At 74.1% G+C, this 57671-nt stretch carries 44 protein-coding genes and 1 pseudogene (1 of these 45 only partly in view); 27 read left to right on the top strand and 18 right to left on the bottom strand.

All coding sequences use genetic code 11. The annotated features are described in order from the left end of the window. The 3 genes from BLR33_RS36235 to BLR33_RS22585 all read right to left on the bottom strand — a co-directional run. Positions 1 to 1087 carry the 5' portion of a sigma-70 family RNA polymerase sigma factor gene (locus BLR33_RS36235; RefSeq protein WP_245771592.1) on the bottom strand. It extends 1007 nt beyond the left edge of the window, so only the first 1087 of its 2094 coding nucleotides appear in the window; it begins with the start codon at positions 1085 to 1087; its stop codon lies beyond the left edge, outside the window. A gap of 312 nt (positions 1088 to 1399) precedes the next feature. Then, on the bottom strand, positions 1400 to 1921 hold the full coding sequence (locus BLR33_RS22590; RefSeq protein ID WP_093786388.1) for a GNAT family N-acetyltransferase: 522 nt from the start codon (positions 1919 to 1921) through the stop codon (positions 1400 to 1402). A 13-nt stretch (positions 1922 to 1934) separates the two neighbouring features. Continuing rightward, positions 1935 to 2720, bottom strand: a complete 786-nt coding sequence (locus BLR33_RS22585) for a GntR family transcriptional regulator (RefSeq protein ID WP_093786387.1) — start codon at positions 2718 to 2720, stop codon at positions 1935 to 1937. A gap of 367 nt (positions 2721 to 3087) precedes the next feature. Between BLR33_RS22585 and BLR33_RS22580 the strand changes: the two genes are divergently transcribed. The 6 genes from BLR33_RS22580 to BLR33_RS22555 all read left to right on the top strand — a co-directional run bounded on the left by BLR33_RS22580 (position 3088) and on the right by BLR33_RS22555 (position 8567). Further along, positions 3088 to 3489: a hypothetical protein gene (locus BLR33_RS22580; protein WP_245771591.1), complete on the top strand. Its 402-nt coding sequence runs from the start codon at positions 3088 to 3090 to the stop codon at positions 3487 to 3489. Beyond that, a complete protein-coding gene (locus BLR33_RS22575; RefSeq protein ID WP_093786386.1) occupies positions 3486 to 3938 on the top strand; it encodes a DUF6907 domain-containing protein in 453 nt (150 codons plus the stop codon). The genes BLR33_RS22580 and BLR33_RS22575 overlap by 4 nt, the downstream gene beginning before the upstream one ends. 431 nt (positions 3939 to 4369) lie before the next feature. Then, positions 4370 to 5752, top strand: coding sequence for an MFS transporter (locus BLR33_RS22570; protein WP_407639714.1), 1383 nt, complete (start codon positions 4370 to 4372; stop codon positions 5750 to 5752). A gap of 361 nt (positions 5753 to 6113) precedes the next feature. Continuing rightward, entirely contained in the window at positions 6114 to 6854 is a 741-nt protein-coding gene (locus BLR33_RS22565; protein WP_093786518.1) for a class I SAM-dependent methyltransferase, read from the top strand. A gap of 53 nt (positions 6855 to 6907) precedes the next feature. Next, on the top strand, positions 6908 to 8038 hold the full coding sequence (locus BLR33_RS22560; RefSeq protein WP_093786384.1) for an FAD-dependent monooxygenase: 1131 nt from the start codon (positions 6908 to 6910) through the stop codon (positions 8036 to 8038). Between the two features lie 196 nt (positions 8039 to 8234). Further along, positions 8235 to 8567 carry an SAV_915 family protein gene (locus tag BLR33_RS22555; RefSeq protein ID WP_093786383.1) on the top strand — a complete coding sequence of 111 codons (333 nt, stop codon included), beginning with the start codon at positions 8235 to 8237 and terminating at the stop codon, positions 8565 to 8567. Between the two features lie 412 nt (positions 8568 to 8979). Here BLR33_RS22555 and BLR33_RS22550 read toward each other — a convergent pair whose 3' ends face one another. Beyond that, entirely contained in the window at positions 8980 to 9834 is an 855-nt protein-coding gene (locus BLR33_RS22550; protein ID WP_093786517.1) for a helix-turn-helix transcriptional regulator, read from the bottom strand. Between the two features lie 151 nt (positions 9835 to 9985). Between BLR33_RS22550 and BLR33_RS22545 the strand changes: the two genes are divergently transcribed. Further along, positions 9986 to 11680 carry an AMP-binding protein gene (locus BLR33_RS22545; RefSeq protein WP_093786382.1) on the top strand — a complete coding sequence of 565 codons (1695 nt, stop codon included), beginning with the start codon at positions 9986 to 9988 and terminating at the stop codon, positions 11678 to 11680. A gap of 80 nt (positions 11681 to 11760) precedes the next feature. After that, complete coding sequence (locus tag BLR33_RS22540; RefSeq protein ID WP_245771590.1) at positions 11761 to 13398, top strand: AMP-binding protein; 1638 nt, start codon at positions 11761 to 11763, stop codon at positions 13396 to 13398. On the opposite strand, the gene gcl is transcribed toward BLR33_RS22540, so the two are convergent. From gcl to BLR33_RS22520, 4 genes are all read right to left on the bottom strand, one after another. Then, complete coding sequence (gcl, locus tag BLR33_RS22535) at positions 13382 to 15166, bottom strand: glyoxylate carboligase (protein WP_093786380.1); 1785 nt, start codon at positions 15164 to 15166, stop codon at positions 13382 to 13384. The genes BLR33_RS22540 and gcl overlap by 17 nt on opposite strands. Before the next feature lie 235 nt (positions 15167 to 15401). After that, complete coding sequence (locus BLR33_RS22530; protein WP_093786379.1) at positions 15402 to 16136, bottom strand: hypothetical protein; 735 nt, start codon at positions 16134 to 16136, stop codon at positions 15402 to 15404. A 297-nt stretch (positions 16137 to 16433) separates the two neighbouring features. Further along, entirely contained in the window at positions 16434 to 17333 is a 900-nt protein-coding gene (locus BLR33_RS22525; protein ID WP_093786378.1) for a 2-hydroxy-3-oxopropionate reductase, read from the bottom strand. A gap of 237 nt (positions 17334 to 17570) precedes the next feature. After that, complete coding sequence (locus BLR33_RS22520) at positions 17571 to 18389, bottom strand: TIM barrel protein (protein ID WP_093786377.1); 819 nt, start codon at positions 18387 to 18389, stop codon at positions 17571 to 17573. A gap of 718 nt (positions 18390 to 19107) precedes the next feature. On the opposite strand from BLR33_RS22520, the gene BLR33_RS36980 reads away from it, so the two are divergent. From BLR33_RS36980 to BLR33_RS22475, 9 genes are all read left to right on the top strand, one after another. After that, on the top strand, positions 19108 to 20292 hold the full coding sequence (locus BLR33_RS36980) for an AfsR/SARP family transcriptional regulator (RefSeq protein WP_322987182.1): 1185 nt from the start codon (positions 19108 to 19110) through the stop codon (positions 20290 to 20292). Between the two features lie 2 nt (positions 20293 to 20294). After that, on the top strand, positions 20295 to 22565 hold the full coding sequence (locus BLR33_RS22510) for a TOMM precursor leader peptide-binding protein (RefSeq protein ID WP_107408909.1): 2271 nt from the start codon (positions 20295 to 20297) through the stop codon (positions 22563 to 22565). Then, entirely contained in the window at positions 22555 to 24909 is a 2355-nt protein-coding gene (locus BLR33_RS22505) for a TOMM precursor leader peptide-binding protein (protein ID WP_245771589.1), read from the top strand. The genes BLR33_RS22510 and BLR33_RS22505 overlap by 11 nt, the downstream gene beginning before the upstream one ends. Positions 24910 to 24953: 44 nt before the next feature. After that, positions 24954 to 26660 carry a nitroreductase family protein gene (locus BLR33_RS22500; protein ID WP_093786375.1) on the top strand — a complete coding sequence of 569 codons (1707 nt, stop codon included), beginning with the start codon at positions 24954 to 24956 and terminating at the stop codon, positions 26658 to 26660. Between the two features lie 60 nt (positions 26661 to 26720). Then, a complete protein-coding gene (locus BLR33_RS22495; protein ID WP_093786374.1) occupies positions 26721 to 29510 on the top strand; it encodes a lantibiotic dehydratase in 2790 nt (929 codons plus the stop codon). Next, positions 29507 to 30658: a lantibiotic dehydratase C-terminal domain-containing protein gene (locus BLR33_RS22490; protein WP_093786373.1), complete on the top strand. Its 1152-nt coding sequence runs from the start codon at positions 29507 to 29509 to the stop codon at positions 30656 to 30658. The genes BLR33_RS22495 and BLR33_RS22490 overlap by 4 nt, the downstream gene beginning before the upstream one ends. Positions 30659 to 32082: 1424 nt before the next feature. Further along, positions 32083 to 33012, top strand: a complete 930-nt coding sequence (locus BLR33_RS22485; protein ID WP_093786515.1) for an ABC transporter ATP-binding protein — start codon at positions 32083 to 32085, stop codon at positions 33010 to 33012. After that, on the top strand, positions 33012 to 33869 hold the full coding sequence (locus tag BLR33_RS22480) for an ABC transporter permease (protein WP_093786372.1): 858 nt from the start codon (positions 33012 to 33014) through the stop codon (positions 33867 to 33869). The genes BLR33_RS22485 and BLR33_RS22480 overlap by 1 nt, the downstream gene beginning before the upstream one ends. Then, the gene (locus BLR33_RS22475) at positions 33866 to 35806 is read left to right on the top strand and encodes a TOMM precursor leader peptide-binding protein (protein ID WP_093786371.1); all 1941 of its coding nucleotides are present in this window, start codon (positions 33866 to 33868) and stop codon (positions 35804 to 35806) included. Before BLR33_RS22480 ends, BLR33_RS22475 begins: the two co-directional genes overlap by 4 nt. 62 nt (positions 35807 to 35868) lie before the next feature. Here BLR33_RS22475 and BLR33_RS22470 read toward each other — a convergent pair whose 3' ends face one another. Further along, a complete protein-coding gene (locus tag BLR33_RS22470; protein WP_037909628.1) occupies positions 35869 to 36057 on the bottom strand; it encodes a thiazolylpeptide-type bacteriocin in 189 nt (62 codons plus the stop codon). A gap of 257 nt (positions 36058 to 36314) precedes the next feature. Between BLR33_RS22470 and BLR33_RS22465 the strand changes: the two genes are divergently transcribed. From BLR33_RS22465 to BLR33_RS22435, 7 genes are all read left to right on the top strand, one after another. Continuing rightward, positions 36315 to 37550 carry an amidohydrolase gene (locus BLR33_RS22465; RefSeq protein WP_245771588.1) on the top strand — a complete coding sequence of 412 codons (1236 nt, stop codon included), beginning with the start codon at positions 36315 to 36317 and terminating at the stop codon, positions 37548 to 37550. Between the two features lie 470 nt (positions 37551 to 38020). Then, positions 38021 to 38275, top strand: coding sequence for a hypothetical protein (locus tag BLR33_RS22460; RefSeq protein ID WP_093786369.1), 255 nt, complete (start codon positions 38021 to 38023; stop codon positions 38273 to 38275). Continuing rightward, complete coding sequence (locus tag BLR33_RS22455; protein WP_093786368.1) at positions 38272 to 38643, top strand: helix-turn-helix domain-containing protein; 372 nt, start codon at positions 38272 to 38274, stop codon at positions 38641 to 38643. Before BLR33_RS22460 ends, BLR33_RS22455 begins: the two co-directional genes overlap by 4 nt. A gap of 81 nt (positions 38644 to 38724) precedes the next feature. Then, positions 38725 to 39225 carry a 2-oxo-4-hydroxy-4-carboxy-5-ureidoimidazoline decarboxylase gene (gene uraD, locus BLR33_RS22450; RefSeq protein ID WP_093786367.1) on the top strand — a complete coding sequence of 167 codons (501 nt, stop codon included), beginning with the start codon at positions 38725 to 38727 and terminating at the stop codon, positions 39223 to 39225. Beyond that, positions 39222 to 39686, top strand: a complete 465-nt coding sequence (locus tag BLR33_RS22445; RefSeq protein WP_093786366.1) for a hydroxyisourate hydrolase — start codon at positions 39222 to 39224, stop codon at positions 39684 to 39686. Before uraD ends, BLR33_RS22445 begins: the two co-directional genes overlap by 4 nt. Before the next feature lie 5 nt (positions 39687 to 39691). Beyond that, on the top strand, positions 39692 to 40615 hold the full coding sequence (gene pucL / locus BLR33_RS22440) for a factor-independent urate hydroxylase (RefSeq protein ID WP_093786365.1): 924 nt from the start codon (positions 39692 to 39694) through the stop codon (positions 40613 to 40615). A gap of 12 nt (positions 40616 to 40627) precedes the next feature. Next, on the top strand, positions 40628 to 42088 hold the full coding sequence (locus tag BLR33_RS22435; RefSeq protein WP_245771587.1) for an 8-oxoguanine deaminase: 1461 nt from the start codon (positions 40628 to 40630) through the stop codon (positions 42086 to 42088). Positions 42089 to 42187: 99 nt separating this feature from the next. Here the strand turns inward: BLR33_RS22435 and BLR33_RS22430 are convergent, their stop codons facing one another. The 4 genes and pseudogenes from BLR33_RS22430 to BLR33_RS22415 all read right to left on the bottom strand — a co-directional run. Further along, complete coding sequence (locus tag BLR33_RS22430; protein ID WP_143031735.1) at positions 42188 to 44410, bottom strand: hypothetical protein; 2223 nt, start codon at positions 44408 to 44410, stop codon at positions 42188 to 42190. A gap of 102 nt (positions 44411 to 44512) precedes the next feature. Continuing rightward, positions 44513 to 44899, bottom strand: a complete 387-nt coding sequence (locus tag BLR33_RS22425) for a VOC family protein (RefSeq protein ID WP_218136679.1) — start codon at positions 44897 to 44899, stop codon at positions 44513 to 44515. Between the two features lie 149 nt (positions 44900 to 45048). Further along, complete coding sequence (aceB, locus tag BLR33_RS22420) at positions 45049 to 46668, bottom strand: malate synthase A (protein ID WP_093786362.1); 1620 nt, start codon at positions 46666 to 46668, stop codon at positions 45049 to 45051. Positions 46669 to 46942: 274 nt separating this feature from the next. Next, positions 46943 to 47563, bottom strand: a pseudogene (locus tag BLR33_RS22415) (nucleotidyltransferase family protein); the annotation flags it as partial. Between the two features lie 119 nt (positions 47564 to 47682). On the opposite strand from BLR33_RS22415, the gene BLR33_RS22410 reads away from it, so the two are divergent. Together BLR33_RS22410 and BLR33_RS22405 are read left to right on the top strand one after the other, a co-directional pair. After that, positions 47683 to 50079, top strand: coding sequence for a serine/threonine-protein kinase (locus tag BLR33_RS22410; protein ID WP_093786360.1), 2397 nt, complete (start codon positions 47683 to 47685; stop codon positions 50077 to 50079). A 65-nt stretch (positions 50080 to 50144) separates the two neighbouring features. After that, positions 50145 to 50480: a DUF5955 family protein gene (locus tag BLR33_RS22405; protein WP_245771586.1), complete on the top strand. Its 336-nt coding sequence runs from the start codon at positions 50145 to 50147 to the stop codon at positions 50478 to 50480. A 137-nt stretch (positions 50481 to 50617) separates the two neighbouring features. Here the strand turns inward: BLR33_RS22405 and BLR33_RS22400 are convergent, their stop codons facing one another. Then, the gene (locus tag BLR33_RS22400; protein WP_176930385.1) at positions 50618 to 51370 is read right to left on the bottom strand and encodes an IclR family transcriptional regulator; all 753 of its coding nucleotides are present in this window, start codon (positions 51368 to 51370) and stop codon (positions 50618 to 50620) included. Between the two features lie 139 nt (positions 51371 to 51509). Here BLR33_RS22400 and allB point away from each other — a divergent pair, with 139 nt between their 5' ends. After that, a complete protein-coding gene (gene allB / locus BLR33_RS22395) occupies positions 51510 to 52871 on the top strand; it encodes an allantoinase AllB (RefSeq protein ID WP_407639711.1) in 1362 nt (453 codons plus the stop codon). 142 nt (positions 52872 to 53013) lie between these two features. Here allB and BLR33_RS22390 read toward each other — a convergent pair whose 3' ends face one another. From BLR33_RS22390 to BLR33_RS22375, 4 genes are read right to left on the bottom strand one after another with little or no spacing between them, the layout of a single operon-like run. Continuing rightward, positions 53014 to 54369: a GH1 family beta-glucosidase gene (locus BLR33_RS22390; protein WP_093786357.1), complete on the bottom strand. Its 1356-nt coding sequence runs from the start codon at positions 54367 to 54369 to the stop codon at positions 53014 to 53016. Positions 54370 to 54388: 19 nt separating this feature from the next. Continuing rightward, the gene (locus BLR33_RS22385) at positions 54389 to 55228 is read right to left on the bottom strand and encodes a carbohydrate ABC transporter permease (protein WP_093786356.1); all 840 of its coding nucleotides are present in this window, start codon (positions 55226 to 55228) and stop codon (positions 54389 to 54391) included. 22 nt (positions 55229 to 55250) lie between these two features. Continuing rightward, positions 55251 to 56255 carry a carbohydrate ABC transporter permease gene (locus tag BLR33_RS22380; RefSeq protein WP_093786355.1) on the bottom strand — a complete coding sequence of 335 codons (1005 nt, stop codon included), beginning with the start codon at positions 56253 to 56255 and terminating at the stop codon, positions 55251 to 55253. A 16-nt stretch (positions 56256 to 56271) separates the two neighbouring features. Continuing rightward, positions 56272 to 57594 (bottom strand): ABC transporter substrate-binding protein, encoded by a 1323-nt coding sequence (locus BLR33_RS22375; RefSeq protein WP_093786354.1) that lies wholly within the window; start codon positions 57592 to 57594, stop codon positions 56272 to 56274. Positions 57595 to 57671: the final 77 nt, after the last annotated feature.

Here is a 57671-nt window from a genome sequence, read left to right as displayed (position 1 = left end):
CGTGCAGCAGCCGCGACCCGAGCCGGTGGGCACCCCGGTGGGCGCCGGGCCGCCGCGGGCCGCGCGGGTGCGGGACCGTCGGCTGGCCGCCGGAAGCGGGCTGCGTACCAGGAGCGGAGGAGACCGGTACGTGGTCCGGCAGGGGGACGTGGCCGCCGGGCGCGGGCTGGGCACCCGGCGCGGAGGAGCCCGGCAAATGACCCGGCGTGGGGGAGTGCCCGCCCGGAGCGGGGTGCGGCATGTGGCCGGGTCCGGGGTGCCCGTCCGGGACGGGGTGGGGGCCGGGCGCGGGGTGGCTGCCCGGCACAGGGCCCGGTACGTGCCCCGGTGCCGGCGGCAGGCCGCCCAGGGCGAACGGCACGGGGAGCAGCGGCAGGCCGCTGAGCAGGCGGTCCATCGGGAGCAGGACGCCGGCCGTCCGCCCGCACACCGCGCAGCCCCGTATGTGGCGGGCGAAGCGCTTGCGCCACAGCGGGCTGGGGATGCCGTCCCAGCCGCCGGCCAGCGCCCGCAGCTCGCCGCAGTCGTCGGCCGCGCCGAGCGCCCGGACGACCGTGCGGGAGGTCTCCAGTTGCTCCTTCATCCGCTGCACCTTGACGGCCGCGTGCTGGCGGGTCAGGCCCAGCGCCTCGGCGAGTTCGGTGCGGCCGATGTCGCCGGTCTCCTCCAGCCACCACAGGGCGAGCAGGGTGCGGTCGCCCGGGTCCAGCCACCGGGTCGCCTCGGCGATCTCGCGGCGCTGGTCGGTCAGGCCGAGCCGCAGGATCGTCACCGAGGCGAAGTCGGAGGCCGGGTCGGGGATGAGTTCGGCCGCGTCCAGGCCGGTGCGCTGGTGCCAGGCGGCTTTGCGGGCCTGCTCGCGGTCGCGGACCTGGCGGACGGCGATCGCCACCAGCCAGGAGCGGAACGCGGTGGGCTCGCGCAGGTCGCCCAGCCCCCGGACGACCCGCAGCAGGGTCTCCTGGACGACGTCGTCCACGTCGTCGTTCCCGTCGAGCGCGCGCCCGACGATGTTGTAGACCAGCGGGAGGCACTGGGCGACGAGCGCGTCGAGGGCGCGCTCGTCACCGGCTCTGGCTGCCGTCACCACATCAGGGTCGGGCCCGACCCGGTCGCCCGCACGCATAGCCTCGCTCCACTTCCTCGGTTCCCTACACACAGGAGAGGGTCCACTGAGCAGTGGGATAACAGAAATTGGGCCCAAGCGGCGCGGCTTCCCGACGTACGGCCGCGGCCGCGGACGGCACCCGCCATCCCCCCTGCGGGCCAACGAACCGGGGTTCCCTGTGCGGCGCAGCTCGGGCCGCACGTTTGCGTGCCTGGGTGGCGTTGCCCTCGGCGAGGTAGTCGTTCCAGGCATCGGGGTCTGCCGGGGTGGGCCTCATGTGCTGGTGACTCCCTACGGCGAAGGCCAGGTGTAACAGCGGGCGGGGGCGGGGGGGTTGGTGCCGTAGTGGTGCTGGGCTTCGCCGATCGGGTGCCAGCCGAGGTGGTCGTAGAGGCGGATCGCCGCGGCGTCCTTGTGCAGGACATCGAGGACGAGCCGCAGGGAGCGGGCGCGCGCGAAGGCCATGGCCTCTCGGACAAGGCTTTCACCAAGGCCCCGCCCGCGCGCGGCCCGTACGACGAAGAGCCGGGCGAGCACGCCGATGTCCGCCCCGTCCGCGCCCCGGCTTCGCCAGAGCGCCACCGCGTCCTCGTCGCCGTTGGGGCTCATCACCGCCACGTGGCCGACGACTTGGCCGTCCAGCACGCCGACCCATGCCGCGACGACCCCGGGCGGAGCGATCCACGCCTCGGGCTGCGCGACCCCCTCCACCGGGTAGCCGTCCGTGCCGTGGACGTCCACGAGCGCGGTGGCGGCATCGGCCACGTCCTCCGCCCGGATCGGCCGCACCACGGGCCCGCGGGACTCGGTCATCACGTCTCCCACCTCAGGACTCGGCCTGCTCGACGGGGAGTTCGTAGAGCAGCCCGGCGCGGTCGGCCCGGTGGACGTAGCGCGACACCTCGAAGGGCTCTGCGTTCTGGTCGAAGCTGGTGTGCAACACCTCGAGGACCGGTACGCCCGGCGGGAGTCGGAGAAGCGCGGATTCGTGCGGCGAGGGCATGCGTGCCGTGATCTCGTCGCGTCCCCGCGTCATGACATGCCCGAGCTCCTCCAGCCGGCCGTAGATCCCGTGCGGTCCGGACCGCGGCTCCATGAGCGGCGTGCCCTGCGCCTCCTCCCACTTCAGGTAGGTGGAGACGATCTGCACGGGCTCGTCGTCGGCGAAGTAGTGGTTCTCGCGGTGTACGACGCCGGCGATTCCGGTGGGAACGCCCAGCCGTTCGGCCACGTCCTCGGGCGGCTCCTCGCGCGTGATGCCCAGGACCTCGATCCGCGCTGTCCGGCCCTGGCGCGCGGCCTCCAACCGGAAAGGCGTCAGGCCCGTCTCGCGATTCTTGAGCGAGTAGCGGTCGCTGCCGAAACGCAGGAGGCGTTTTCGTTCGCGGACGAAGACGCCGCGTCCGTGCTCGGCGATGACCAAGCCCTGCTCGGCAAGGATGCGGATCGCCTCACGGGCGGTGTTGCGAGCCGCGCCGTACTGCTCGGCGAGGGAGCGCTCCGAGGGGAGCCGGTCTCCGGGTGACAGCTCGCCGTTCTCGATGGCGGCACGCAGCGTCTCGGCGATCCGCCTGCTCGGGAGCGGTTCGGGCGAAGGGGAAGAGGTGGGCACACGAGAAGGCTAACAGCTGGCTTGAGCCAGTCGCTTGACAGCGTTCGCGCCCCAATGCTCAACTGGCTCAAGCCAGTTACGGAAGGTGGTGGAGCAGTTGCGTACACGTTCGCCAAACCCCGCACCGGAGCGGGGCCGTTCGAACCCTCCTCGGCACGAGCACGTGCCCTACGTCGTGCTCTGGAGTGGAGAACCCCCCGGGGTGATGCCCGTTGTCCGGCGGCAGGACGGGCGGGGGATCGGGTATGCCGACGAACGGGGGTTCGATCGGGACGGGTACGGCGTGCTGTGGTCGCGGGCGCCCTCGCAACCCGGAAAGGGGCGGCCCCGGTTCGGACAGGTGCACAGCCTGCGGCAGCGGATCGCCATGAGCGGGGTGCGTTGCCAGATCTGCGGCGGGCCCGCCGACCGTACGCGCGACGGCGTGCTGTGGCTGGTCGACGCGCGGCCAGACCACCTGCGGCCCCGCGACGAGAAGACCGCTCACCCGCCCGTCTGCCGCCCCTGCGCGCACCGCTCAGTGACCGCCTGCCCGCATCTGCGGCGAGCCGTCACCGCCCTGCGCGTACGGCACTTCGCCCCCGTCGGTGTCAACGGGATCCTCCACCGCCCGGCCGGCCGCGCTGCCCCTGAACCTGTCGACGTCGGCTGGTTCGCCTACGACGACCCCCGCATCCCCTGGGTACGGGCCCACCAACTCGTCGTGAGGCTTACCGGCTTCGCCCCCGTCCACCTCACCACCCCTGAACCGAGGAGCCCGGAAACGTGAGCAGAACCTGGACCATCACCACCGACACCGGCTTCAGTATCAGTGGCCACTTGCCGGACTGGGCCGAGGAGGACCCAAGCGCCCAGGGCGTTCCGATCGAACGGCTCGGCCTGATGCTCAGCGACATCAACCACCACCGCGGCTTCGTGGGGTGCCCGCTGCCCGTCCACGTCCCCGACGGGCGGACGGGGACCGCGACCGAATCCGTCGAGGTTCTCCACGTCGGGATCGACTGCGACCCCTACGCCCCCGAACCCGAACTCCGGCAGCCCGTCGCCAACCTCTGCCTCGTCGACGACTACATGGTCCCGGGACTCGACCCGGACGGTCTCGCCCGCCTCGCCGCCGCGTTACGCGCCCACGCCGACCTGCTCGACGGCGAGGTGCGGGCCGCGCTTGTGCGGGCGCGGGGCGACTGGGCAGACAGCAGGTCCTACGTGCCCGCCTGAGGACCCGGTGCGGCTGGCCAGGACCACCCCGCTCGGGGGGCGTCGCGCAGGGGGATCGCCGTGATGTCCGGGCGCAGGGTCTCCGGGCGGGCGCCCGCGGGGGCTGAGGACGCCGGGAAGGGGCGGGAAGGTTGATGCGCCCGGCTGTGAGGAGGCGCACATGCGGGGAGGCAGCGAAACGTTTGCGTTTCGATAAGTCGCGACGTACCGTCGTTCGAGTACGAAACCGTTTCGTTCTTCCAGCGGATCATCCGCGCCTCCCCGTCCCTTCAGGAGCACGCAAGATGTCGACCTCGTCCGCAGCCGACGCCCACGTCGGCGAGCCCTCACCGGCCGGTCCGGTAGAGCTCGACAAGCACGACAAGCACGCCGTGGAGGAGCGCCCCGGCCACCGCTGGTGGGTGCTCGCCGTCATCGCGATCGCCCAGCTGATGGTCGTCCTGGACGCCACCGTCGTGAACATCGCCCTGCCCTCCGCCCAGAAGGCCCTCGGCTTCAGCGACGGCAACCGGCAGTGGATCGTCACCGCCTACTCCCTCGCCTTCGGCAGCCTGCTGCTGCTCGGCGGGCGACTCGCCGACCTGATCGGCCGCAAGATCGTCTTCCTCGTCGGCGTGGTCGGCTTCGCCGGCGCCTCCGCGCTCGCCGGCGCCGCCCAGAACTTCGAGGTCCTGGTCAGCGGCCGCGCCCTGCAGGGCCTGTTCGGCGCGCTGCTGGCCCCCGCCGCGCTGTCGCTGCTCAACACCACCTTCACCGACGCCAAGGAGCGCGCCAAGGCGTTCGGCATCTACGGCGCCATCGCAGGCGCGGGCGGCGGCATCGGCCTGCTGCTCGGCGGTGTCCTCACTGAGCACCTCAGCTGGCGCTGGACCCTCTACGTCAACCTGGTCTTCGCCGTCATCGCCTTCATCGGCGGCATGGCGCTGCTCCGCAAGGGCGCCCCGGCCGACCGGCCCCGCCTCGACCTGCCCGGCACCATCCTGGTCACCGCCGGCCTGTTCGGCATCGTCTACGGCTTCTCCAACGCCGAGACCCACCACTGGGGCTCCCCGCTGACCTGGGGCTTCCTGACCCTGGGCGTGGTGCTGGTGGCCGCCTTCACCTGGTGGCAGACCCGGGCGCAGCACCCGCTGCTGCCGCTGCGCGTGCTGGTGGACCGCAACCGCGGCGCCTCGTTCGCCATCCTCGGCATCGCCGGTGTCGGCATGTTCGGCGTGTTCCTGTTCCTGACCTACTACCTCCAGCTCACGCTGCACTACACGCCGGTCAAGACCGGCCTGGGCTTCCTGCCGATGATCGGCGCCCTGATGGTCGCCGCCCAGATCGCCACCACCGTGCTGGTGCCGCGGTTCGGCCCGCGCCCGGTCGTGCCGCTCGGCATGGCGCTGTCCGCGGTCGGCATGGCCTGGCTGACCCTCCTGGACGGCGGCAGCACCTACGCCGCCAACGTCCTGCCGCCGCTGATCGTGATCGGCCTCGGCATCGGCCTGGCCATGCCGACGGCGATGAGCGTGGCGACCTCCGGGATCTCCGAGGAGGACGCGGGCGTGGCCTCCGCGGGCGTCAACACCATGCAGCAGGTCGGCGGCTCCATCGGCACCGCCCTGCTGAACACCCTGGCCACCGCGGCCGCCACGAACTACGTCAAGAGCCACGGCACGGCGCCGGCCATCCTCGCCCACGCCCAGCTGCACAGCTACTCCACTGCCTACTGGTGGTCGGCCGGTTTCTTCGCCGCCGGCACGGTGATCGCGGCGCTGATGTACCGCAGCGGCCGTCCCAACCTCACCGCAGGCCAGGCCGTCCACATGTGACCGGCGGCCCCCGGACCCCCGGCGCCCGACGAGCGGAGGGCACCGGGCCGGGGGCCGGCAGCCGGGTCATCGTGGGGACGGGACACCCGGCCGCCTGCCCCCGAATCCGCCGCCCCGGCGGTGCGCCGCCCCCGTGCGCACCGCCGGGGCGGCGGTCTGCGTACGGGGCTCCGCCCGTGCGCCCGCGGCCCACGGTTCGCCGGTCCGGGCGGAGCGGGAGCGGCGCCGCCACCCGCGGCGTACACCGCCACGTCCGGGGCAGGACCGGCGTACGGCCGCTGCGCAGAGGGCGCCTGCCGTGGCCGTCCACCGGACGGAAAACCCGTTGCCCGCCCGCAGGGCGCCCGCGCAGACTGCGCCGGTGTTCACCGATGCCGATGCCGCCGCCCTGTACGACACGCTGAACCCCTGGGACCCCGACCACCGGATGGACGACGGGTTCTACTTCCCGCTGGTGATGGCCGCCGACTCCGTCCTGGACGTCGGCTGCGGCACCGGCTCGATGCTCGCCCTCGCCCGGGCCCGCGGCCACCGCGGACGCCTCACCGGGATCGACCCCGACCGCGCCATGCTGGACCGGGCCCGGCGGCACGAGGGCATCGAGTGGATCGAAGCCGCCGCCGCGCAGGCCCCCGAAGGCGCCGGCTTCGCGCTGGCCACCATGACCGGCCACGCCTTCCAGAACCTGCTCACCGACGACGACATACGCGCCTCCCTGCGCGGGGTGCACGCCGCGCTGCGGCCGGGCGGGCGCTTCGCCTTCGAGACCCGCCACCCGCTGGCCCGCGCCTGGGAGGGCTGGACCGCCCGCAACCCCGAGGACGTCGTCGAGGTGGTGGACGAGCAGGGCCGCCCCTTGCGCTACTGGCACGAGGTCGACTCCGTCGCGGACGGCATCGTCGCCTTCCACGGCACCGTGGCCGCCCCCGACGGCACCGTGCTGCGCGTCCTCACCGAGAGCCTGCGCTTCCCCGGCCCCGCCGAACTCCACGCCTTCCTCACCGAGGCGGGCTTCACCGTCCAAGAGCAGTACGGCAGTTGGGACCGCACGCCGGTCACCGACGCCAGTCCCGAAATCATCACCGTGGCCAGTCGGGGGTAGGCGACCGTCGGGCGCATGACCGGCGCCCGACGCAGCGGTGAAAGGGGACCTCCATGGCCGGTACTTCGCTTCCGGACAGCACGCACGTCGCCATCGTCGGCGCGGGACCGACCGGGCTGACCCTCGCGCTCACCCTCGCCGAGGCCGGCGTGGACTTCGTGCTGCTGGACCGGCTCGCCGAAGGTGCGAACACCTCGCGCGCGGCCGCCGTGCACGCCCGCACGCTGGAGGTGCTGGAGGAGCTGGGCGCCTCGGGTGAACTCGTGGCCAGGGGGGTGCCGGTGCGGCGCTTCACCCTTCGTGACGGCCGCCGGGCGCTGGCCCGGCTGTCCTTCGCCGGCCTGCCCACGCCGTACCCGTACACCCTGATGGTCCCGCAGAGCGAGACCGAGGCGGTGCTGCTCGACCGGTTGCGGGCGGCGGGCGGCGAGGTGCACCGGCCGGTCGAGGTGCGCGGCCTGGTCCAGGACGCCGGGGGCGTCACCCTCACCACGGCGGACGGGCAGACCCTGCGGGCCGCCTACGCGGTCGGCGCCGACGGCATGCACAGCACCGTCCGCGACGCCGCCGGCATCGGTTTCGCCGGCGGCACCTACGAGGAGTCCTTCGTGCTCGCCGATGTCGCGATGGACTGGGCGCCCGGGCACGAGGAGGTCTCGGCGAACGTGCACGCCGACGGCCTGGTGGTCGTCGCGCCCCTGCCGGGCGAGCGGTACCGGATCGTCGCCATCGCCGACGACGCGCCCGAGGAACCCGGCGAGGAGTACGTGCAGCGCCTGCTCGACGCGCGGACGCCCGGGCAGGGGCAGGTCCACCGGGTCGTGTGGGGCTCGCGGTTCCACGTCCACCACCGGGTCGCCGACCGCTTCCGCGACGGGCGGGTGCTGCTCGCCGGCGACGCGGCCCACGTCCACAGCCCCGCGGGCGGGCAGGGCATGAACACCGGTATCCAGGACGCCCGCGAGCTCGGACGGGCCCTCGCGGCCGACCGCCTGGCGGAGTACGAGGAGCGGCGGCTGCCCGTCGCCCGGCGGGTGGTCGCCTTCACCGACCGCATGACCCGTCTGGCGGCGCTGCGCGCCGCCCCCGCCCGCGCCGCCCGCAACGCCGCGGTGCCGCTGCTGACCGGGGTGCCGCGGGTGCGCGAACGCCTGGTGCGCGAGCTGGCGGAGCTGGATTACTAGGGCGGGATTACTGAGGCGGGGCGTGCGGGCCCCGCACGGGGGCGGATGCCGGGTGGTAACGCGGTCGGCGCCCCCGCCGGCGGCAGGTGAGGAGCGTGGCGGGCGACGTGACGCCCCGGAGGTCCGGGCGGCGGGCTCCCGCCGCTCCGGGGCGGCCCGGGGGGAGGGGGCGTGCCGCGCGGGTTACCGTAAGGGCATGCACGTGAGCCAGCACCAGCCGTCGGTCGCCTCCGGCGAGCCGGAGTCCGGTGGGACCGCGGGGCGTTCGCTCTACGTGCCGGTACGGCGTGGGCCGGCCGGGGACGTGATCCGCCTGTGGCGTACGCCTTTCGGGACGCGGACGGCTGTCGCCTTCACCACGGACCGCCGCCTGCGCTCCGTGCTCGGGCCGACCCAGCCGTGGATCCGGCTCTCGGCGGTCGCCCTCCGGCGGCTCGCCGAGCCTCTCGGGGCGCACCACCTGACGGTTGACCCGGTCCTCACACGTGCGGCTGGCGGCGGCCGCACGCGTGAGGGTGAGGGCACGTAGGGCTCTTTAGGCTGCGGGGTACCGCTCTTGCCCGGTGCGGCTGCGGCTTCCCGCCGCGGGGGTTCCGTCTCGTCCCCGGCCGCAGGCCGGTGGCCTGCTGAGCGCGCAGTTCCCCGCGCCCCTGAAAAACCTTGCCCTTCGCGCGCACAGCGAGCCCCGTACAACCCCCGGAGGCGCTGGGGCACCCACCCCCAGGCGAAGTTCCGGGTGAGGAACTGCGCCAAGCTACGGCGGTGCGGCACTCGGCACCCTAGGGAACCCCTGCGGCGGGTTGCGGCACCCGTGGGTGGAATCCGGCACGTGGGGAACCCCTGCGGGGGGTTGCGGCACCCGTGGGCGGAATCCGGCACCGTGGCGCACCCCTGCGGCGGGTTGCCGTTCTTGGGGTGCGAGGGGCCGTGGCCCCGATGGCTCAAGGGAGAAGGCCCGCCCTGCGGGCGGCCACTACGGCTTCGAGGCGGGTGTGGGCGCCCAGTTTGCGCATGGCGGCACGCAGGTAGCTCTTGACGGTCTCGGGGCGCAGCCGCAGGCGCGCGGCCGCGGCCGCGTTGGTCGCCCCGGAGGCCACCGCGCTCAGAACGTCGAGTTCGCGGGGGGTGAGCTGCGGGGCCGGGCGTGGCCCGGGCAGAGGGAGGGTGGCCGAGGCGGCAGGCGCGGCACCGGCCGCGGCGAGTTTCGCGCAGGCACTGAGCAGCTCGTGCCGCAAGTGCGCGTCCGGCACGCGCGCGGCCAGCGCCCGCAGCTCGGTGTGCGCCTCGCGCACCTCCTCCCAGGCCCGCGGGTCCGCGGTGGGCGGCGCCTGCGCGAAGGACAGCAGCCGCTGTGCCTCGTCCCGCACCACCAGCGCCTGCTCCAGCTCGCGCGCGGCGTCCAGCGCCACGTTCAGCGGCCGCTCGCCGAGCACGAACGGCTGCCGCAGCGCCCCGTAGAGGACCCCGCGGACCCGCCGCTGGACGACCACCGGCACGGCGAGCACCGAGCGCAGCCCCTCGCTGGCGACGGCCGCGTCGTACTCGTGGCTGATGGCGCGCGAGGAGCGGTAGTCGGTGACCGCGTACGGGCGGCCCAGCGCCAGCGTCTTGCCACCGAGCCCGTTGCCGGACGTGATGGTCAGGCCGCGCAGCGACTCCGTGCCGGTGCCCGACAGCTCGCTGATCCTGAACTGCCGCGCGCCATAGCCCGGTGGCAGCCCGCCGCCGGTCACCAGCCCGCCGAAAGCCACCGGCAGCAGTCCCGACCTGCGCATGCGCAGCAGCGCCGCCCGCAGCTCCACGGCATCGCCCTGCCCGTCCACCTGCACCACGTCCCCTCGGCCGACCTCGGCCCCCACGGCGGGCCCGCTCACCCCCTTCCGGGGGTAGTGAGACCCACGTCACTCACGGACGATGCTACTCAGCGCCCGTCGATGAGGAGGACACATGCCGGCATCGGAGGCGACCGGAGAGTTCCGGGCCGCCCGGGACTTCCTGCTGCGCCACCGCGAGGACTACCCGGCAGCCTACGAGGGTTTCGCCTGGCCCCGTCCGGAGTTCTTCAACTGGGCCCTGGACTGGTTCGACGTGGTGGCCGCCGACCCGGAGCGGACCGGGCAGGACGCGCTGTGGATCGTGGAGGAGGACGGCAGTGAGGTCCGCGTCACCTACGGCGAGATGTCCGCGCGCACCGACCGGGTGGCGACCTGGCTGCGCGAGCAGGGGGTGCGGGTCGGCGACCGGGTGCTGCTGATGCTGGGCAACCAGGTCGAGCAGTGGGAGAGCGCGCTGGCGCTGATGAAGCTGCGGGCCGTGGTCATCCCGGCGACCCCGCTGCTCGGCCCGGCCGACCTGCGGGACCGGATCGGGCGCGGCGAGGCCCGGCACGCGATCGTACGGGCCGCGGACACCGCGAAGTTCGCCGACGTGCCCGGCGACTACACGCGCATCGCCGTGGGCGGCGCCGCGGACGGCTGGACCGCCTACGAGGAGGCGCAGGAGGCGCAGCCCGCGGGCGGGCCGGGCTTCATCCCGGACGGCCCCACCCGCGGTGACGACCCGCTGATGCTCTACTTCACCTCCGGCACCACCGCCCGGCCCAAGCTGGTCGCCCACACCCATCTGTCGTACCCGGTGGGCCACTTGGCGACGATGTACTGGATCGGGCTGCGCCCCGGCGACACCCACCTGAACATCTCCTCGCCGGGCTGGGCCAAGCACGCCTGGTCCAGCCTGTTCGCGCCCTGGAACGCCGAGGCGACCGTCTTCGTCCACAACTACAGCCGTTTCGACGCCGGCCGGCTGATGGCCGAGATGGACCGGGCCGGCGTGACCAGCTTCTGCGCCCCGCCCACGGTGTGGCGGATGCTCATCCAGGCCGACCTGCGGGCGCTGAAGAACCCGCCGCGGGAGGCGGTGGCGGCCGGCGAGCCGCTGAACCCGGAGGTCATCGAGCACGTCAAGCGGCTGTGGGGGGTGGTGATCCGGGACGGCTTCGGCCAGACCGAGACCGCCGTGCAGGTCGCCAACCCGCCCGGGCAGATCGTGAAGGCCGGCTCCATGGGCCGGCCCACCCCCGGTTACGCCGTGGCCCTGGTGGACCCCGTGACCGGGCGGCCCGGCGACGAGGGCGAGATCTGCCTGGACCTGTCCACCCGCCCGGTCGGGCTGATGACCGGCTACGCCGGCGACCCCGGGCGGACCGCCGAGGCGATGGCCGGCGGCTACTACCACACCGGCGACATCGGCCGCCGGGACGCCGACGGGTACATCACCTACATCGGCCGCAGCGACGACGTCTTCAAGTCCAGCGACTACAAGATCAGCCCGTTCGAGCTGGAGAGCGCGCTGCTGGAGCACGAGGCGGTCGCCGAGGCCGCGGTGGTGCCCGCGCCCGACGAACTGCGGCTGTCGGTGCCCAAGGCGTACGTGGTGCTCGCCGAGGGCTGGGCGCCGGACGGGGAGACCGCCAAGGCGATCTTCGCGCACTCCCGCGCGGTGCTCGCGCCCTACAAGCGGGTGCGGCGGCTGGAGTTCGCCGACCTGCCCAAGACCGTGTCGGGCAAGATCCGGCGGATCGAACTGCGCGAGGCGACCATGCACGACGGCAGCCGCGAGTTCCACGAGGAGGACTTCCGATGAGCACGCAGCCGGCCGGGCGACCGTCAGAAGCCTTACGGGAGAGGGCAATTGGTCAAGCGGCCGACGGGGTCGCCCGTGCCGTGGAAACCGCCGCACCTGCCGAGCCGGCCGAGCCGTCGTATGCCCACGGCACCGGCGACACCCCCCTGCTCGGCGACACCATAGGCCGCAACCTGGACCGGGCGATATCCGCCTTCGCGGACCGCGAGGCCATGGTGGACCTGCCCAGCGGACGGCGGTGGACCTACGCCGAGTTCGGCCGCGCGGTCGACGACCTGGCCCGCGGGCTCGCCGCCCACGGCGTCGGCAAGGGCGACCGGGTGGGCATCTGGGCGGTCAACTGCCCCGAGTGGGTGCTCACCCAGTACGCCACCGCCCGGCTCGGCGCCATCATGGTGAACATCAACCCCGCCTACCGCACGCACGAGTTGGAGTTCGTGCTGCGGCAGTCGGGCACCTGCGTGCTGATCGCCTCGCCGCAGCACAAGGACAGCGACTACCGGGCGATGGCCGCCGAAGTCCGCCCGCGCTGCGAGCAGTTGCGCGAGGTCGTGCACATCGGCGACCCGGAGTGGGACGAACTGCTCGCCGCCGGCGCCGGCCTGGACGCCGGCTTCCTGGCCGCCGCCGAGGCCGAGCTCGACTGCGACGACCCGGTCAACATCCAGTACACCTCCGGCACCACCGGCTTCCCCAAGGGCGCCACCCTCTCGCACCACAACATCCTCAACAACGGCTACTTCGTGGGCAGCACGATCGGCTACAGCGAGCAGGACAGGGTCTGCCTGCCGGTGCCCTTCTACCACTGCTTCGGCATGGTGATGGGCAACCTCGGCATCACCTCGCACGGCGCCTGCATCGTCATCCCCGCCCCCTCCTTCGACCCGGCGGCCACCCTCAGGGCGGTCCAGCAGGAGCGCTGCACCTCGCTCTACGGCGTGCCCACGATGTTCATCGCCGAGCTCAATCTGCCCGACTTCGCCTCCTACGACCTGGGTTCGCTGCGCACCGGCATCATGGCCGGCTCGCCCTGCCCGGTGGAGGTGATGAAGCGGGTGATGGCCGAGATGCACATGGCCGAGGTGTCCATCTGCTACGGCATGACCGAGACCTCGCCGGTGTCCACCCAGACCCGCATGGACGACGACATCGAGCACCGCACCGCCACCGTCGGCCGGGTGCTGCCGCACCTGGAGGTGAAGGTCGTGGACCCTACCGACGGTACGACAGTGCCCCGTGGCACTCCCGGTGAACTCTGCACCCGGGGCTACTCGGTGATGCTCGGCTACTGGGCGGAGCCCGAGCGCACCGCCGAGGTGCTGGACGCCTCGCGGTGGATGCACACCGGCGACCTGGCGGTGATGCGCCCGGACGGCTACGTCTCGGTCGTCGGCCGGATCAAGGACATGATCATCCGCGGCGGGGAGAACATCTACCCGCGGGAGATCGAGGAGTTCCTCTACACCCACCCCAAGGTCTCCGACGTGCAGGTGGTCGGCGTGCCCGACGAGACTTACGGCGAGGAGGTGCTGGCCTGCGTGATCCCGCGCGACCCGGCCGACCCGCCCACCCTCGGCGAGATCGAGGAGTTCTGCGCCGGCCGGCTCGCCCGCTACAAGGTTCCGCGCCACCTGCGGATCCTGGACGCCTTCCCGATGACGGTCAGCGGCAAGGTGCGCAAGGTCGAGCTGCGGGCCCGCTTCAGCGCAGCGGAATGACCTCGGTGGGGGCGTGGCCGGGCGCGGTGGCCAGCTCCTGGAACTCGCGGACGTCGGAGATGTCGGCGGTGGTCGACATCGCGATGTCGGTGATCCGCTCCAGGATCGCCTCCACCACCACCGGCACCCGGTGCTCGGCGGCCAGCTTCTTCGCCTCCTCGAAGGCCGCGCCCAGGTCGGCCGGGTCGGTGACCCGGATCGCCTTGCAGCCCAGACCCTCGGCGACCTTGACGTGGTCCACGCCGTAGACGCCGAGTTCGGGCGAGTTGAGGTTCTCGAACTCCAGGTTCACCTGGAAGTCGATGCCGAGCCCGAGCTGCGCCTGCCGGATCAGGCCCAGGTAGCTGTTGTTGACCAGCACATGCACGTAAGGGATGCGGTGCTGCGCGCCGACGGCCAGCTCCTCGATCATGAACTGGAAGTCGTAGTCCCCGGAGAGCGCCACCACCTGCGCCTGCGGGTCGGCGGTGGCGACGCCGAGCGCGGCGGGGACGGTCCAGCCGAGCGGCCCGGCCTGGCCGCAGTTGATCCAGTGCCGCGGCCGGTAGACATGCAGCATCTGGGCGCCGGCGATCTGCGAGAGGCCGATGGTGGTCACGTAGCGGGTCTCGGGGCCGAAGGCGCGGTTCATCTCCTCGTAGACCCGCTGCGGCTTCATCGGGATGTCGTCGAAGTGGGTGCGGCGGTGCAGGGTGCCCTTGCGCTCCAGGTGCGCGGCGATCCACTCCGAGCGGTCCGGCAGCCGGCCCGCCTCCTTCCACTCCCGCGCCACCCGGACGAACAGCTCGAGGGCGGCCTTCGCGTCGGAGGCGATGCCGTAGTCCGGCGGGAAGATCCGGCCGATCTGGGTGGGCTCGATGTCCACGTGCACGAAGGTGCGGCCCTCGCGGTAGACGTCCATCCGGTAGCCGGTGTGCCGGTTGGCCCAGCGGTTGCCGATGCCGAGCACGAAGTCCGAGGCGAGGAAGGTGGCGTTGCCGTACCGGTGCGAGGTCTGCAGCCCCACCATGCCGGCGTTCAGCTCGTGGTCGTCCGGGATCGCGCCCCAGCCCATCAGGGTCGGCACCACCGGGGTGCCGGTCAGCTCGGCGAACTCCACCAGCAGGTCGGCCGCGTCGGCGTTGATGACCCCGCCGCCCGCCACGATCAGCGGGCGTTGCGAGGCCACCAGGTACGACAGCGCCTTCTCGATCTGGGCGCGCGAGGCGGCCGGCTTGTAGACCGGCAGCGGCCGGTACGTCTCCGGGTCGAACTCGATCTCGGTCTGCTGCACGTCCACCGGCAGATCGATCAGCACCGGCCCCGGCCGCCCGGAGCGCATCAGGTGGAACGCCTGCTGGAAGACGCCGGGCACCTGCGCGGCCTCCAGCACGGTGGTGGCCTTCTTCGTGACGGGGCCGGCGATGGCCGCGATGTCGACCGCCTGGAAGTCCTCCTTGTGCAGCACGGCGGTCGGCGCCTGGCCGGTGATGCACAGGATCGGAATGGAGTCGCCGCTCGCCGAGTACAGCCCGGTGATCATGTCGGTGCCGGCCGGTCCCGATGTCCCGATGCACACGCCGATGTTGCCCGGCCGGGTCCGCGTGTAGCCCTCGGCCATGTGCGAGGCGCCCTCCACGTGCCGGGCGAGCGTGTGCGCGATGCCGCCGGCCGCCTTGAGTGCCGCGTAGAACGGGTTGATCGCGGCCCCGGGCACGCCGAACGCCGCTTCCACGCCTTCCAGTTTCAGGATCTCCACGGCCGCCCGCGCGGCAGTCATCCGACTCATCGATCCACTCCCCAGTGAAGTGTTTCCGTATTGTGGAATCTGGCTTCTGCTATGTGAAAATGAGGCTAGGTTTCAAGGCACCCCTCGTCAAGACGGGAACGCTGTGTGCAAGGGGGAGTTGCTGGGCACTCTCAGGCGCGCCGAGGGTTGCCCCCGGGCGAAGGGCCGCGGGTGGAACTGCGCGCTCAGCGCAGGGCAGACCGGTGGCCGGGAACGGCGGGAAGCCCGGCAGCGGTCAGTCGGAGCCCCGTACGAGACGGGACGCCGCCTCGTTCACCGGCTGCGGCGTCCCCGTCAGGTCCAGGACGAACAGCGGGACGTCGAGCTGGTCGGCCCGCTGCCGGGCCTCGGTGGCGTATCCCGCGAGCGAGAAGAACGCCCCCACCGCGTCCTCGTTGGCGCAGTTCAGCCAGAGGCACTCGACCTCGCGCACCGGTGTCGGCAGGGTCGTGGGGTCCACCTGGGCCACCAGGCCCTCACCGCGCAGGTCGATGCCGTTGGCCGTGCGGTCGCCGGCCAGGCGCACCTCGGTGAAGCCGAGCCACTTCAGATAGCGCGCGGCCGCGGTCAGCGCGTCCCGCGTGGTGCGGATCACCACTGGGCGGAAGGGCGGGCGGTGGGTCGTGGGCCGGGGCGGCACCTCGCCGCTCGGCGCGGGCGCGGACCCGTGCGGGACCGGCACCTCGCCGCCGTCCGCGGCCGTCTCGGCGGCGCCGCGCACCGGCAGCCGCACCAGCGCGCCGCAGGCGCAGTCGAACTCCGGCTGCGGCCACTGGTCGGTGCGGCCACAGTCGGGGCAGCGCAGCCGGACCCAGGACTCCTCCCAGGACCGGTGGCGGATCCGCAGCGGCGGCACGTCGTCGCGGACCGGCGGGGAGAGCGGGGTGCCGCAGGCGCACGGGAAGACCGGGGCCGTGTAGTGGTGTTCGCGCCCGCAGGCCGGGCAGCGCACCGGCACGCTCTCCGCCATCGCTCGCCACTCCCGTTCCCGCCCGTGCCTGCCGCGCCGCCTCGGTCGGGTGCGGCGCGCAATGCTCGTGCTCCCCATAGTGCAGGAAGCCGCGCCGCCGTGCGGGGCAACGGCGGCGACCGGTCCCGGGACGGGGCGTGGTGGTACGGGAGAAAGGCACGTGGGTGGTACCGCCTGGCGGTGCCGCCCCCGCGCTCGGTGGCGGGGGACTGCCAGGCGCGACCCGTGGCAGGGCCGGCACCGCCGGGCGGGGATCGGGCGCGGTCCGTTCGGCCGCGGACCGCGGATGAGGGGCCGTCAGTCCTTGACGGGCAGGCCGGACAGCCGCTCCACCCCGCGCAGCAGCGCCGAGTGGTCCAGGCCGCCGTCGCCCTGGGCGCGCAGCGAGGCGACGAGGCCGGCCACCACCGCGCCGACCGGGAGCGCGGCCCCCACGGCGCGGGCGGCGTCGGTGACGATGCCCATGTCCTTGTGGTGCAGGTCGATCCGGAAGCCGGGGGCGAACTCGCGGCGCAAGAAGTTGTCCTTCTTGCGGGTGAGCACGGTGGAGCCGGCCAGGCCGCCGTTGAGCACCTCCAGAGCCGCCGCGAGGTCGACGCCCGACTTCTCCAGGAAGACCACCGCCTCCGCGCACGCCTGGATGTTGACCGCGACGATGAGCTGGTTGGCCGCCTTGACGGTCTGCCCGGCGCCGTGCGGGCCGCAGTGCACCACGGTCCTGCCGAGCGTCTCCAGCAGCGGCCGCGCCTCCTCGAAGTCGGCCCGCTCGCCGCCGACCATGATGGACAGCACCGCTTCCACCGCGCCCGCCTCGCCGCCGGAGACGGGCGCGTCCAGCACCCGGATTCCCTTGGCGGCGGCGGCCTTCGCCAGGTCCACCGAGGTCTGCGGGGTGATCGAGGAGGTGTCGACGAGCAGCGCGCCGGGCCGGGCGTGGGCGAGGATGCCGTCCTCGCCGTAGGCGACGGCCTCCACCTGCGGGGAGGCGGGCACCATCGTGACGATGACGTCGGCGCCCTCGACCGCCTCGGCGACCGATGCCGCCGCGGTGCCGCCGGCGGCCGCGAGCCGCTCCAGCTTCTCCGGCTCCAGCGTGTAACCGGTGACGCGGTAGCCGGCCCGGAGCAGGTTCTCGGACATGGGCGAGCCCATGATGCCGAGTCCGATCCAGGCGACCTTGGGCAGTGCGGTGGGCATGGGGCGGCCTTTCGTGGTCGGGGGAGAGGGGATCGGCGGGGCGGTGAGGCTCGGCTGGTGGCTGGTGGCTGGTGGCTGGTGGCTGACGGGTGGTGGCTGACGGCTGGACGGCTGACGGGTGTCGGGTTGCCGCATTGCCCGGCTGTCGGGTGCTGGGCGCCGGCTCTCGGGTTGCCGTATTGCCGGTGCGCCGCTCGCCGCCGATCGAGGACCGCTCGCGGTCTGCTCGCGGCTTGCTCAGCGCAGCCAGCCGAACGACGCGGCCGAGCCCGCGGGGGACGGTTTGTACTCCAAGCCGGTCCAGCCCGTGTAGCCCTCCTTGCGGAGCAGACCGAGGAGTTCGGCGAGCGGCAACGCCCCGGTGCCCGGTGCGCCGCGGCCCGGGTTGTCGGCGATCTGGACGTGCGCGGTCAGCCCGGCGTGGCGGGTGATGGCCGCGGGCAGGTCCTCGCCGTTCATGGACAGGTGGTAGAGGTCGAGCAGGAAGCGGGCGTTGTCCAGGCCGGTCGCCTCGTTCACGCGGCGGACGACGTCGACCGCCGCGTCGGAACTCACCAGCGGGCAGCGCGGCGACTCGGGGGCGTTCAGCGCCTCGACGAGCAGCACCGCGCCCGCGTCCGCGGCGGCTCGGGCGGCCAGCGCCAGGTTGTCCAGCGCGAGCGCGTCCTGCTCGGCGGGGTCCACGCCGTCCACACGGTTGCCGTAGAGGGCGTTGAGCGCGGTGCAGCCGGTGGCCGCGGCGAACTCGGCGGCGACCTCGACATTGGCCCGGAAGCGCCGTGACTCCTCGCCCGGGATGGACAGGGCGCCTCGGTCTGGACCGGGCAGCTGGCCCGCGTAGAAGTTGAGGCCCACCAGGTGGGTGCCCGCCGACTCCAGGGCGGTGCGCAGCGCGGACAGCCGGTGCGGGGCGGGGGTGGGGTCGTCCGGCCACGGCCACCACAGTTCGACGGCGTCGAAGCCCGCGGCGGCAGCGGCGGCCGGCCGCTCCAGCAGGGGGAGTTCGGTGAACAGGAGGGAGAGGTTCACATCGAAGCGCGCGTCGGCGAAGCTCACAAAGCTTTCCTTCCGTATAGCGGAAGTTTGTTTCTGTCTTGTGGAAGAGTGAATCAGGCGCGCGTCGGCTGTCAAGGGGGTGAGGGGGGTGGGCGCTTCGCGGAGGAGGAGTGCAAGGGAGGGGTGCGGAGGATCGCGGGGTCTGCGGGGTGGGTGGGGACGGAGGGGTCCGAGAGTGTGGAGCGGCGAGGGTTCCGATCCCGGGTGATCCCGTCGCCACTCCTTCAGGGTGCATCCTTGCTCCGTTAATGCGGACGCAAATTGACCACCGCCCGGCGTTCCCCGGTTCGGCCGGGAAAAGTCGGTGCCGGGCCACTGAAATGATCGGCCGGAGCCCGGGGCAGGAAAAACGCCATTCATGCCGCCGTAATGCTGAGCGGTTTGTCCGATTGGCCGCTCCGCGGTGTTGCGGGGTAACGCCCGGAGTGTCCAGAATGTGCTACCGGTTGACATCGCGCTCCGCTCTGGACACGGAATGTCGGCTGCCGTATTCTCGTGCGCGATCGCCGATAGATGAGGCCACATCCGGCCTTTGTCTCCGCCCGGTGCACACCAACCGGGTCGTCGGCGCCACGGGGCAACGGGGATGGTGAAGTGTGCGTTCTGTTCCATCGTGCACGGCATTCGTACGAAGAAGATCGGCCGCGGCCGTATGACCTCGGCAGATGCGCACCGGACGGGTCGGACCGGCAGGCAGACACGGTTCACCGTGCTCGGCATGCTCGGCGTCGCCGACGGCCGCGAATCCGCCGTACTCCAGCCGTCCCGGCCCGCCGCACTGCTCGCGGCATTGCTGCTGCACGCGAATTCCGTGGTCTCCGCGGAAACCCTGCAGCGTGTCATATGGGGTGAGGACACCCCCGCCCAGGCGAAATCGGCATTGCACAGCTGCGTGCTCCGGCTGCGCCGGCTCTTCGCCAAGTACGGCATCTCCGAGAATGCGATAGAGGCCGTTCCCGGCGGTTACCGGATCACCGCGGACGCCGAAACACTCGACCTTGTCGAGTTCCGTGAACTGCTCTCGCGCGCGTATGCGGAAAAAGCTCCGGAGAGCGAACTCGCACTGCTCCGCACAGCGCTCGACCTGTGGCATCCGCCGCTGCTGGCCAATGTCCCCTCCGATCTCCTGCACCGTGACGAGGTGCCCCGGCTGCACGAGGAATGGCTGCGTGCGATCGAGCGGGTATTCGATCTCGAACTCGCCGCCGGACGGCACCGCCAGGCGGTTGCGGAGATCCTCCAGACGGCCCGCGCGCACCCCCTGCACGAACGTTTCACCGAACAGCTCATGGAAGCCCTGCACCGCGCCGGCCGGCGGGCCGAGGCCCTTGCGGAATACCGCAAGACCAAGGAGCACCTCGCCCACCACCTCGGCGTCGACCCCGGCCCCTCGCTCCAGCGCCTGGAACTCGCGATCCTGCGCGGCGACGCGGAGACCGCGGCCCCCACCTCGTCATCCGATACGCCACAGGTCTCGCGTCACGCCGCGAAGGCCGGTCCGGCGTCCGTAGGGCCACCCGCGGCACCCGCGCGCCCGTCCACCCGCGCACGCCCGACCCCCGCACCCCCCGCGGCCAACGGGCCTGCCCCGGCACCCGGTTCCCCGCCACCCCGACCGGCCGGCGGCGACCTCCCACCCGCGGCCCCGGCCGCGCCCTCCGCCGAAGCTCCCCCGGCCGACCCCGGCGACCAGGCCCCCATCAGCGGCGCCCGCGTGCTGGACCGCCTGGTCGGCGCGGGCCTGCTCGAAGAGGGACCGCGCGGCCACTACCGCATCCACGAACTGCTGCGGGCCTTCGCCCGCGCCGCCGCGGCCGAAGGTGTCGGCGCCCGCACCGGCGGCCGCACCCCCCATCCACCCTCCCGGCCCGGCGCCGCGGAACTGCACCCGACGGAGGCATGACCATGGCGTCAGCACCCACGGCGTACGACGAGATCGCCGCGACCCGGCCCCGCATCCGCCGGGACGTGCTCTACACCCGCACCCCGAACGGAGTGCACTTCCACAACGCGCGCGGCGGCTTCAGCGTCGTCATGCCCTCCGCCTACCGCTTCGCCTCGCTGATCGTGCCGCACCTGACCGGCGCCACCACCGTGGAGGCGCTGTGCCAGGGCCTCGGCGACAAGCAGCGCGACATGGTGGCCCAGCTCGTCGGCACGCTCTACGCGCGTGGCTTCGCCCGCGACGCCGTGCCTCCGGCCCCGGACGCGCCGGTGCCCGAACCCGCCGTGGCCGAGCGGTTCGCCGCCCAGATCGGCTACGTCGACCACTACATCGACGAGGCCGCGACCCGTTTCCTGCTCTTTCGCACCACCCGGGTCGCCGTCCTCGGTGAAGGCCGACTCGCCTGCTGGGCCGCGCTGTCGCTGATCCGCAACGGCGTCGCCTCCGTCGCGGTGCAGGACGGGCTGGACGCCCCCGGCAACCGCTTCGCCGAACTCACCGCCGAAGCAGCCGACTTGCGCGAGCAGGGCTGCCCCGCCGAGATCACCCTGCTGCCGCCCCCCACCCGGCCCGGGCTGCTCGGCTGGGACGACCTCGCGGACTGGGACCTGGTGATCGTCACCGGCGAGGCCGCGGCCCGGCAGACCGCCGCGCTCGGCGCCGCCGTGCCCGCCGCCAAACGGGTGCTGCCCGCTTGGACGTTCGGCCGCTCCGCGGTCGTCGGCCCGCTGCTCGCCCCCGGCACCGCGGGCTGCTTCACCTGCGCCGTGCTGCGGCTCGGGGACAACGGCGACCCCGCCGCGGCCGCCGGCCTGTGGAGCGCGCTGGCCCCGAACGGCCCGCGCGACCCCGCCGTGCCCGTGGCCGGCCCGCTCGCCGCCATGCTCGGCAACCTCCTCGCCTACGAGGTGTTCCGCCTGGCCACCGGCGCCCTGCGCGCGGAGACCGAGGGCCAACTCCTCATCCAGGACACCGAGTCGCTCGACACGGTCGCCGAACCCCTGCTGCCGCACCCGCGGTGCCCCTCCTGTGCGGCCCTGCCCGCGCCCTCCCGCCCCACACCGGCTGCGGATGTCGCCGAGTTGGGCGGCGAGGAGGGCGAACTGCCGCCGCCGGAGCGGCCGTCGGTGCCCGAGACGGGGAACGCCGAGGCGGACGAAGCCGCGCTCGCCGAACTCACCGACCGCTCCGCGCTGGTCCAGCCGACCGCCGGGGTGTTCCGCGCGTACGCCGACGAGGAGTGGGCGCAGACCCCGCTGAAGGTCGGCACCGTGGTCTTCGGCACCGGGCACGGGCGGCGCCGGGAGGTCAGCGCCTTCGATGTCCACCACGTGGCCGGGGCCCGGCTGCGGGCGCTGCTGCGGGCCGCCGAGGTGTACGCCGAGCACGTCGTGCCGCCCGGCGAGGTGCTGGCCGGCGCCGCCTTCGAGGCCGCCCGCGAGAAGTGGCCGGTGGTCGGGCCGCAGCGGCTCGCCACCGCGAGCGGGCTCGGCCTGGGCCCGCAGGACGTCGCCGCCTGGTGCCCGGCCGGCTCGCTGCTCGGCGGCGGCACCGCGCTGGTGCCCGCGGCGGCGCTGCGGCCGTTCGGCCCGTACAACCGGGACCGCGCGGTGGAGGCGAGCGCGGCCGGCACCGGCGCGGGCCGCACCCCGCGCGAGGCGGCCGCCCGAGGGCTGCTCACCGCGCTCGGCCACGAGGCGCTGCGGGGGGCGCTGCACCGTACGACCCCGGTCCGGGCCGTCGACCCCGAGGCGGTCGCCGCCCTTGGGGACGCCGAACTCACCTTCCTCGTCCGCTCGGCCGCCAACCTCGGGGCCGCCCTGGAGATCCTCGACCTCGGGACGCCGGGGGAGCGCACCGTGCCCGTCGTGCTCGCCCGGGCCGGTGAGCGCTGGGCGCTGGGCGCCGCTCCGGCCTGGCGGGACGCGGCACTCGAGGCCGTGCGCGACCTGCTGGGCGCGGTGCAGCTGGCCGCGGAACCCAAGGCGCCGCAGCCGCTCGACACCGGCGACCCGCTGCTGCGCGACCTGGCCCCGCAGACCATCGCGGCCACCGGGCCCGCCACCGCCCCCGGCCCCGGCGAGCACACCGACTGGGCCGGCGTGGCCGCCCGCCTGCGGGCCGCGGGCCGCGACGTGCTCGCCGCCCCGGTGCCCGCTCCCGACCTCGCCGTAGGCCGCGTCTTCGCCACCCGCGTCCTGCTCACCACGGGCCCGGCCGATGCGCACTGACACCCGCCCGCGGCCCGCGGCCGCGCCCCCGGGCCCGCCGCCGGCGCCCGTGCTGCCGGGCGCGGAGGCGCTGGCGACGGCGATCTCCTCGGCGCTTGGCGCACTCGGGGCACTCGGGGCACTCGGCATGGGCGCCGGCGAGCCGCGGCCCGCCTGGTCCGGCTCGCTCCGCAGTGACGGCTCGGACGGCTGGCTCGGCGCGGGCGGCTCGGATGCTGCGGCGGGCGCGCCCGGTGCGCGTGCTGCGAACCGCGCGACCAGCCAGGACCGCTCGGGCACTGGGCTCGGCGCGGGCGGCTCGGACGTCACGGCCGGCGCGCCTGGTCCGCTCGCCTCGTACGACGCGAACCGTGCGAACGGCACGGGCCGTGCGGGCTCGTACGGCTCGCATGCCCTGAACAGCCGTACCGCCAGCGGCGGGTGGGGCCCCGTACGCGTCGCCCCGCTCGGCGTGCGCGACGAACTCGCCGCTGGGCAGGGGCCGGAGGCACCGAGCGGCACCGACGCGGGGCCCGACGTACCCGCGGCCCCCTCCGTACGCGGCGGCCGGGCGGAGCAGTCCCAACTCCCGCCCGCTGTCCACGTGTACGGGCACCACGCGCTAGTCGGGCCCTTCGCGGCCGGCGGCGGCGAGGCGTGCGGGACGTGCCTGGTGCGGCGGTGGCAGGCGGTGCGCACCCGCGGGCTGCGCGAGGCGCTGGAACTCGGCGACGCCACCCGCGCGGCCGGGCCGACGCCCTGGGCCCAGCCCTTCGCCGCGGCCGCGCTCGCCGCCGTGATCGCCGCCCACGCGGCCGCCCCGGCCGGGGCGGAGGACTCCACCGGGGGCTTCCCGTACGCCTTCCTCGTGGACCTGGAGACGCTGCGCACCACCCGCTTCGCCTTCGTGCCCGACGCCGAGTGCCCGCGCTGCGGGGAGCGCGTGCCGGACTCGGCGCAGGCCGCGGCGGTGCTGCCGGGCAGCTCGCCGAAGCCGTCGCCGACGCGGTTCCGGATGCGCCCGGCCGACGCCTACGACGTGCCGCTCGAGGCGTTCGTCAACCCGGCCGCGGGCATGCTCGGGCCCTCGGTCGTGCCGGACCTGGTGTCGGCCTCGACCTCCTCCACCGTCGGCTCCTTCCTCCTGCGCTCGGGCGACTACCTGCGCGAGTGCTTCTGGGGCGGCCACACCCCGCGCTACCGCTCCAGCGTCCGCGTCGGGCTGCTGGAGGGGCTGGAGCGGTCCGCCGGGATGCGGCCGCGCGGCCGCCGTACCCAAGTGGTGGCCTCCTACGAGGAGTTGGCCGCCCGCACCGCCGTACTCGACCCGCGGACATGCGGCCTGTACAGCGAGGAGTTCCACCGGGCCGAGCCGGGCGTGCGGCCCTTCGACCCCGAGCGGCCGATCCCATGGGTGTGGGGCTGGTCGCTGCGGGACCGACGGCCGCTGCTCGTACCGGAGATCACCGCCTACTACCACGCGCCCGGCGGCTTGCTGAACCGCTTCGTGCAGGAGAGCTCCAACGGCTGCGCGTCCGGCGGCTCGCTGGCCGAGGCGGTCTACTTCGGGCTGATGGAGGTCATCGAGCGCGACGCCTTCCTGCTCGCCTGGTACGGCCGCGCCCCGCTCACCGAGATCGACGGCTCGGCCAGCACCGACCCGCACACCCGCGCGATGATCGACCGGCTGGCGATGTACGGCTACCGGGCCCGCTTCTTCGACACCCGCATCACCTTCCCCGTCCCCGTGGTGACCGCGGTCGCCGAGCGGATCGACGGCGGCACCGGAAGGCTGTGCTTCGGCGCGGGCGCGGGGCTCGACCCGGAGGCCGCGCTGGCGGCGGGCCTGTGCGAGATCGCCACCGACGCGGTGAACCTGCGGGGCCGCACCCTGCGTGAGGAGCCCCGGCTGCGGGCGATGGCCGCCGACTTCGGCGAGGTGCGGGTGCTGCACGACCACCCGCTGCTCTACGGGCTGCCGGAGATGGCCGCCCACGCCGACTTCCTGCTGCGGCCCGAGCACCGGCCGGGCGTGCGCCGCCCGGTCGTGCCGCCCGCCGCGCTCGCCCGCGACACCGTGGCCCCCGCGGGCGACCTGCGCGAGGACGTCGAGAACTGCGTGGCGGCTGTCGCCCGCGAGGGGTTCGACGTCATCGCCGTGGACCAGACCACGCCCGAGCAGCGCCGGCTGGGCTTCCACACCGCGGGCGTGATCGTGCCCGGACTGCTGCCCATCGACTTCGGCTGGTCCCGCCAGCGCGCCCTGCACATGCCCCGCACCCGCACCGCCCTGCGCGAAGCCGGCCTGGTGACACACGAGTTGACCGCCGCCGACCTCAACCCCGCCCCGCACCCCTTCCCGTGAGCCGCACCCGGCCCGCCGCGGCCGACCCGAAAGGAGGCCCGCCCATGGGGCTCGCCCATGAGTACGCCACCGCCATCGTCCGGCGGGGCCGCTACCCGATGGAACCCGTCGACTGGGACCCCGACTGGGCGGACCGGCCGCGCAAGGGGAAGCACTTCCCCGGCGCCGACGCCCTCCCGCTGCCCCGCGAGGACGCCCCGCCAGCCTCGGCGACGGTGGAACGCGGGCTGCACGGGCCGCGCGGCACCGGCGGCTTCACCCTGCCGCTGCTGGCCGGGATGCTCCGCGACTCCTACGGCCTGACCGGGCGGCGCCTGGGCGTGCAGGCCAACTCCGACCTCGGCACGCTGCCGATGTACACGCAGGCCAACTGGTCCCGCGGCACCGCCTCCGGCGGCGGCCTCTACCCGATCGGCGTGCACTGGATCAGCGGCCCCGGCGGCCCGCTCACCCCCGGCGTCCACTACTACGACACCCGCCACCACGCCATGGACCGGCTGCTCACCGGCGACGTCACCCCGCAGGTGCGGGCCGCGCTCGGCGAAGCGGGGGCCGGATACGGGCAGTTCCTCGTACTCGGCGTGCGCTTCTGGCAGAACGCCTTCAAGTACAACACCTTCAGCTACCACGTGGTCTGCATGGACACCGGGGCCCTGCTGCAGACCTGGCGGATCTGGGCCCGCGCCCACGGCCTGCACCTCGGCACCGCCTTCTGGTTCGACGAGCCCGCGCTCGGCACCCTGCTCGGGCTCGCCCCCGAGGAGGAGGGCGTCTTCGCCGTGGTGCCGCTGCGCTGGGAGGGCGATCCGGCCGGCGGCCGCGCCGCCCGCCCCGCGGCGGAGGTCCCGGGCTCCGTACGGCTCGGGGCGCTCACCACCGACGGCCTGTCCTCGGCCGCGCTCGCCTCGGCCGCCGCCCGCCTCGCCGCGCCCGCCGAGCCGCCGCGGGCCGGCGGGCCCGCGCCCCGGGTGCGCTACGCCGACCAGGAGCGCTCCCGCCGCGTCACCGTCTTCGACCTGGTCACCGAGGTCCACAAGGCGACCGTGCGCGACGCGGCCGCCCGCCCGGCCCCCGGCGCCCTCGCGGCCGCCCTGCCCGCGCCGGTGCCGGCGGGCGGCGAGCGGGTCGCGCTGCCCGCGCCGCAGCCGCTGACCGCGGACGTGCGTCAGGCGCTGCGGTCCCGCCGCAGCAGCTTCGGCCGCTTCCAGGCCACCCGCCCGATGTCCGCGCAGGCGCTGGCGACCCTGCTGGCCGCCTCCGACGCGGCAGGCCGCCTGGACAGCGACGCCGAGGATCCCGCGGCGCCGCCGCTGACCCGGCTCTACGTCTTCGTCAACCACGTGGCGGGCGTCCCGCAGGGCGGCTACGCCTACGACCGCGCGGACGGCTCGCTGCGGCTGGTGCGCCCGGGCCCGCCCGGGGACTTCCTGCAGCGCAATTACTTCCTCGCCAACTACAACCTGGAGCAGGCCGCCGCGGTCGTCGTGCCGGCCGCCCGTACGCACGCGGTGCTCGACGCCGTCGGCGACCGCGGCTACCGGCTGGCCAACGCGGTGGTGGGCGGCATCTCGCAGGCCTTCTACACCGCCGCCGGTGCCGCCGGGCTCGCCTGCGGCGTCGCCCTCGGCTTCGACGCCCTGTCCTACACCGAGGACCTGGGCCTCGAAGGCACCGGCGAGCTGCCGCTGCTGATCATGATGGCCGGTCACGAGCACGCCCGTCCGGCCGACTTCCGCCACGAGATCGCCTGACGGCCCGTCATGACGGCGCTGCGGAGCACGGAACCGGAACGACGAGGGGGAGCAGGGCACATGAGTGTCGGCGCGGCTGAGACGGCGCGGAAGGGCGGCCACGCGCCCGCCGCCACCTGGGAGTTGAACCGCCGGTTCGTGCTGCGGCTGGCCGGGCTGCCCTTCGCGGCGGTCGAGGGGCTGCGCGACCCGGCCGCGGCCGCCTGGGCCGAGCGGGTGCTGGCCGCGCAGGACGCGGCGGCCCGGCACGCTGCCGAGCTGGAGGCGCCGCTGACCGCGCTGGTCACCGCCGTCGAGGACGCCCGCGAGCGGCGCGCGGTGCTGGCCCTGCGGCGCGAGGTCTTCAACGGCCGGCTGCCCAAGGACACCGCGGCCGTGCACGCCGTCGCCGCGCGACTGGCCCCGGCCGACGCCGAGGCGCTCACCGCGTGGCTGCGCGGGTGCGAGCAGGCGGCGGCGCTGCTGGCCGAGGGCGGCCCGCTGCTGGCCGCCGGACTGGCCGGGGCCCGCGCCGAGTTGCGGGCCCTGGCCGCCGAGGACCGGCTGCGCCGCGGCCTGGTGCTCGCCTCGCCCACTCTGGAGTCGCGGCTGGACGACTTCGCCGCCGGCACCTCGGCCGCCCCGGACAAGCGGGCCCGCAAGAAGGAGCGCTCGCTGCTGGCGTACCTGTACCGCACGGCCTGCAAGACCAGCCCGTTCAGCACCTTCACCGCGGTGGCCGCGGGGGAGTTCCGGCCCGGCGCGGGCGAGGTGCGCACCCGCGGCGGCTGGCGCGGCCACGCCCGGCTCAACGTGGTGGTGCTCGCCCGGATCGCCGAACTGGCCGCCGCCGACCCGCGCCGCCGCGCCGACCTGCCGGTGACGATCTCGGCAGGCTGGGAACTGGACGAGGACCGCGTGCGGTTCGTCCGCCGCTCGGTGACCGCGGGCGACGACAGCGCCGCCGTCAGCTTCGACGCCGCCCACGACCGGCTCTTCTTCCTGCGCCGCCGCGGCACGCTGGACCGCCTGCTCGCGCTCTTCGCCGACGGCGCCGCCCTGCGGCACGCCGACCTGGAGGCGTGGCTGGCCGCCGAGACCGGCGCCCCGCCCGAGGAGGCCGCCCGCTACCCCGCGACCCTGCTGGAGCTGGGCATCCTGCAGACCACCGGCCTGGACACCGACGTCCACTCCGCCGACCCCGTACGCGACTTCCAGGCCGCCCTGCGCGCGCTGCGCCGCGACTGGGCCGACGCCACCGCGGCCCGGCTGGACACCGTGGCCGGCCACATCGACCGCTACGCCGCCGCGCAACCCACCGGGCGGCGCGCCCTGCTGGCCGCGCTGCGCCGCGAACTGCTCGACATCCAGCGCGCGTTGGGCGCCGCCGAGCCGTCACTGCCGCAGACGCTGCTCTACGAGGACGTCAGCGAGCCGCCGGTCACCACCGACGCGGCCCGCTGGCAGGAGCTGGCCGCCGAGCCGCTGCAGGCCCTCACCGGCATGCTGCCCGCCTTCGACGTGGCGCTGCCGCAACGCCTGGTGCTCAAGGGCTTCTTCCTCGCCCGCTACGGCCGCGGCGGCCGCTGCGAGGACCTGCTGCGGCTCGTGCACGACTTCCACGAGGACATCTTCACCCAGTACCTGCAGTTCACCTCGCTCAAGTCGCCCTGGGCCGAGGACGGTTCGCCCGCCCCGGAGGAGAACTGGCTGGGCATGCCGGAGGTCACCGCGCTGGACCGGGCCCGCGCGGAGTTCACCCGGCGGATGCGCGAGCGGTGGGCCGCGCACCCCGAGGGCGCCGCCGAGTTCCACGTCACGGAGCAGGACGTGGCCGCCGTCCGGGCCGAACTCGCCCCGCTCGGCGAGCCGTTCGCCCCGCACAGCCACTTCGTCCAGCTCGCCGACCGGCCCGCCGACCCGCTGGTGGTGCTCAACAACTCCTACGGCGGCCTGTGCTTCCCCTTCACCCGCTTCACCCACTGCTTCGACGCGGACGCCGAGGCGGCGGGTCACGAGCCGCTCACCGCCGAACTGCGCCCGTGGCTGCGCGCCCGGCAGCCGCCCGGCGCGGTCTTCGCCGAGGTCACCGCGGGCGCCGCGACCACCAACCTCAACCTGCACGGCCGGCTCACCGACCACGAGATCGTCTGCCCCGGCGAGACCAGCACGGCGCCCGACGGGGCCCGCATCGACCTGGACGACCTCTACGCCGAGCACGACGAGGCCACCGACCGGCTGGTGCTGCGCTCGCGACGGCTCGGCCGCGAGGTCGTCCCCCTCTACCTCGGCTACCTCGTCCCCATGGTGCTGCCCGAAGTGCCGCGCACCCTGCTGCTGTTCTCACCCACCTCCCGGGCCCGGCCCGACGTGTGGCGCGGGGTGCCCGAGGGCCCCGAGCGCGACGGGGTCACCGCCCGGCCGCGGGTGCGCTACCGCAGCCTGGTGCTGCACCGGCGCCGCTGGACCGCCGCCCCCGGCGCCCTGCCGGTGCGCGCCCCCGGAACCGGCGAGGCGGCCGGCTACCTCGCCTGGCAGCGCTGGCGCCGCACGCACGGCCTGCCCGCCCGGGTGTTCGCCACCGTGCGGGCCGAGGAGGGCACCGGACCCGGCGCGGCCTTCGGCGGCGGCGCCAAGCCCGCCTACGTCGACTTCGACAGCCCCCTGTCGCTGGCCGCCCTCGAAGGGCTGCTCGCCGGCGGCCCGGCCCGCACCGTCTTCGAGGAGATGCTCCCCGAGGCGGACGAGCTGCACGCCTCCTCGCCGCGCGGCCGGCACGTCGCCGAACTCGCCCTGGAGATCGTCCCCCGCCCCGCGGCGGCCCCGCCCGCGGGCCCCGGCCGGCCCGAAAGGCAGGACCCGACCGCATGACCACCACCACGCAGGACACCGCCGGCGGCACCGGCGCGCCGCCCGCCGACGGGCGCGGCGACTGGCAGGCATACCACGTCTTCTACGCCGCCAGCACCCGCCCCTTCCTGCTCCAGTGCGTCCGCCCGCTCGTCGCCCAACTCACCGCCGACGGGCTGCTGTCGGGCTGGTTCTTCATCAACTACTGGCTGGAGGGCCCGCACATCCGGCTGCGGCTGCGCCCCTCCTCCGCGCGGGCCGCCGAGCAGGTCGCCGCCCGCGCCACCGCCGCCATCGAGGACTTCCTGCGCCGCCGCCCGGCCCTGTACGAGGTCAAGGACGGCTTCCTCGCCGACCTCTACAACACCCTATTCGAGCTGGAGTACCCCGGCGGCGAGCGCGACCGCTACACCGACGCGGCCGGCCGGATGCGGCTGCGCCCCAACAACTCCTTCAGCCCCGAGCCCTACGAGCCGGAGTACGGCAAGTACGGCGGCCCGGCGGGCGTCGAGCTCGCCGAGTGGCACTTCCAGCGCTCCAGCGACCTGGTGATCGACGCGGCCGCCTCGATGAACCTGCACCTGCGCACCGTCCTGCTCGGCGTGGCCGCCCAGCTGATGATGACGATGGCCGGCTGCCTGCTGCCCGAGGAGGCGGTACTGCTGGAGTTCCTCGACCGCTACCACGAGTTCTGGAACTCCGCCTTCTCCGGCACCAACTACACCGCGCGGGACGGCTACGACCGCGCCTACCGCACCATGGACTCCGCCCTGGCCCGTCGGTTCCAGGACATCCGGCAGGTCCTCGCGGTGCCCGAGCCCGAGCGGCTGCCCGGCTTCCTGCGCGGCTGGGCCGAGCACTGCCTGGAGCTGCGGGAGCGGGTGAGCGCGCTCGCGGCCTCCGGCGACCTGGTCTTCCGCTCCTGGGACGGCAGCCGCGACCTGCACGTCACCGACCCCGGCCAGGCGCTGCCGATGCTCGCCTCGCCCTATATGCACATGACGAACAACCGGCTGTCGGTGAGCGTCCGCGACGAGGCGTACCTGTCCTATGTGCTCGGCCGCGCGCTGCGCCGCCCGCCGGAAGCCGCCGAAGTCACCGACGAAGCCGCCGTCGAAGCGGTTGAGGCCGCCGACGTGCGGCCCGAGCAGCCCCCGGCGGCACCGTGACGACCGCCGACATGCTCCGGATGCGGCCCGCGGTGCGCCCGGACGTCCTTGTCGGCCCGGCCCTGACGCGCGGGCCCGCGACCGTCCACCTGGTCAAGGACCCGGTCTCCGGGGCGCGGATGGAGATCGGCGTCAAGGAGCACTTCGTCGTCGTCCGCCTCGACGGCACCCGCACCCTCGCCGAGATCGGCGCCGAGTACGCGGCCGCCTTCGGCACGCGCCTGGGCCCCGCGCAGTGGCAGCAACTCCTGCGGCTCCTCGGCGGGCGGCAGTTGCTCGCCGTCCCGGGCCGGGCGCCCTCGTCCCCGGTGGGGCCCGCGCGGCAACAGGCGGGCGACCGGCGGCAGTCGGCGGCGGAGCGCGGCGCGGGCGGCAACGGGCGTACCGGCAGGGGCTCGTGGCTGTCGGGCCGCACCCGGATGGTCGCCGACGCGCCCGCGCTCATGGACCGGCTGCACGACGCCACCGCCTTCGCCCGCCGCCCCGCCGTCCTCGCCCCCCTGCTCGCCCTGTGCGCCGCCCTGCTCGTCGGCGAGGCGCTGGACTTCGGTGAACTCGCCAACGCCACCGGCAGGTTGTTCGAGCAGCCGGTGGCCCTTGTCGCGGTCGGCTGCGTGCTGTGGCTGAGCCTCGCGTTGCACGAGCTGGCCCATGGCGTGGTCGCCCGCGCCTACGGCCTGCACGTCGCCGAGATCGCCCTGCGCCGCTACGCCGGCTTCATGACCTACCTGTTCTGCGAGGTCGAGGACGTGCAGTTCCTCGGCCGGCGCGGCCCCCAGGTCGCCGTCGCCCTGGCCGGCGTGGTCGCCAACCTCGCCTTCCTGCTGCCCTTCTGGCTCGTGTGGGCGCTGCTGCCCGGCGGCGCCCAGGCCGTCCCCTTCTTCGGCGGCCTGCTCCTGCTGGGCACCGCCACCGGCCTGGCCAACCTGCTGCCGCTGCCCCCGCTCGACGGCTACAAAGCCCTCGGCTACGCGCTGGGAACGCTCCGGCTCGCCACCGAGAGCCGGGTCTTCGCCCGCCTCGCCCTGGCCGCCGCGGCCCGCCGGCCCGAGGCCGCGCGGAAGGCGGCCGCCTACCCGCGCCGACTGCGCCGCGTCCTTGCCGCCTACGCCCTGCTGTGCGCGCTGCTCGCCGCGGTCGCCCTCGCGGGCCTGTGCCTGCTCAGCCGCGCCGCCCTCCCCGACGGCGCCGCCGGCTGGAGCCCCTGCCTGCCGCTCGCGGTGCTCGCCGCCGCCCTGCCGCTGCGCACCCTCGGCTTGCGCGCCGCCGCCCGCCGCGCCACCCGCACCCCGGCGGCAGCCGGACCGCAGGCCACGGCCGCCACCGCGCGCACCGCCGGGGCCGCCGCCGTCCCCGTACCGCCCGCCGGGCCGGCCGCGGGCCCGCCCGCCGCACCGCCCCACGAGACCGCGCCGGAGGCGCTCATGGAACAGGCCGCGCCCCGGCCGCAGGAGACGGCCGTCGTCGTGGAGGGGGTCCGCAAGCGCTACGGGGAGGTGCGGGCGCTCGACGGCGTGTCCTTCGAGGTCGGCCGCGGCGAGTTCTTCGGCGTCCTCGGGCCCAACGGCGCCGGCAAGACCACCCTGGTGGAGATCGTCGAGGGCATGCGGCAGGCCGACGAGGGCAGCGTGCGCGTCCTCGGCGAGAACCCCTGGCCGCGCAACCTCACGCTGCTGCGCCGCATCGGCGTCCAGACCCAGACCTCCGCGTTCTTCACCCGCCTGACCGCCGCCGAGCACCTGGAGACCGTGGCCGCGCTCCAGGGTCTCGACCGCTCGGCGGCCTCCCGGGCCATCGAGGCCGTGGGCCTGACGGACAAGGCCCGCAGCCGGGTGGACGACCTGTCCGGCGGCCAGCGGCAGCGGCTCGCCCTGGCCACCGCCCTCGTCCACGACCCCGAGCTGATCTTCCTCGACGAGCCCACCGCCGCGCTCGACCCCGAAGCCCGCCGCTCGCTGTGGGGCCTGCTGCGCGAACTGCGCGGCCAGGGCCGCACGATCGTCTACACCACGCACTACCTGGACGAGGCCGAGGCGCTGTGCGACCGGGTGGCGATCATCGCCGGCGGCCGCCTCGCCGCCCTGGACACCCCCGGCGCCCTCATCCGCTCGATGGCCGCCCCCGCCCGACTGCTCGTGCCCGCCGACCGCATCACCCCCGACCGGGCGCGCGGCATCGAGGGCGTCGAGCGGGTGCTGGTCGAGGGCGGCGAGGTGGTGATCGAGACCCGCGCGGCCAACCGGGTGCTCATCGCCCTGAGTTCGCTCGTCGACCTGGACGCGATCCAGACCAGGACCGCCACCCTCGAGGACGCCTACCTGCGGCTGACCGCGGCCGGATCGGAGCACGGCTGATGACCACCCTGCCCAGCTCGCCCACCCCCTCCTCGCCGCCCGCGGCCGCGAAGGGACCCCGGCAGCCCGGCGCCGGACAGCCGGAGAGCACTCCCGCCAAGCGGCCCTCCGCCTACGCGGCCCTGACCCGGGCCGCCTTCCTCGCCTCCGTGCGCGACCGCACCACGGTCTTCTTCACCTTCGCCTTCCCGCTGGTCTTCCTGCTCGTATTCGGCCTGCTCTTCCGCGGCCAGAAGGTCAACGGCGGCCTGCCGTACATCAACTACGTGGCACCCGGCGTCCTTTCGTGGGGCGTGGGCAACGCGGCGCTGTTCGGCCCGGCGTTCGCGCTCATGCACTGGCGGCGCGACGACATCCTGCGGCTGGTGTGGCGCACCCCCACCCCGCTGCCCACCGTGCTCGTCTCGCGCCTGGCCGTCGCGGTCGGCGTCGGGCTCTGCCAGGCGGTGCTCTTCACGGCGGTCGCCGTGCTGCCCGTCTTCGGCCTGCACCTGCCCGCGGACTGGCCGCTGTCGCTGCCGCTGCTCGTCCTCGGCGTGGTGGCCTTCATGGCGCTCGGCCTGGTCGTGGGCAGCCTCGCCGACACCCCGGAGGCGGTGGCCGCCATCGCCAACTTCGTGATGGTGCCGATGGCGTTCCTGTCCGGCGCGTTCTACCCCGCCGACCTGCTGCCCGGCTGGATCAGGGCCGCCTCCTGGGTGCTGCCGCTGCGCTTCCTCGACCACGGCCTGACCAACGTGCTCGCCGGCCGCTCCGGTCTCGGCCCGCTCGCCCTGGACGCCGCGGGACTGATCGGCTTCACCGCCCTGTTCGGGCTGATCGCGGCCCGCGTCTTCCGCTGGAGCAACCGGACATGACCCTGCAGATCGCCTCCCGCCCCGCCGCCGGCCCGGCGGAGACGCCGCCCACCGGGATCGAGGCCGCCGGCCTCGACCTGGAGCGCCGCCTTTCCGCCCGGGCTGCCGCCGCCGCTCTGCCCGCCCCCGCGGTCGCCGTCCTCGGCGCCCGCGACCTGCTCGGCGCCGCTCCCACGCCCCGCCGTGCGGGAGCCGCGGTCCACCTCGCGCCCGACGCGGTCCTCGTCGGGCCCTGGGGCGGCGCCGACCCGCTGCCCTGCGGCAGGTGCCTGGCGATCCGCTGGCAGCGGCTGCGCACCCGCACCGAACGCGAGGCGCTGGAGACGGGGGAGACCGTCACCCCCGTGGGCGTCTGGCCGGTGCTGCCCGACCACGTCGTGGACGCCGTACTCGCCCTCCACAGCTGGGCGTTCGGCCGGGCCCACCCCCAACGGCCCGACCGGCTCGCCCGGGTGACCCGCTACGACCTGGAGACCGGCCGCACCCGCACCTTCCCGCTGCTGCCCGAGCCAATGTGCCCGCACCACGACGAACCCGCGTCCGAGGCACCGCGGTTCGCGCTCACCGAGCGGCCCCGGCCCGCCCCCGACCGCTACCGGCTGCGCCGCCCCGACGGCTACGGCCTGCCCACCGACGCCCTCGCCAACCCCGTCTGCGGTGTCCTCGGCGCCGGCACCTGGCTCGACGTCACCTCGCCCACCACCGCGCCGGTGGCCGGCACCGTCTTCATGCGCGGCTACGCCGGGCTGACCGACGTCACCTGGAGCGGTCAGGCCAACTCCTATGCCGCCAGCCGCGATTTGGCCTTCCTCGAAGGGCTGGAGCGCTACGCCGGCACCCACCGCCGGCACCGCGGCGATCTGCGCACCGCGTCCTACGAGGAGCTGACCGCGCGCGGCGAAGCGGCCCTGGACCCGCGCGCCTGCGGCCTGTACGCCGAGCAGACCTACCGCGACGACCCGATGGTCACCCCGTTCGACCCCGCTCGCCCCATCCCCTGGGTCCGCGGGCACTCGCTGCGCGACGACCGCCCCGTCCTCGTCCCCGCCCGCCTCGCCTACTACAGCGCGGGCACCCCGGCCGACGACTTCGTCTTCGAGTGCTCCAACGGCTGCGCGATCGGCAGCTGCCCGGAGGAGGCGATCCTCTTCGGCCTGCTCGAACTCGTCGAGCGCGACGCCTTCCTGCTCGGCTGGTACGGCAACGCGCCCCTGCCCGCGATCGACCTGGCGTCCTGCCGCAGCCCCGAACTGCGCGCCATGGCCGACCGGGCCGCCCTGTGCGGCTACGACGTCCACGTCTTCGACAACCGGGTGGACCTGCCGGTGCCGGTCGCCACCGGCCTCGCGGTGCGGCGCGACGGCGGCCCCGGCACCTTCGCCTTCGCCGCCGGCGCCGCCCTGGACCCGCTGACAGCGGTGGAGTCCGCGGTCTCCGAGATCCTCACCTACCTGCCGCACCTGCCTCGCCAGGTCGCCGAGCGCCCCGGCGAACTCGCCGCCATGGCCGAGGACTTCGCGCTGGTGCGCCGACTGCCCGACCACGCCGCGCTGTTCGGGCTGCCGCGGATGCGCGAGCACCTCGGCAGCTACCTGGAGCCGCCCGCCACACGGACGTTCGCGCAGACCTACGCGGACTGGGAGGCGCGGCGGCCGCGCGGCCTCGACCTGCGCGCGGACGTCGCCTGGCTTACCGGGGAGCTGGCCGCGGCCGGGCACGACGTGATCGTGGTCGACCAGACCACCCCGGAGCAGCGGCGGTTCGGCCTGCACACGGTCTGCACGATTGTGCCCGGGCTGCTGCCGATCGACTTCGGGTGGGCGCGGCAGCGGGCCCTGACGATGCCGCGGCTGCTGACCGCGCAGCGTCGCGGCGGGCTGCGCGGGCGGGACCTGGACCCGGCCGAGGTGCGGCGCGTGCCGCACCCGTTCCCGTGAGCGGCAAGGGGCCCGCGGCCGGCCGGCCGCGGGCCCCTCGGGCCTGCCTGGCGAAGGCGGGATCAGGCGGTGCAGCTGGTGGTGCTGGTGGTGCTCGAGCAGGTGCTGGTGCTGGAGCAGCTGGTCGACGAGCCGAGCATGACCTCGCTCGCGTCGGAGTAGTCGGTGATCTCGAACGTCTCGGACTCCAGCTCCAGGATCTCCTGGGCGAGGGAGGCGAGCGGGGCGTCCAGCTTGGAGATGTCAGCCATGATGACTCCTTCTCGGCGGGGTTCCCGGCCCTGTGCGGGCCGCGCCACCCTTTCTACGCGCGTCCACTGGCACAATTGGCTGCCGCCTGCTGTCATGTCGCTTTCACGGTGGCCGCGCGACGTGCTGTCGCCCCACTTGCGCTTCACATGGGACGGCCCCCAGCGCCCCCGGGCTGCCCGGCGTCCGGTCGCGCGCAGCCGCGCCCTCCGTGCCCGGACCGGTCCTCACACCGTTGCGCGGGGAACGAGGTGACGGCGTGAAGGAAGTCGTCGCGTTCTATCTGGCGGTGCATCGGGAGCCCGAGGTGGCAGGGGAGGAGGTGCGGACGGCCGGGCGGTTCGCGGAGTGGCTGCGGGGGGCCGGGTACGAGGTGGCGGGCGGGGTCGGCGGGCACGGGGTCGTCGGGGTGCTGCGCAACGGGACGGGGCCCACCGTCTGGGTGCGGGCCGAGCTGGACGCGCTGCCCGTAGCGGAGGAGACGGGTCTGGCCTACGCGAGTGCGGTGCCTGGTGTCATGCACGCCTGCGGGCACGACGCCCACCTCGCGTGCGCGGCGGGCGCCGCCGCGGAGCTGGCCCGGCGCGCCGCCGACTGGCGCGGCACCCTCGTCGTCGTGGGCCAGCCCGCCGAGGAGACGCTGACCGGCGCGGCCGCGATGCTCGCCGACGGCCTGTACGAGCGGTTCCCCGCCCCCGACGTGGTGCTCGCCCAGCACACGGCCCCGCTGCCCGCCGGGATGGTCGCGCACGCCGAGGGGCAGCTGCTGGCGGCGAGCGCCACCGTGGAGATCGTGCTGCACGGGCGCGGCGGCCACGCCTCGGCGCCGCACCTCGCTGTGGACCCCGTGGTGACCGCGGCGGCGCTGGTGCTGCGGCTCCAGACGGTCGTCTCCCGCGAGACGGGGCCCGGCGAGCCTCTCGTCCTCACCGTCGGCGCCCTGCACGCGGGCGGCGCGGGCAACGTCATCCCGGACACGGCCGTCATGGAGGTCACCCTGCGCGCCTTCGCCCCGGCCACCCTGGACCGCGCCCTGGCCGCCGTGGCCCGCATCGCCCGCGCCGAGGCCGCGGCGTCGGGGGCCGAACGGGAGCCGGAGATCCGCGAGGTGTCCCGTTCGCAGGCCACAGTGAACGATCCCGCGGCCGCGGCCGCCGTCCGTGCCGCCCACGAACGCGCCTTCGGGCCAGACCGGGTGACGCGCTGGCAGCCCTCCCTGTCCACCGAGGACTTCCCCCTGCTCGGCCCGGCAGGCGAGCACCTCCACGGCGTCCCCGGTGTCCGCGGCGCCTACTGGATGCTGGGCTCGGTGGGCCCCCGTGAGTGGGCCGCCGCGGGCAGTACGGCCGCCGAACGCCTCTCCGCCCTCCCGCCCAACCACTCCCCCCGCTTCCACCCCCACGTCCCCCTGACCCTGTCCACGGGCATCACCGCGATGGTTACCGCCGCGACCACCCATCTCGCACCCCCGCCGACCGGCACCGCCGGCCCGTGAGGGGAAGGCGGGCCCGCTGCCCCCATCCCGCGCAGGGCGAAGCCGCGCACAGCCCCGAACCGAGGAGGCCGAGCCGACGGACGTCGAGCCGGCGTCGTCGTTGCCGCAGGCAGAGCGGAGTGCCGGACCCCAGCCGGCCGGGGTGCCGGCCTGCTCCCGGCACCTGCGTCGTGCTGCCTCTGGTGTGCCGCGCGGCCCGCGTCCTCGGCCACCGACCGGGGTGCCGTGCCCGCGGTCGTTCGGCGGCGGCCTCGGGCCGGTCGGCTCGCGCAGCGCCGTGGTCACGCCTCCGGCCTCTGCGGGCAGCTCGACTCCTGCCGCCGGGCCCGGCGGAGGCGGGGAGCGGGGGAGCGGGCGAGGCCGCGGGCGGGCGGGATCGGAGGGGGAGACGTTAGGGTCGGCTCGGAAGCCGGGATGTCGCCCTCCGCGGTGGAGGGGCGTCGGCGCGCGCACCGCCGTGGGGGTTTGCCGTGAGGATGAGGCTGGAGTTCACCACCGAGCCGTTCGACCTGGAGGAGCCGCCCGCGCACGCGCTGGTGGCGCGCGAGGTCGTGCAGGGCGGACGGCTGGAGGCCGTGGACGTCGGGCCGTTCGGGAACACCGCGGAGGGCAGCCAGGAGGCGGTGGTCGAGGCGGTCGGCGAGCTGCTGCGGCGCAGCGTTGCCGCCGGTGCCACCCGGATCTCGCTGCAGGTCAGCGTGCTGGACGCCGGGGAGGAGCGATGAGCCCGCAGCATCCGCTGGCCGCCGCCGTGCAGCCCCTGGTCGATGCCATCGGGGGACAGGCGCTGGCCCCGGAACGGGCGACCGGCGACGACGTGGTGCTGAGCTGGGAGGGCCGCCCGGTGGTCGCGGTGCGGCTGCCGCACCTGGCCGACTCCCTCGACCACCTGCTCGCCGACATGGAACGCCGGCACGGCCCGCTGGCCGACCTCGGCCGCAAGGAGAAGCAGAACGTCGTCCGCGTCCTGGAGGAGCGCGGCGCCTTCGCCCTGCGGCACGGCGTGGAGACCGTGGCCTCCGCCCTCGGCGTCAGCCGCTTCACCGTCTACAACTACCTGAACAGGGAGAACGCCGAACGCGACGCCACCTGAGGCAGGGCGGCGGGCGACGCCGTAACAGGAAGTTTTCAACAAACTGTTGACGTTGTTCGGGGCTGCTCGTAGCTTGCGAGGGTGACTTCCAGCGCTTCGCCGGGCCTCGCCCGGCTCAATGAGGCCGCCGACCCCGCCGCGCTCCTGCGCGAGGTGTGCGCCAGCAGCACCTGGTGCGCCGCGGTGGCCGCCGGGCGGCCGTACGAGGGCGTCGAGCAGCTGCTCGCGGCGAGCGATGCGGCCATGGCGGCGCTGGACCCGGCCGACCTCGACGAGGCGATGGCCGCGCACCCGCCGATCGGCCGCCCCACCCCGGGCGACGCGGTCTCGGCGCGCGAGCAGAGCGGCGTGGGCGACGCCGAGCGCGAGGAGCTGCTGCGGCTCAACCTCGCGTATCAGGAGGCGCACGGCCATGTCTTCCTGATCTGTGCCACCGGCCGCACCGGCGCGCAGATGCTGGCCGCGCTGAAGGAGCGGATCGGCAACGACGCGCCGACCGAACGCGAGATCGTCCGGGACGAACTGGGCAGGATCAACCGGGTCCGGCTCACCCGGCTCGCCGAGAGGACCGAAGCGCCATGACGGCCGCCCACCCCCCGACCTCGGTGTCCACGCACATCCTGGACACCAGTGCCGGCCGCCCGGCCCGCGGCGTCGCCGTGGAGCTGTCGGTACGGCCCGGTCCGCAGGACCCCTGGACCGTGCACGCCGGCTCGGCCACCGACGCCGACGGCCGCTGCCGGGACCTGCCGCCGCTGCCGCGGGGCACCACCCACGCACGGCTGCGCTTCGCCGTGGAGCCGTACTTCGCCGACCCGGCGCGTACATCACCGAGCAACCCACCCAGCAACCCAACGAGCGACACAGCCCGTCAACAAGCCGAGGCCCAGCAGGACGCCCCCCGCGCGGACCCCCAGGGTCCAAGGGACAGCGGCGCGTTCTTCCCGGAGGTGGCGGTCGTCTTCGCCGTCGCGCCGGGCGAGCACTACCACGTGCCGCTGCTGCTCAACCCGTTCGGCTACTCCGTATACCGAGGGAGCTAGCACCGATGACCGCTTCAGCCCGGCCCCCGCGCCCCACCCTGCTAGGGCAGAACCAGTACGGCAAGGCGGAGACCCGGGTGGTGCGGGTCGTCCGCGACGGCGACACCCACCACATCAGGGACCTCAACGTCTCCGTGGCCCTGTCCGGCGCGATGGACGAGGTCCACCTGTCGGGCTCCAACGCCAACGTGCTGACCACCGACACCACCAAGAACACCGTGTACGCCTTCGCCCAGAAGTACGGCGTCACCGCCCCGGAGGCGTTCGCCGCCCGGCTCGCCCGGCACTTCGTCAGCAGCCAGGACGCCATCGGGCGGGCCCGTATCCGCGTCGAGGAGTACGCCTGGGACCGCATCGAGGGCACGGACGGCGCCCCCGTCACCGGCCACTCCTTCGTCCGCGGCGGTCGCGAGACCCGTACCGCCGAGGTCGTCCACGACGGCTCCTCCTGGCAGGTGCTGGCCGGACTCAAGGACCTGGTGGTGCTCAACTCCACCGACTCGGAGTTCTGGGGCTTCGCCAAGGACCCCTACACCACGCTCAAGGAGACCACCGACCGCATCCTGGCCACCGAGGTCCACGCGCGCTGGCGGTTCGCCGACGGGCTGCCCGTCGAGGGCGAGGGCGCGCCGGAGTGGGACGCGGTCTACGCGGAGGTGCGCGGCCACCTGCTGGCCGCCTTCGCCGGCACCTACTCGCTCTCGCTCCAGCAGACCCTGTTCGCCATGGGCTCTCGGGTGATCGAGCAGGTGCCCGGCATCGACGAGGTGCGCCTGTCGCTGCCGAACAAGCACCACTTCCTGGTCGACCTCGAACCCTTCGGCCTGAAGAACGACAACGAGGTGTACTTCGCCGCCGACCGCCCCTACGGCCTGATCGAGGGCACGGTGCTGCGCGAGGGCGCCACAGCCGCGATCCCGACGGACTGAGGGGGAGCCCCGGTGGACGAGCAGATGGACGAGCAAGCCAACGAGCAAGCGAACGAGCAGGCCGGCGAGCACGTGGGCGGGCATCGGGAACCGGCCGGTGGGGCGGTTCCGAGGACCGTCATCGAGAACTGCGCGGTGGCCGTGGTGGACGCGGTCGGCACCGAGTACGCGCGCGGGCACATCGTGGTGGCCGGGCAGGTGATCGAGTCGGTCGGGCCGGGCCCCGCGCCCAAGGACCTGGAGCACGTCGTCCGCCGCGTCGACGGCACCGGGCACCTGGCCACCCCCGGCCTGGTCAACACCCACCACCACTTCTACCAGTGGCTCACCCGCGGCCTGGCGCAGGACAGCAACCTCTTCGACTGGCTGGTCGAGCTCTACCCGACCTGGGCCCGCATCGACGAGCCGATGGTCCACGCGGCCGCCTCCGGGTCGCTGGCGGTGATGGCCCGCGGCGGGGTGACCACCGCGATGGACCACCACTACGTCTTCCCGCGCGGCGCAGGCGACCTGCTCGGCGCCGAGATCCGGGCCGCCGCCGAACTCGGCGTGCGCTTCACCGCCGCCCGCGGCTCGATGGACCGCGGCGCCTCGGACGGCGGCCTGCCACCGGACTTCGCGGTGGAGAGCACCGAGGAGGCGCTGCGGGCCACCGAGGAGGCCGTGGACACCCACCACGACCCCTCCTTCGGCTCGATGCTGCAGATCGCGGTCGCGCCCTGCTCGCCGTTCTCGGTCTCCACCGAACTGATGCGGGAGGCCGCGGAGTTGGCCCGCCGCAAGGGGGTGCGGCTGCACACTCACGGCAGCGAGACGGTGGAGGAGGAGAAGTTCTGCCACGAGCTGTTCGGCATGGGCCCCACCGACTACTTCGAGTCCACCGGCTGGCTCGGCGCGGACGTGTGGATGGCGCACTGCGTGCACATGAACGACGCCGACATCGCCGCCTTCGCCCGCACCGGCACCGGCGTGGCGCACTGCCCGTCCTCCAACGCCCGCCTGGCGGCGGGGATCGCGCGGGTGCCGGACATGCTGGCCGCGGGCGTGCCGGTCGGCCTCGGCGTGGACGGCACCGCCTCCAATGAGTCCGGCGAACTGCACACCGAGCTGCGCAACGCGCTGCTCATCAACCGGCTGCGCGGCGGTGAGAAGGCGATGGACGCCCGTACGGCGCTGCGGCTGGGCACCTACGGTGGCGCCCAAGTGCTCGGCCGCGCGGCCGAGGTCGGCTCCCTGGAGCCGGGCAAGCTCGCCGACCTGGTGCTGTGGAAGCTCGACGGCCTCGCCCACGCCTCCATCGCCGACCCTGTCGCCGCGCTGGTGTTCGGTGCGGCGGCCCCGGTGACGCTGTCGCTGGTGGGCGGCCGGCCCGTGGTGGAGAACGGCCGGCTGGTCCACGCCGACGAGGACGCCATCGCCCGCCGGACCCGCGAACAGGCCCGCAGGCTTGCCCGGATCGCAGGGCTGGCCTGAGCGGTGCGGAGGGCCTGAACGGCGCCTGAACGGCGCCCACATGTCCGCCGGCCGGGGAGGGACGGCCCCCGGCCGGCACCACCTCCGCCCCCGGCACGGTCACTCGCCGTGAACGCCCCCCACGTCCTCGCCACCATGTTCGCCGCCTTCCCTGCCCGGCTCGATGAAGTGGGCACAACCCGAGCAGCGGGCGGTCCCGTTGTGGAGACCGCGGGTGTGGGCGGCCAGGTGGACGGCGGAGGCCACCGGGGATTCGCGATCGGCGCGGGCCTGCGCCGGGTCGGTGCCGGGCTCGATCCCGGCGGAGAGGAGCTCTTCCGTCAGTTGCTCGTCCGCGGCTTCCCGAAGCGCGCTCGGTACGGGCTCCACCACTCGCGAGGCGGCGGGCGGTTCCGCGGGCGAGGGCCGCTGCGGGACCCGGTCCGCCCAGAGCAGGAACACATTGCGCAGCCCGGACTCGGCCAGGCCGTCGAGGTATTCGCGGACGAGTCCGAAGACGACGCCATGGCCGAAGGTCAGGTTGCCGAGTGCGCCGGTCACGACCGCGGCCGCGTGTTCGGCGGCCTGTTCCGTCTCGTGCTCGCGTGCGTCCGCGTCCGCGGCCTCGGCCTGTTCCCGGCTGAGCCGGGCGGCGAGGTCGGCGGAGTCGGCGGCCGTCCCGTTCATTCCGGCCTCACGCACCGCTGCCGCGACGGGCGGCTCGGAGGCGCGCCGCGTGGCGTCGGCACCGATGCGGAAGGTGAACGGGAGCAGGGTCTGGGCCTGCAACTCCCCCATGCGATGGGCCAGATCGCGTGCGGCCGGGGTCGGTTCCCGCTCGTTGGACGAGTGTCCGGTGCTGTCGTGGACCTCCACCAGCATCTGCGTGAGGACGGGGAGCGCCTGCGGGGACCGGACGAGACCCAGACTTATCTCCTGGTAGAGGGCGGCTTCGCCGCGCGCGTCGAGTTCCTGCCGGAGTTCCGCGGTGTAGCGGGCGCGTATGTGCCGGCTGAGTACGGGTCCCAGCGCGGGCGGGCCGGCCAGGCCGAGGAACACCACCGTGAGCAGGACGATCTTCAGGACGGACAGCGAGCGACGCAGCACGTCGAGTGCGCCGGGCAGCCGTATACGGCCGAGTGCGCCGGTGAACCGCCTGAGTCGACGCGGTCCCAGCGCGGCGGTCAGGAACGCCGCCGCGAGCAGCATGTCGGCGCTCGCCCACGTCCACCACGGCAGATCGATCAGGCCGCCCAGGGATGCCGCGGCGCCGCGCAGGGCACTGACCTCGGCGACCGGCAGATCGAGCAGGTTGGCCAGCCACACCAGGAACAGGACGAGAACGCCGCCGAGCAGCAGCGCGAAGACGAGGTCCGCAGCCGAGGACACCAGAGAGCGGCTGTCCTCCTGCATCCGCCGCCACACCCGTACGACGAGCCAGACCATCGGCGCGAACAGCGGGACTTCCCATGGACCGCCCAGCAACTGGCCGTCGGACCACAGGAACACCACGTACCCCAACGGCACGATCGCCGCCGCGCCCGCGTAGCGCAGCAGGCGGCCGTGCCACGCCGCGAAACGCAGGACGAACAGGACGGTGACCGCCCCCATCACGACCGCGATCACCGCCTGGACCAGCAGCCGGACCAGCGTGCCGTCGACGCCACCGCTGTCCTCGACGCCGGCCACCGTCAGCAGCAGGAGGAAGCCCAGGATCACCGCGGGGCCGGCAGGGGTGGCCCGCATCGCCGCCGTCCACAGGAACGACACGACGAGAGCGGCGACCACCATGGTGCCGCCGGGCCGCTGGTGTCCGAAGAAGAGGAAACAGGCCACGCAGAGATACAGAATCAGCGCCACCGTCACGCGGCGCATGGCACGACCGCGGACGCCGGCCAGTGTCCACCCCAGCGAGAGCAGCCCCGAAGCGGTGCCGACCGCGCAAGCGGACACCGCTTTGACCACGACCAGGGCGGCGCCGCCGGCCGGTTCGCCCGACCATCCCAGAGCCACCGCGCACCCCACGGCAAGCAGCACCGCGGCGGCGGCCACCGCGGTACCCGCGATCCAGGCGACCCGCCGGTGCCCGACGGCGAACCGGCGCACGGCCCCGCCCACATACAGCAGCACGAAGGCCGCGGTGGCGGCGATCACTCCGCCGGCCGCGCCGAACAGCAGCACGAGGAAAACCTTGCCCACGGACAGCGGCCCGGCATCCTCCACCGGGAGCCGTAACGCCAGACTCGGCATCAGCCCGAGTCCCACCGCCCAGCCGACCAGCGCCACGGGCGCAAAGGGCTCCGAAAAATGCGCGGCGAGCCGTTGCCGCGTGCGGTACGGCATCTGCTCAGCCTACGCGTCGCCGGCCTTCGAGCGAGCAGGCCCGCACTGCTCACGCGCGCCCTCGCCCCGCACCGCGGACCGAAGACGTGCGCTCTCCGAAGCTCACATGTCTGCTTCGAGGGCGAAGGTGTTGCCGTCCGGGTCCCGGAACCACGCGATCCGTCCGCCGCCGGCCCGCGGCGTGATACCCCGCGCGTCGTGCTCGAACTGGTCGTAGCGCACGAACTCGACGCCGGCGGCTGTGAGTTCGTCGACGATCCGGTCGAGGTCGTCGACGTACCAGACGGCCAGAGTCGCCTCGGTCGTTCCGGCGGTCGTGGACTGGTAGACGTTCAGCGCGGGCCCTCCACCGGAGGCGTAGACACGACTCCCGCCGCTGATCCGGGCGCTTGGGCCGGTCTGGACGAGCGGCAGTCCGAGCTTGCCCTCGTAAAAGGCGACGGCCCGGTGGATGTCGGAGACGGCAATCGATGTTCTGAGCTCATGCATGCTCAAAGGCATGATCCACTGTCTCACAGGGGGCGCGGCGAAGTCGGCGACCCGGCCCGCGGCGGCGGTTCGTTCCCGTCGGGGTGTCGAACCGCCGGTTGCCGCGGGCCGGTTGGGCCTTCTCGAACTGCCGGTTGCCGGCGGCCGGTTCAGCCCTCCAGCTGTTCGTAGGCGGGCAGGGTGAGGAAGTCGACGTACGTGGTGTCCAGCGCGGTGCGGATCAGCAGGTCGTGCGCCTGCGTCCAGCGGCCCACCGCGAAGGCGTCCTCGCCCACCTCGTCGCGGATGGCGAGGAGTTCGTCGGCGGCGACCTGGCGGACCAGCTCGGCGGTGGCCTTCTCGCCGCCCTCGAAGACGACCCCGGCATTCACCCACTGCCAGATCTGCGAGCGGGAGATCTCCGCGGTGGCCGCGTCCTCCATCAGGTTGAAGATGGCGACCGCCCCCTGGCCGCGCAGCCACGCCTCGATGTAACGGATGCCGACCTGCACCGCGTTGCGCAGCCCCTCGTAGGTGGGGCGGGCGTCCAGCGAGGCGATGTCGAGGAGCTGGGCGGCGGTGACGTGGACGTCCTCGCGCAGCCGGTCCTTCTGGTGGGGGCGCTCGCCCAGCACGGCGTCGAAGGACGCCTGGGCGATGGGCACCAGATCGGGGTGGGCGACCCAGGAGCCGTCGAAGCCGTCGACGGCCTCACGGTCCTTGTCGGCCTTGACCTTCTCGAACGCCAGCTCGTTCACCTGCGGGTCGCGCCGTGAGGGGATGAAGGCCGCCATGCCGCCGATCGCGTGCGCGCCGCGCTTGTGGCAGGTGCGCACCAGCAGTTCGGTGTAGGCGCGCATGAAGGGGGCGGTCATCGTCACCGCGTTGCGGTCCGGCAGCACGAACCGCTCACCGGCGTCGCGGAAGTTCTTCACGATGGAGAACAGGTAGTCCCAGCGGCCCGCGTTGAGCCCGGAGGCGTGCTCGCGCAGCTCGTAGAGGATCTCCTCCATCTCGAAGGCGGCGGTGATCGTCTCGATCAGGACGGTGGCGCGGATGGTGCCGCGCGGGATGCCGATGTACTCCTGCGCGAAGACGAACACCTCGTTCCACAGCCGGGCTTCCAGGTGCGACTCGGTCTTCGGCAGGTAGAAGTAGGGGCCCTTGCCGAGGTCGAGCAGCCGCCGGGCGTTGTGGAAGAAGTACAGGCCGAAGTCGACCAGGGCGCCGGGCACCGGCTGGCCGTCCACCGTCAGGTGCCGCTCGTCCAGGTGCCAGCCGCGCGGGCGCACCACCGCGGTCGCCAGCTCCTGCGCCGGGCGCAGCGCGTAGGACTTGCCCTCGGGGGTGGTGAAGTCGATCCGCCGCTCGTAGGCGTCGATCAGGTTGATCTGGCCGCCGACGACGTTGGCCCAGGTGGGCGCGGAGGCGTCCTCGAAGTCGGCGAGCCAGATGCGGGCGCCGGAGTTGAGGGCGTTGACGGTCATCTTGCGGTCGGTGGGGCCGGTGATCTCCACCCGGCGGTCCTGGAGCGCCGGCGGCGCCTCGGCGACCCGCCAGTCGCCCTCGCGGACAGCCGCGGTGTCCGGGAGGAAGTCCAGGGTCGCGGTGCGGGCGATCTCGGCCCGGCGCTGCTTCCTGCGCTCCAGCAGTTCGGCGCGGCGGGGCGCGAAGCGGCGGTGCAGCTCGGCGAGGAACGCGAGCGCCTCGGGGGTGAGCACCTCCTCCGCGCGGGGAACGGGCCCGGCGGCCTCGGAGACGACGGCCGGGGACGGCGCGCTTGCGGACATACGGGTCACTCCTCCGTAGGGCACGGGTGGCACGAGTGGCACAGGGTGCCTGGGCGCGCCTGGGGCACGCTCGCTTCTGCAAGGTGGAGCATAGTTTTCGCAGTGCGGAAGTTCAACGTTTTGTGGCACGGCGTGCAGCGGAGTCGCCGTCCGGGGCCGTGCCGGGCCGGTCGTCGGGTCGGTCGTCGGGCCGGTCGTGTGGCCGGTTGTCGGGCCGGTCGTCCGGCCCCGCGGGCGGCGCCGTGTACGGTCCCGCGGCCGGACCGCCGGTCCCGTCCAGCAGGCGCAGGTCCGCCGGGGTGTCGATGTCGGACGGGTCGCCGATGTCGCCGCACTCCACCAGCACGGTCTGCTCGGTGTGTTCCCGCAGGTACGCCCGCGCGCCCATGTCGCCGCCCGCGCTACCGGCCACCCCCGCCCAGCGGGCCGCGCCGAAGAGCACCGGGTGGCCGCGCCGGCCGCCGTAGGCCGCCGACACCAGCGCCGAGAGCAGGTCGTCGCCGGACCGCGCGGCCCCGATCACCCGCGCCACCGCCGCCGGGGGCACGCCCGGCTGGTCGACCAGGCCGACCACCGCGGCCGCGGGCCCCGGCCCCTGCCCGGCGGCCGCCGCGAGCGAGGCGAGCCCGGCCCGCAGCGAGGTGCCCATGCCCTCGGCCCACTGCGGGTTGTCCACCAGGACGCAGCCCGGCAGCTCCGCCCGCGCCCGCACCTCGTCGGCAGCCGCGCCCAGCACCACGTGCACCACGCCGCAGCCGCCGGCCCGCAGCACCGCCGCCGCGTGCTCCACCAGCGGCCGCCCCCGGTACGCCAGCAGCGCCTTCGGCCGGCCGCCGAGCCGCTGTCCGCCACCGGCCGCCAGCAGCAGACCGGCCACCTCGCCGTTCGTCGTCATCCCCCCTGCATACCGCGCGTGTCACGGCAGTGGAACAGGACCGGTCCGGCGTGGCGCCTTCGGGTATCGTCGGGCCGTGTCCCGGGAGGGGTGGACTGCCAGGTGAGGAACGGGGACTGATGGGGCCAGCGCACACCGGTCCGGTCTTCAAGGGGCCGGTCCTCGCACCGCTCACCGGCGACGACCCGGCGACCGTGTCGGGCCACCGGCTGACCGCGCGGCTCGGCTCCGGCGCGGCCGGCACCACCTACCTCGCGTACGGGCCCGGCGGGCAGCCGCTCGCGCTGACCGTCCTGCGGCCCGGCCCCGCCGATGCCGACTTCGCCGCCCGCTTCCACCACGCCACCCAGGCCGCCGGGCGGGTCCGCAGCCCGTACACGGTCCCGGTGGTCGGCAGCGGCAAGGAGGGCGAGCGCTACTGGGTGGCCTCCGCCTACCAGCCCGGCCTGACGCTGCGGGCCGCCGTCGAGGGTGGCGGGCCGCTGCCCACCGGGGTCGTGCTGCGCCTGGTCGCGGACCTCGCCGAGGGCCTGCAGGCCGTCCACCACGCCGGCCTGGTGCACGGTGCCCTGCGGCCCGCCCACGTCCTGCTCGCCGCGCGGGGCCCGCTGCTGAAGTCGTACGGGCTGGGCGGCCTCACGCAGCCCGCGGCCGTGGACGGGTACGACGAGGCGGCCGCGTTCCGCACCCCCGAACAGGCCGCCGGCCGCCCGGCGGTGCCGGCCACCGACGTCTTCGCGCTCGGTGAGATCGCCGCCTACGCCTCCATCGGCACGCCGCCCTTCGGCGAGGGCAGGAACGTGCGCGAGGCCGAGGCCGACCTCAACGAACTCCCGGGCGAGCTGCGGGAGATCGTCACCCGGTGCCTCATCAAGGACCCGGCGCTGCGGCCCTCCCTCGCCCAGATCACCGCGATGTGCACGCAGGCGGCCCCCAAGTCCCGCCTCCCCTCCTGGCTCCCGGCCCCCCTGCTGACCGCGGTCCTCCACACACTCCCGCCCCCCCAGCACCCCCCGACGCCGGGCCCGCCCCCGCAGGGCGCCGGGATGCTGCCGCACGCGTCGCCGGATGGGACGGAGCCCGCCGTGTCGCCTGCGCAGGGTGGTGGCGTACCGCCGCACGCCGCGGTGGCGGCCGGACCGCCCGCAGCGCCGTCCGGGTTGCCTGCGCGTCCGCCGGAGGCCGGTGCTGCCGCGCCCTACGGTGCCGCGCCGGCCGAGCAGGGCTCGCCTGAGATTACGGGTGGGGCAACGCCCGTACCGCCAGCGCACGTTGACCCTTCGGCACCTGCCGTGGGGGAGCCGCCCGTGCGGGAGGTGGCCCCGGACAGCGGGGACGCGGCCGAGCCGCAGGGTCCCGCGGACCTCCAGCAGGCCCCGCCCGCCCCCGTGTCGGCCCTGGCCGAGCCGCAGCCGTCCGCTGCCGACGCCGTCACGGACGCCCAACGTGCGCCCGCCGCTGGGTCGTTCACCCCACCGGAGCCGCCGGACGCCCAACCCCGGCCCGCCGCAGCCCCGTTCGTACCGGACGAGTCAGCCGCGCCCGACGCGGGTCCGGGTGGTCAACCCCCGGCCGGTGCCGGGCCGTTCCCGGCCGGCGAGGCGGTGCCCACCGGGTCTGCCGCAACCGGGGCCCGACTTCCTCCCCCTGCACCGCCGTTCGGGGCCGGGGAGCCGCCTGGTGTGCCCCCGGCGGTCCCGTCGGGGGGCCTTGGCGGCATACCCGCGGCTCCCCCGCAGCCGCCCTATCCGGCGCACGGGCCCGGCTTCCTGTGGCATCCCGCGCAGTGGCCGCGGGCGCCTTACGTGCATGTGCCGTTGCCCCTGCCCAGGCGGCGGCGCCGGGCCGCCGGAGTGGTGGGGGCCGTTGCCGTCGCCGCGGTGGCCGTGACCGCGGGGGTGGTGTTCATCGGGGGGACCGGCGGGAGTCAGGCCGCGCCGCCCGTGGGGGCCGTTCCGCGGTCCACCGGAAGCGTCGGGAGCACTCCGGCACCGCCTGGGGCGACGCCCTCGGGCCCCGGCGGGGACGCCACCGGGGCGCCCGAGCCGGGCGGGCAGCCGGGCTCGGCGTACCGGGGGATACGGCTGCCCGCGGGTGACTCGGTGGCCCTGGACAGTTCCCCGCCCACCGTGCGGCCCGGCACCTACAGCGGGGACTTCGGGCTGACCCAGGACGCCCAGACGTTCGCCGTCGAGATGCACCGCGGCACCCTCGCCGTCCTCGCGCCCGGCGCCGCCGCGGGCAAGGCCGCCTGCGAGGCTCCGACTGCCGCGCAGGTGACCTCCGTGGCGCGCGCCGCGCTCACCGCGGGGGCGCGGATGTGCGTGCGCGTGGCGGACGGTACGGTGGCTCTTGTGACGTTCCGTCAACTCCCGGAACCCGCGGGGCGGGAGCCGGCCGCGGTGCTCGACGTGACCGTGTGGCGCGCGATCCGGACCAACGCCGGTCCTGCGGGTCAATTCGGCGTGAATTTCGCCGACGGAGTGGCGCGAGCGCCCCGCGGGGGCGTTAACTGATCGGCCCCGGGCGGTCCATGGCCGGAAAGCGCCCGGGGGATTCCGACACGAGGGTGGGGAGCCACGTGGTGGTGGGGGAGTCGCACGTGCTCGACGGCGAGCGGAGCGCGGTGGCCGGAAACGGACCGGCGGCGGGACTGCGGGAGGCGGTGCGGCGGATGCGGCGCGAACTCACCGCCCACCCGCCGCTGGCGCCGGACCGGACGGTCGCCGAGGACGCGTTGGAAGAACTGGCCGGACAGGCCGAGACCGCAGAACGGGCGCTCGGCCTCGTGGACTGCGAGCGGGTGCGCCACTCCTTACTCCTGGTGGCCGCCGCACTCGGCTCGATCAGCGCGCTCACCGCGCCCCTGGACGAGCTGCGCGAGGCCGTCGAACGCCTCGTGCCGCCGCACCCGTGAGCCGGCGCGCCGGAACGCCGTAGGAAGCCGTCGCGCCCGGACAGCCGTCAGCCGCGTTGTCCGCTCGGGCCGCACCACCCGCACCGGCCCGTTCGGACCGCACCACGTGGACCGCACCGCTCGGACCGGCTCCGCCCTCACGCCGTGAGCGCCGCCGACAGCTGGCGGGCCACGTCGTGCAGGACGGGGACGATCTTGTCCGTGGCCGCCTCGGTGACCCGGCCGGCCGGGCCCGAGATGGAGATGGCCGCGGCCGTGGGGGAGTCGGGCACGGTGACCGCGAGGCAGCGCACGCCGACCTCCTGCTCGTTGTCGTCCACCGCGTAGCCGAGCGCGCGGATGCGCTCCAGCTCGGCGAGGAAGGCGCCCGGTTCGGTGATGGTGTGCTCGGTGGCCGCCGGCATCCCGGTGCGGGCCAGCAGCGCGCGCACCTCCTGCGGCGGCAGGCCCGCGAGCAGCGCCTTGCCCACGCCCGTGGAGTGCGGCAGCACGCGCCGCCCGACCTCGGTGAACATCCGCATGGAGTGCCGGGAGGGGACCTGGGCGACGTAGACGACCTCGTCGCCGTCGAGCATCGCCATGTTCGCGGTCTCGCCGGTGGCGTCGACCAGTTCGGCGAGGAAGGGGCGGGCCCAGGTGCCCAGCAGGCGCGAGGCACCTTCGCCGAGCCGGATCAGCCGGGGGCCGAGCGCGTACCGCCGGTTGGCCTGCTGGCGGACGTAGCCGCAGGCCACCAGGGTGCGCATGAGGCGGTGGATGGTGGGCAGCGGCAGCCCGCTGCTCGCCGACAGCTCGCTCAGGCCCACCTCGCCGCCCGCGTCGGCCATCCGCTCCAGCAGGTCGAAGGCACGCTCGAGCGACTGGACGCCCCCGGCGCGGTCAGCGGTCACCTGCGGTCCCCTCGTCGATCCTGAATGGAACACGGATTTCACTTTGTGGAATCCTACCGCTCTTGACTCCCCGGAGCACGATATCCACCATGTCCGTCAACAGAACGTTGAAATCCGCAGCGCGAGACGGAGGCCCGTGGTGGAGGAGCAGGTGCTGCGCTCGACGCGCGTGGTGACCCCCGAGGGCGAGCGGCCGGCCGCGGTCCTCGTCGCCGGCGAGGTGATCACCGCGGTGCTGCCCCACGACGCGGCCCCGCCGCCGGGCGCGCGGCTGACCGACCTCGGCGACCGCGTGCTGCTGCCCGGCCTGGTCGACACCCACGTGCACGTCAACGACCCCGGCCGCACCGAGTGGGAGGGCTTCGCCAGCGCCACCGCGGCCGCCGCGGCAGGCGGCATCACCACCCTGATCGACATGCCGCTCAACAGCATCCCGCCGACCACCACCGCGGCCCACCTCGACGTCAAGCGCGCCGCCGCCCGCGGCCGGGTGCACGTGGACACCGGCTTCTGGGGCGGCGCCGTGCCCGGCAACGCCGCCGACCTCGAACCCCTGCACGCGGCCGGGGTGTTCGGCTTCAAATGCTTCCTGCTGCCCTCGGGCGTGGACGAGTTCCCGCCGCTGGACCGCGCGGGCCTGGCCGCCGCCATGGACGAACTCGCCCGGTTCGACGGCCTGCTGATCGTGCACGCCGAGGACCCCCACCTCATCGACGGCGCACCCCAGCACAGCGGCCCGCACTACGCCGACTTCCTGGCCTCGCGCCCACCGGCCGCGGAGGAGCGGGCCATCGCCGGCCTGCTGGAGCTGGCCGCCGAGCGCGACGCCCGCGTGCACGTGCTGCACCTGTCCGCCGCCTCCGCGCTGCCGCTGATCGCCGAGGCCCGCCGGGACGGGGTACGCGTCACCGTGGAGACCTGTCCGCACTTCCTCACCCTGACCGCGGAGGAAGTCCCGGACGGGGCGACGGAGTTCAAGTGCTGCCCGCCGATCCGCGGAACCGCGAACCGCGACGCCCTGTGGCAGGCGCTCGCCGACGGCGCCATCGACGCCGTGGTCTCCGACCACTCGCCCTCCACGATCGACCTCAAGCACAAGGACACCGGCGACTTCGCCGCCGCCTGGGGCGGCATCTCCTCGCTCCAACTCGGCCTGCCCGCGGTGTGGACCGAGGCCCGGCGGCGCGGCCGCACCCTGGCCGACGTCGCGCGCTGGATGTCGGCGGGGCCCGCCGCCCTGGCCGGACTCGGCGCCAAGGGCGCCATCGCCCCGGGCCGCGACGCCGACTTCGCCGTGCTCGACCCCGACGCCTCCTTCACGGTGGACCCCGCGCGGCTGCACCACCGCAACCCCGTCACCGCCTACGCCGGCCGCACCCTCACCGGCGTGGTCACCGCCACCTACCTGCGCGGGCAGCTGGTCGCCGAGAACGGCACCCCCGTGGCAAAAAGTCCCGCCGGCAGGCTCATCGAACGGCCGGCCGGCGGGAGTCCACGGTGAAGCGGTGAAACGGTACTGAGACGAAGCGGTGACGCGGTACAGCCGGTGAGGCAGCGGCACACGAGCCGCGCGGGCGAGGTGTGTCGACCGCCCCGGCCGCGCGAGCAGTCGAGCACCCGTGCGGCCGAGAGGCGAGCAGCCGTCAGGCCGCGCGCCGCGCCCTGCGGCGGTGCGCGGCGATCAGGTCCGCGTAGCGCCGCCCGCTGCCCTTCACGGTCCGCGCCTGCGTGGTGTAGTCCACGTGCACCAGGCCGAACCGCTTGTCGTAGCCGTACGCCCACTCGAAGTTGTCCAGCAGCGACCAGGCGTAGTAACCGGCCAGCGGCACACCGCGCTTGACCGCGCGGGCGCAGGCGGCCAGGTGCTCCTCCAGGTACTGCACCCGCTCCGGGTCGTCCACCTGGCCGTCCGCGCCCACCACGTCGTGGTACGCGGAGCCGTTCTCGGTGACCAGGATGCGCTGGGCGCCGTACTCCTCGGACAGCCGCACCAGCAGCTGCTCGAGGCCGTCGGCGTTGACCTCCCAGTCCATGGCGGTGCGCCGCACACCCGGCAGGTAGGCCATCTTGGCGTACGGGGCCGGGCCGTTGGGGTCGTCGGTGATGACCTGGCGGAAGTAGTAGTTCAGCCCGACCCAGTCCAGCGGGGCCGCGATGGACTCCAAGTCGCCGTCCTTGACCGGCATTTCGACGCCGTACAGCTCCACCATGTCCTGCGGGTAGCCGCGCCCGAAGATCGGGTCCAGCCACCAGCGGTTGGTGTGCCCGTCGGCCCGGCGGGCGGCCGCGATGTCGGCCTCCCGGTCGGTGGCCGGCTCGCACGGGCTGAGGTTGTTGACGATGCCGATCCGCAGGTCGGAGTGGGCCGCCCGCAGCGCCTGCACCGCCAGGCCGTGCCCGACGTGCAGGTGGTACGAGGCGCGCACCGCCGCGGTCAGGTCGGTCCACCCGGGGGCCATGGTGCCCTCCAGGTGGCCGATCCAGGCCGAGCACAGCGGCTCGTTGAGGGTGGCCCAGTCCTTGACCCGGTCGCCCAGCGCGCCGGCCACCACGGCCGCGTACTCGCCGAACCGCTCGGCGGTCTCCCGCTCGGGCCAGCCGCCGCGGTCCTGCTGCGCCTGCGGCAGGTCCCAGTGGTAGAGCGTGGCGTTGGGCGTGATGCCCGCCTCCAGCAGCGCGTCGACCAGCCGGTCGTAGAAGGCCAGCCCGGCCGGGTTCACCGGGCCCGCGCCCTCGGGAATGATCCGCGGCCAGGCGATGGAGAAGCGGTAGGCGTCCAGGCCCAGGGTCTTCATCAGCCCCAGGTCCTCCTGCCAGCGGTGGTAGTGGTCGCAGGCGACGTCGCCGGTGTCGCCGCCCGCGACCTTGCCGGGGGTGTGGGAGAAGGTGTCCCAGATGGACGGGGCCCGGCCGTCCTCGTCCACCGCGCCCTCGATCTGGTAGGCGGCGGTGGCCGCGCCCCAGACGAAATCCGCGGGAAGAGCGCTCAGGTCGTTCACAAGTTACCTTTCGGTGGGGTCACTTGACGGCGCCGGCGGTGAGCCCGGCGACCAAGTAACGCTGAAGAAGCAGGAATCCGGCGACCACCGGCACGCTCACCACGAGGGAGGCGGCCATGACCTGGTTCCAGTACACGTCGTTCTGGGTGGCGTACTCGCGCAGGCCGACAGCGAGCGTGCGGGTGGACTCGTTCGTCATGACCGAGGCGAAGAGCACCTCGCCCCAGGCGGTCATGAAGGCGTAGACGCACACCGCGACGATGCCCGGCACCGCGGCCGGCACGACCACCCGGAACAGGGCGCCCATCGGGCCGCAGCCGTCGACCTTCGCCGCCTCGTCCAGGTCCCGCGGGATGGAGTCGAAGTACCCGACGAGCATCCAGATCGAGAACGGCAGCGAGAAGGTGAGATAGGTGATGATCAGTCCGAGCCGGCTGCCGTTGAGCGTGATGCCGGTGGAGTTCCCGATGTTGACGAAGATCAGGTACAGCGGCAGCAGGAACAGGATGCCGGGGAACATCTGCGTGGACAGCACCGTGACGGTGAACAGGCGCCGGCCGGGGAAGCGGTAGCGGCTCACGCCGTAGGAGGCGAAGATCGCCACCGCCACCGAGAACAGCGTCGCGCTCACCGACACGATCAGCGAGTTCATGAAGTAGTGCGCGAGCGGGATGGTCTTCCAGATGTCCACGTACGGCTTGACGGTCAGCCCGCTGGGGATCCACCGGAAGGAACCCTGCACGTCCTGCAGGTTCTTCAGCGACGAGCTGAGCATCACGTAGACGGGGACCAGCACGAAGATCAGCAGCAGGGTCAGCACGACCCGGCGGGTCCAGACGAACGACCTCGGCTGGGCCATCGGCGACGGCTGCGCGGGGATCCTAGGCATCGGCGTCGCCTCGCCTCCGGGAGGTGATGAGCAGGTAGACCGCCGTGACCAGCAGCAGGAAGAGCAGCAGGAGCACGGACATCGCCGAGCCGGAACCGAAGTTCCAGGTGATGAACGACGACTGGTAGATGTGGATCGAGATCAGGTCCGCCTGGTGCGGGGCGGACTGGCCGAACATCACGTACGGCGTGTTGAAGTCGTTGAACGTCCACAGGAAGAGCACCAGGACGAGCACCTGGTTCACCGGCCGCAGCGACGGCATGGTGATCTTCCTGATCTGCTGCCAGACACCGGCGCCGTCCATCGCCGCGGCCTCGTACAGCTCGCGCGGGATGTTCTGCAGGCCGGCCATCAGCGCCAGGAACGCGAACGGCCAGGACTTCCAGACCGAGACGATCACCAGGGCCCAGAAGCTGTTGCCGCCGATCAGCCAGAACGGCTTGTCGGAGGTGACGTGCAACTGGTCGTGCAGCACGTGGTTCACCAGGCCGGTGTTCTGCTGGAACATGAACGTCCAGGTGATCACCGCGGCGTAGACCGGCAGCGCGTACGGCACCAGGAAGATGGCACGCAGCAGCGCGCGGCCGCGGAAGGTGTCCTGCATCAGGATCGCGGCCGCGGTGCCGATCAGCCAGGACAGGCCCACCGACAGCACGGTGAAGGCGATGGTCACCCAGAACGAGTGCAGCAGCGCCTGGCCGATCGGCTGGTGGATCTTGACGGCGATCTTGTAGTTGTCGAAGCCGGCCCAGGGGGCGCTGCTCCAGTGCCGGATGTAGAAGAGCGTCAGGCTCTTGAAGCTGATCAGGATGCCGAAGACCATCGGCACGATGTGGATCAGCAGCTCGAGGGCGAGGGCGGGCAGCAGCAGCAGGTAGGGCAGGGCGATGTTGCGCAGCCGCTGCGGGATGCGCGGCCGGAGCCGGCCCCGGCCAGCGGACTTGCCGCTGTCGGGACCGGCCTCGGAGGCGCTCCGGGGAGGGGCGGTGGCGGTCATGGAGGAGGGCCGATCCCTAGGACGGAGGCATCTGCGACTGCGCCTTCTGCAGCGCGGCCTTGACGGATGCGTCGGTGACGGACTTGCCCGCCGCGGCGTCGGCGAACAGGTCCTTGACCGCGGTGCCGACCAGGGTCTCGAACTGGCTCTCGTTGGGCACCTGCGGCAGCGGGGCGGCCGACTTGCCCAGCACCGAGGCGAGCACCTTCAGGTCGGGCGTCTGGAAGGCCGGGTCGTTCTGCGCCTCGGTGACCGGCGGGATCGAGCCGTAGGCGGCGTTGAGGATCTTCTGCTCCGGCGTGCTCGTCATGAACTTGACGAACTTCAGCGCGGCGTCCTTGTTCTTGGTGCTCTTGAACACCGACAGGTTGATACCGGCCACCATCGAGGTGACGCCGGCGTCGCCGGTCGCGCCCGCGGTCTGCGTCGGCACCGGCACCACGCCGTACTGGTCGGGCGTCATGCCGTGCGCCTTGATGGAGGTCGCCGCCGACTGCCACATCATCATCGCGGCCTTGCCGGTGGCGAAGTCGGTGATGGTCTGGTTCTGCGCGTACTCCGCGTCGCCCTTGGCGGCCTCGCCGTCCGCGATGAAGTCGACGTACTGCTTGACCGCTGCGACGTTCGCGTCGGTGGTGAAGGTCGGCTTGCCGGAGGAGTCGAACCAGTTCGAGCCGCGCTGCTTGGCGAGCACGAAGACGTGGTGGATGTTCTCCGAGCCGTTGGAGCCCTCCACCGCGATGCCGTAGTGGCCGCCGGTGGTCAACTTCTTGGCGTCGGTGTCGAGTTCGGCCCACGTCGTCGGCGGCTTCAGGCCGGCGTCGGCGAACATCTTCTTGTTGTAGTAGAGCCCGTACGCCATCGAGTACAGCGGCACCGCGGCGGGGTCCTGGCCGGCAGCGCCGGCCGAGGCTATCGCGGAGGGGGCGAAGCGGTCCTTGCCGCCGATGGCGGCGAAGTTGCTGCTGTCGAAGGGCAGCAGGGCGCCGGTCGCCTGGAGGGAGGCGGACCAGGTGTTGCCGATGTTGAGCACGTCGGGGCCCTGGCCGGAGGTGGTGGCGGCCAGGATCCGGTTGAGCAGGTCCGCCCAGCCGATGACCTCCAGCTTGACGTGGATGCCGGTCTGCTGCTCGAACTTCTTCAGCTCGGGGGTGAGCACCTGCTTGTCGTTGTCCAGGCTGGTGCCCTGGTTGCTCGCCCAGTACGTGAGCGTGACGCCCTTGGTGCTGCCGCCGCTCTTGCTGCCGCCGCTGTCATTGGAGCCGCCACCGCACGCGGTCGCGGTGAGGCCGAGCGCGGCCACGAGGGCGGTGGCCGCGAAGACTCTGTTGGTGCGCATGGTTCCCTCTCAGGGGTGGGGAGATCGCTTCAGGAAGTGAACAGCGCCTGTGCCTTAATTCAGGCCGTGATTTAACT

The sequence above is a fragment of the Actinacidiphila guanduensis genome (assembly GCF_900103985.1).
In the GTDB taxonomy this organism is placed as follows: domain Bacteria; phylum Actinomycetota; class Actinomycetes; order Streptomycetales; family Streptomycetaceae; genus Actinacidiphila; species Actinacidiphila guanduensis.
This window is presented reverse-complemented; position numbering and strand designations above follow the sequence as displayed.

Coding starts and splice junctions, on each gene's coding strand:
- BLR33_RS22530 (WP_093786379.1), bottom strand. CDS start 16,136: ATGGCGGAGAGCGTGCCGGTGCGCTGCCCGGCCTGCGGGCGCGAACAC.
- BLR33_RS22570 (WP_407639714.1), top strand. CDS start 4,370: ATGGTCGTCCTGGACGCCACCGTCGTGAACATCGCCCTGCCCTCCGCC.
- BLR33_RS22590 (WP_093786388.1), bottom strand. CDS start 1,921: ATGACCGAGTCCCGCGGGCCCGTGGTGCGGCCGATCCGGGCGGAGGAC.
- BLR33_RS22505 (WP_245771589.1), top strand. CDS start 22,555: ATGCGCACTGACACCCGCCCGCGGCCCGCGGCCGCGCCCCCGGGCCCG.
- pucL (WP_093786365.1), top strand. CDS start 39,692: ATGACCGCTTCAGCCCGGCCCCCGCGCCCCACCCTGCTAGGGCAGAAC.
- BLR33_RS22495 (WP_093786374.1), top strand. CDS start 26,721: ATGAGTGTCGGCGCGGCTGAGACGGCGCGGAAGGGCGGCCACGCGCCC.
- BLR33_RS22380 (WP_093786355.1), bottom strand. CDS start 56,255: ATGACCGCCACCGCCCCTCCCCGGAGCGCCTCCGAGGCCGGTCCCGAC.
- BLR33_RS36980 (WP_322987182.1), top strand. CDS start 19,108: ATGCTCGGCGTCGCCGACGGCCGCGAATCCGCCGTACTCCAGCCGTCC.
- BLR33_RS22410 (WP_093786360.1), top strand. CDS start 47,683: ATGGGGCCAGCGCACACCGGTCCGGTCTTCAAGGGGCCGGTCCTCGCA.
- BLR33_RS22560 (WP_093786384.1), top strand. CDS start 6,908: ATGGCCGGTACTTCGCTTCCGGACAGCACGCACGTCGCCATCGTCGGC.
- BLR33_RS22470 (WP_037909628.1), bottom strand. CDS start 36,057: ATGGCTGACATCTCCAAGCTGGACGCCCCGCTCGCCTCCCTCGCCCAG.
- BLR33_RS22425 (WP_218136679.1), bottom strand. CDS start 44,899: ATGCATGAGCTCAGAACATCGATTGCCGTCTCCGACATCCACCGGGCC.
- BLR33_RS22375 (WP_093786354.1), bottom strand. CDS start 57,594: ATGCGCACCAACAGAGTCTTCGCGGCCACCGCCCTCGTGGCCGCGCTC.
- gcl (WP_093786380.1), bottom strand. CDS start 15,166: ATGAGTCGGATGACTGCCGCGCGGGCGGCCGTGGAGATCCTGAAACTG.
- BLR33_RS22480 (WP_093786372.1), top strand. CDS start 33,012: ATGACCACCCTGCCCAGCTCGCCCACCCCCTCCTCGCCGCCCGCGGCC.
- BLR33_RS22475 (WP_093786371.1), top strand. CDS start 33,866: ATGACCCTGCAGATCGCCTCCCGCCCCGCCGCCGGCCCGGCGGAGACG.
- BLR33_RS22445 (WP_093786366.1), top strand. CDS start 39,222: ATGACGGCCGCCCACCCCCCGACCTCGGTGTCCACGCACATCCTGGAC.
- BLR33_RS22455 (WP_093786368.1), top strand. CDS start 38,272: ATGAGCCCGCAGCATCCGCTGGCCGCCGCCGTGCAGCCCCTGGTCGAT.
- BLR33_RS22500 (WP_093786375.1), top strand. CDS start 24,954: ATGGGGCTCGCCCATGAGTACGCCACCGCCATCGTCCGGCGGGGCCGC.
- BLR33_RS22385 (WP_093786356.1), bottom strand. CDS start 55,228: ATGGCCCAGCCGAGGTCGTTCGTCTGGACCCGCCGGGTCGTGCTGACC.
- BLR33_RS22545 (WP_093786382.1), top strand. CDS start 9,986: ATGCCGGCATCGGAGGCGACCGGAGAGTTCCGGGCCGCCCGGGACTTC.
- BLR33_RS22510 (WP_107408909.1), top strand. CDS start 20,295: ATGGCGTCAGCACCCACGGCGTACGACGAGATCGCCGCGACCCGGCCC.
- BLR33_RS22525 (WP_093786378.1), bottom strand. CDS start 17,333: ATGCCCACCGCACTGCCCAAGGTCGCCTGGATCGGACTCGGCATCATG.
- aceB (WP_093786362.1), bottom strand. CDS start 46,668: ATGTCCGCAAGCGCGCCGTCCCCGGCCGTCGTCTCCGAGGCCGCCGGG.
- BLR33_RS22580 (WP_245771591.1), top strand. CDS start 3,088: ATGAGCGGGGTGCGTTGCCAGATCTGCGGCGGGCCCGCCGACCGTACG.
- BLR33_RS22485 (WP_093786515.1), top strand. CDS start 32,083: ATGGAACAGGCCGCGCCCCGGCCGCAGGAGACGGCCGTCGTCGTGGAG.
- BLR33_RS22555 (WP_093786383.1), top strand. CDS start 8,235: ATGCACGTGAGCCAGCACCAGCCGTCGGTCGCCTCCGGCGAGCCGGAG.
- BLR33_RS22430 (WP_143031735.1), bottom strand. CDS start 44,410: ATGCCGTACCGCACGCGGCAACGGCTCGCCGCGCATTTTTCGGAGCCC.
- BLR33_RS22490 (WP_093786373.1), top strand. CDS start 29,507: ATGACCACCACCACGCAGGACACCGCCGGCGGCACCGGCGCGCCGCCC.